This window comes from Brevundimonas abyssalis TAR-001 (assembly GCF_000466985.1).
GTDB lineage: Bacteria > Pseudomonadota > Alphaproteobacteria > Caulobacterales > Caulobacteraceae > Brevundimonas > Brevundimonas abyssalis.
In genome coordinates this window covers 54,281-99,406 of the sequence record NZ_BATC01000004.1, presented here as the reverse complement: position 1 = coordinate 99,406, position 45,126 = coordinate 54,281, and the positions used below count along the sequence as shown (strand labels likewise).

Sequence of the window (45,126 nt, the reverse complement as noted above, 5' to 3'; positions counted from 1 at the left end):
TAACGCAGACCCACGGTCACCGTGTGGCTGAAGTCGTAGTCGCCTTCGAACGAACCCAGAGCCGGAGCGCCGACCGTGGTCGTGTCCCAGCTGGTGTCACCGGTCAGGTAACGGTAGGTCAGGTCGATGTTGGCGCGTTCGCCAACGGCCCAGGCGAAGCCGGCGAGGGCCTGGAAGGCCAGCTCGGTGGTGTCGTCGTCGGCCGCCAGGGTGGCCGAACGGTCACCACGAAGATTGCCGATGGTGTCGATCGAAACCATGTTCGCGCCGACGCCCAGACCCACGAACGGACGGAAGGCCCAGTCAGGCGAACCGATGTCGTAGATGGCGTTGATGAACAGGGTCTTGGACTCGATGTCACCCTCGGGGGAGTGGCACGGGCCGGTGGCCGGCGTCAGGTTGCACAGGCCGGACGGAACCGCGTCGGTGAACCGGCGAACAGTGCCGATGTCGCCCGAGCGATGGCCGCCTTCCAGCTCCACACGCCAGTTGGGGTTCAGCCGATAACCGAGGCGCGCGAACGCGGCCCAGCCGTCATTGACTTCCCATTCCCAGGCCGGACCGGCGTCGGAACGAGCGTTGATGCCGTCCTCCATCCAGTGACCGCCCAGGTCGATCGCGCCATACCAGCCGTCCGGCTCCGCCGACGCACTGGTCGCCGCGAAGAGCCCTGCCGCCGCAACACCGGCGAGAAGCTTCAACTTCATTTTGGATCCTCATCGTCTAAAAAAATGTTTGCCCAAACCCCGACGCATTGCGCGGTGCTCGAACCGACCGAACGAGCCACGGGCCGTGCGGTTCCCTGTAATAAGCCGGGATTGCGACAACTGTGGCGCCATTCCAACACAAAACGCCCAAGCGGCCGAAAATCGAGCCTTCAGGGCGTGAGTGACGTCACAGTCTCGATACCGTAAAGCGGCCGTACGGGCAACTGACGCCGTCTGACCGCAGGCGGTCTTATCTGGAGAGATCAGTCGGGAGGGTCTGGGAGGACAGCAATTGTTCGGTCACCTCCCAGCGATCACCCAGCTGACTCTCGATCCAGGCCTGCACCATGTCGCGGCCAAGGCCGTAGTTGATGACGTAGCTGCGATAGCGCTCGATGAAGCTGAGCCTCTGTTCGGCCCTGTCGCGGGCCACCAGGGAATAGGCCTGCAGCTGGTCCAGCGCCGTGTCACGGTCGATGCGGCCGGCCAGATAGTCTGACGCGATGGTGTACTCCGCCCGCTGCAGGCCCCGCATCAGGCCCAGCAGCTCGGCCTGGGCTTCTGCGGTCGCGGGATCCAGCCCGGCGAGCGGATACAGAACCTCGCGCTCGAACCGCACGCGCTCCTCGCCGGGGAAGGCCAGGTCGATGCCGTAGTTGGCGCTGCCCTCGGCGATGAAGGACATGGGGCTGTAGAGCGGATAGACGCTCATCTCCATCCAGCCCTTCTCGTCCACGAAGGTGCGCTCCAGCAGGGCGTTGTAGACGTGGTGTCCGGGATAGCCCTCGTGACACCCCAGATCCACGGCCCGGTCTATATAGATGGGCAAGTCGGTGTTGATCTGGATCAGGCTGACGGCGTCGCCTGATACCAGTTGTAGCCGGACCAGGGCTGATCGGTGACGAACTCCAGGGTGAAGCGCTCGTTCTCGGGCAGGTCGAAATGGCGCACGGTGCGGGCGCGGCACTCGTCGATGGCAGCGCGCATCACGGCATCCAGCCGGTCCGTCGGGATGACGTAGTCGTTCCGGAAGGCGGCCACCCGCTCATGCAACGGTCCGTCGCCCGGGATCAGGGCGTCGATGCGCGCCAGGGTGTCGTCATAGGCGGACAGGGGCGGCGTGTCGGGCCGGACGCCGAACAGGCCCTCGGCCTCGTCGGCGAAGGCCGGCTCCTCGCCCGCGATCATGCGCAGGCGCGTGTTGGCCGCGTTCACATGGGCGATCAGATAGGCCCGCCGCTGGACCTCCTCGTCGGACAATCCGCGCGTGGGAAACTGCTCCAGACGTTGGGACAGCGCGGCGGCGGCGGCGCGCAGCTGCTCCACAGTGCGGGGATTGGTCCGCGCCGTTTCGGCCCATTCCGGCGGACCATGATAGGCGTCCACATAGCCGTCTTCCCGTTCGCCGATCTCCAGGGTCATGATGACATAGTCCTGGGCGATGGCGTTCAGGGTGTCGTCGCCGCGTCCGGAGCAGGCGGCCAGGCCCAGGGCGCCCGTCAGGCACAGGGCGGCGATGATGCGGGTCCGCCTCATGGCGCGTCTCCTTCATATGATCTTTCGCACAGGCTAGGCCGCGCCCCACCTCCCGCCAAGTCCGCAGCGAACAACGCGCCGCGCGATTTGCGGATTGAGCGCCTGCCGCCCATGCTGTAAGCACCGCCCTCGCGACGGGCCCTGCGCCCGCTCACGCACCCGTAGCTCAGCTGGATAGAGTACTGCCCTCCGAAGGCAGGGGTCACAGGTTCGAATCCTGTCGGGTGCGCCATTTCAGAACAGAACTATGAACGCCGAACGCCGCCGTTTCTACGCTCGAAGCGGCGACCAGCGTTCGCAGTAATTCCGACTTTGATCCCATGATGCGAACCTCGTCGTCGGCAACCTCGACGCGCTGCGCCAGGGCGCGCAGGTGGTCGCGGCGATAGCCGCCAGCATCAAGCCGCATCCGTTCACGTGCCTTGCGGGCAAACCCCTTTAGCATGTCGGGGCTGACACCTTGATTGCCTGAACTGTCGAGCGCGAGCTGCGTGCGCTCCGCATCGGCGGCGGCCTGATCCCGCAACGCCTTGAGACCCGCCATCCGCTCCTTCGCCATCGCGTCGTCCTTGTCGATCATGCCCGCTTCGATGGCGTCAAAGAGACGGCCGAGCCGCTGGTCGGTTTCGGTGATTCGCCTGTGAAGCTCGGCAAGATGCTCGCGACGGCGCTCGGTGCGCTCCTGCCGGTGGTCGATGACGCTGGCGAGGATGGCTTCCAGCCGCTTGGGCTGGAGCAAACGATCCCCGATATGATCGGCGACAAGATGGTCCAGCTTGTCCATCGGGATCGTGCGGCCTTTGCAGCCGGTCTTACCCTGCCGCGCCTTGGTCGAGCAGGTGTAATAGCGATATGTCGCGCCCGTGCTGCCTCGGCCGGTGCGAAGCGTCATTGCGCCTCCGCACTTGGCGCAGAAGCAGATGCCGGTCAGCAGCGTCGGGCCGCTGGAGACGCGCGACGGCGTTACCATAGGATTGCGGGATTTCAGGCGGGCTTGCACCGCGTCGAACACCTCGCGCTCGATCAAGGGCGGCACCGCCATGATGGCGACCTCACTCTCCGGCTTCTTCTCCCGGTCCTTGTGCGAGCGCGTGTTGAACCTGTGTTCGCCGATATAGGTCGTGCGGGTCAGGATGGCATGGATTTGCGCTAGCCCCCAGCGCCCGCCGTCGCGGGTGAAGAAGCGGCGCCCGTTGAGGTAGGTAGCGATGGCCTTGACGCCCATCGCGCCGGACGTGCCGTCGCCTTCAAGAAACAGGCGGTAGATCAGCCGCACGGTGTCGGCGTGGAGCGGGTCGATCTCCAGTTTCTTCTTGATCTTCGATCCGCGTTGCTCGGCCGCGACGATGCGATAGCCGATTGGCGGCCGTGCACCGTTCCAGAAGCCTTGCCGCGCATTTTCGTTCATGGCGCGCAGGACGTGCTTGGCGTTCTCCTTCGACTGGTATTCGTCGAACAGCGCCATGATCTGCCGCATCATCTGGTGCATGGGATCGTCGCCCATCTCCTGCGTTATGGAGACCAGCTTGACCCCGTTCCTCGCCAGCTTGCGAACGTAGAACTCCATCTCGAAGTGATCGCGGAAGAAGCGCGAGAAGCTATGAACCACGACAATATCGAACGGCGCGGGCTTGGACGTGCCCGCCTCAATCATGCGCTGAAACTCGGGGCGTTTGTCGTTGGTGGCGGTTGCACCCGGTTCAACATAAGTCTCAACGAGCTGGTAGCCGCGTTGTTCGCAATAGGCTTCGCCCTGCCGCTTCTGATCGGGAATGGAAATATCATGCTCGGCCTGTCGAGCAGTAGAGACGCGCAGGTAGAGCGCGGCGCGAGCGGTTATGGTTCGGCTGTGCATGTTCATGGTCGGCCTCCCGAAGCCTTCCTCGGTTTGGCGCGGTCGATCAGCGGCAACGCCAATTCCACGCCGTCATGCACCACCTTGGGCGCGAGCTTGCGGCCGTGGCCCGGCTCAAACCGCACAAGGCCGTAGCTCTCCATCGTCTTGAGGGTGCGTGAGAGATTGGAGCCGGCCCGGCCGGTGATTCCCGCCAGTTCCTCCAGCGACGCCGGGGCTTTCTCGGCGATGACGCGCAGCAACTCGCGGTTCCCGGCCGACAGCACCTTGGCAAAGGATTCGGTCGAGGTGAACCACACCTTCGGATCGCTGGGCGCGGGCTTTTCCTGGCCGCGCGCAATCCGCATGGTGCGGGCCTTCATTTCTTCGTAGTCGGCAATCCCGACTTTCAATGTAGTCATAGGGCACCTCGCTCCTTCAACACCGCGTCCACCGCCTGCCAGAAGTCGGCCAGCAACGTGGCCGCATCCTCGTAGGCGTAGGGCTTCACGGTCTGGAGGCGATGGCGATGGTCCATCGGCTCGCCGCGTCTGCCCCGGCCGATCGGATGGGCGTTGTCGAAGCCGACCAGCCGTTCGCCCGAAGGCCCGTGAAGCGTGAGCGAGTAATCGAGACCGTGCGGCTTGTCCGGTGAGGCCGGAACGCGGGTGACGACGAACTTCACCCAATGACCGCCCTCGGGATCGACAAAGAGCATCTGTCCATCGAGGTCCAGAAGCGTGTCGAGGCCCGGATCACGATGCCCGCTCAAGTCTCTTTCCTATCAGTTTGTGATAGGAAATGCAAGCCATCATCCGGCTTTCTCGGGTTCAAGAGTTCATCGAAAACATCGCCGAACCAACGCTCGAACACGTCAATCTCGGCCTCGCTGACGGGAATATCCACGGGCCAATCGTCGGTGACACGCATTCTCTGCCCATTCGGTGCAAGAAGTGGCGCATCGCGTGCTCGCGCTCGGCCGTCCAGCGCTGGATCGTCCGCGTAGTCGAACAGATCGTCGGGAAGTGGTTCGGGGATCGACTGCCGTGGTCGCCCTTTGCGGGCGCGGCGACGCTCTGCGCACATGGAATCCTCCTTGGTCCGGTGTGGATTCGGCGCGCTCAAGGCCCCGGAATTAAGCGAACGATGGAGGGCAGTCGGCGGCCTGTAGCGTGCCGCATTTGCGTCTATGCGCTGGCGGCACTCCCGAGGTGCTGCTGACGCCAGTTGCGGCCTTTCGTGGAACGTCAGGTCGGGCGTAGGGTGTCGCAGAAATCAGACGCGAACTTGTCCGCCTAATCGTGAGTTGTGCGATGACATCTACTGTTTGGGATGTGACCAACCAAGATTCATTGCAGCAGCCGACAGCAGGATTGCACCCGCTCCAGCAAACTGCATGAGGTTCATCTTCTGGTCGAATGCCAACCAGTCCACGATGATCGCGACAACCGGATAAATAAACGAGAGAATCCCGACGAGGCTAGTCGGCAGTTTTTGGAGCGCTCCATACAGCAATGTGGACATCACCGCCGTATGCACGACGCCGATGGTCAGTAGCATCGCCCATGAGGTCGCACCCGCCGGTCTGCCGGCGAAAGGCAGGAGCATGATTGCTCCTACACTGAGTTGAATAAGGACGATCAAATGGGGCGGAACGCCCTTCAACTTTTTCGCAATCAGCGCTGCCGCCGCATAAAAGAAAGCGGCCCCGAGGGCCATCAGAACACCGATGGAAAAGTCAGGCGAGTCCGCCCCCGACACGGATCGGCCAAGCACGATGCCAAGCATGCCCGCGAAGCTGAGCACTAGCCAACCCAGCTTGTTCAGCGTGAGCCGTTCGCCAAGCAACAAGACACCGAGCCCCACGAGCATGAAGGGCTGGGTATGGTAGATAACCGTCGCCACGGAGATCGAAGCATAGGCATAGGCCCCGAACAGAAAGCTCCAGTTCAGCGCGAGTGCGACGCCACCTAGGACGATCCATGCGAATTGACGTCGATTGAAAACATCGCGTCGGAGAAATCCAAGCATCGCGCAAACGATCAGCATGGCAGCCGAGCCGAACAGGCATCGCCAGAATACGGCTGCGGATGGCGCGAGACCGGACTGGATCGCGAACCATCCGACCGTGCCTGAAATCGTCATGGCGAGCGTCATTTCCGCCACGCCGCGTTTGTGCGTGTTCATACTAGCTCCGTATGATATAGTGAACGCTAGAGCGGTATAATGAACGAGCGAAGACCGTCCGTCAAAAAGAACAAGTGGATTCTATGATGAACGATGACCCGAGTAGCGGAAGTCCCCTAAGTCCGTCCCCGTCGCCCATCCACTATCTTGCCAACTCCCTTCGTCGTGAGCGCGAGAGAGCTACGCTGTCTGTCAGCGAACTTGCGAAACGATCAGGGCTGGCGAAGTCCACTCTGTCCCAGCTTGAAGCCGGAAACGGGAACCCAAGCCTTGAAACCTTGTGGGCATTGGCGATGACGCTGGGCATAGCGGTCAGTCGCCTGATCGGCGAAGCACGCCCGTCGGTTCAGATCATCCGGGCTGGCGAGGGCAATGCGACAGTTTCCAATAGCGGCCGCTACGCTGCCACCCTCCTGTCGGCATGTCCTGCCAACGCGATGCGGGACATATACCGGATCGTGGTTCAACCCGGCGAACCCTATGTGTCGAGGGCCCATGGCATTGGCACGATAGAGCATGTCATCCTCGCCACCGGCAGCGCTAGGATTGGCCCCGAGGGGAACGCCGTCATCCTGCGGCCAGGGGATTACGTGAGCTACCCGGCTGACACCTCGCATGTTTTCGAGGCGACGGAAGCCGACACGCTCGCGATCATGATGATCGAGAATACCTGAGCGGCCATGTCGCCGTCATGACTGCATTTCTATGAGTTGGCGTTCGGCTCGCTGCCCGCCGAGCTTGGCGAACCCGCGATCCGTGGCGATGAACCGCTCCAGCATGGGCACGATTAGCTTGGTGGGATCGGTGACGGGCCTGCCGGTTTCACGGGTCAGCACCTCGGCATAATCTATCAGATCGCGGTTGAGCGTTGCGGGCAGCTCCAGCGTGACCTTCACGGGCTTGTCGTCCGGCAGCGGGCCGAGTTTCAGCTTGGTCATGGTCAACCTCCTGCCGGCTCGAACACAAGGTCGCGGGTAACGATGATCCTGACCGGGAAGCCGGGCCGGATGGTCAGCGTCGGCGCGACCTGCAACTGGCGCTGGACGATCTGCTGGCCCGCCTGATTGACGGTATCCTGTGCGCCGTCGCGGATGGCGCGGGTCAGGCGGTCCTCGTCGCTGGTCGCCAGTTCCGCGCCGACCGCGAGCAGCGTGGACAGCCCTGCGGCCTTCATCAGATCCCACCAATGGTAATCGACGCCATCCTCAAGGCCGGCGTAACCGCTGGCGTCCGCGCCCGGCAGGCGCTCCAGCACTATGGAACGGCCGCCCGGCAGGATCAGGCGATTCCAGACCAGCAACACGCGGCGCTGGCCGAAGGTCACACCATCATCGTATTGGCCGATAATGCGTGTTCCCTGCGGGATCAGAAGCAGCGAGCCGGTCGGGCTGTCATAGACGTTCTCGGTGACTTGCGCTGTGATCTGGCCCGGTAGGTCCGAACGGATGCCGGTGATAAGCGCGGCTGGGATCACGGCCCCGGCCTGTAGTATCCAGGGCGACGCCGGCGGCGTGACACGATCCGGGGCGACGGTCTGTCGGTCCACGGGTCCATTGAGGAACGCCGCGTGGCGATCCTGTGTCGCGGGCTGTCCGCCGAGGCCAAGGCCAGCGAGGCCGGGCATGGCCGTCCCTGCCGGCGCTCCTGTGCGCGGGCCGGACTGGAAGAACACATTGCTCAAGCGCGCGGCTTCTTCCTCGGCGAGACGGCGCTGTTCGTCGGGATCGACGGCGGGCGTCGTCATGACGGGCGGCGCGACCGGCTGACCCCGGTTCTGCGCGTCGAGGATCGGACGGCCGAGGTCGCCCGGCAAGGCCGGTCCCAGGACCGGGCCGCTGTAGTCGCTCGGCAGGCCCGCCAGCCCATCGGCGGTTTGCCGGTTGTTGGTCGAGTAGAGTTCGCCGCCGTCTGGTCCTGCGTCGCGGGTCTGGAGCGCGTAGATCAGTGCGCCGCCGATGCCGAGCAAGGCGACGGCACCGACGCCGGCCAGCATCTTGCGCGACAGGCGGGTGACGCGGGGCGATTCAGCGCGCAGGCGCATGGGGGCTGCGGTATCGGTATCGCTCATGAGGACGATCCTCCGGCGGTCGTGCTGGCCGGCTGGGCTGCGGCCTGCGTCGGGTTGGTGCGGACGATCCTGACGACCTGCTGGTGGCTACCGCTGCCAAGGCGCAGCTCGGCCGCGCCGAACAGGCGGTCCACGATCAGGACGTTCTGGTGGATGCGCGAATTGACGATCTGCGGCTCGCCGTTCGTGCCGAGAACGAAGATGGGCGGCATTTCTCCCTGCACGATCCCGGCCGGGAAGACTACATAGACGCGCAGGCCATCATCGAAGACGGAAACCGGCCGCCATGGCGGGCTATCGCCCTGCACCTGCAAACCGTAGCGATAGTTCCGCGCAGCCTCGGCCGGGATGATCGGCGCGGCCGGAACGGTCTGGCGCTGCCCTGCCGGCGGGGCGGGATAAGCCCAAGCCACGGCTGGCATGTAGAGCGATTCCCGCGCGCGCAGCTCGATCATGTAGGTGCGCCGGTCGGTGGTGACGACAAGGTTGGTGGTAATGTCCGGCCGCGTCGGCTTCACGAGGATATGGGCGCGACGGTTCGCGCCGCTGCCGCTCTCAGTGTCGCCGATGATCCAGCGGGCGGTGTCGCCCGCCGCAATCGGCCCCGCGCCTGTCAGGCTTTCGCCCGGCTCCAGCGCGATCGTCGTGATCTGCCCGACTGCGGCATAGACCTGATAGAGCGCGCCTTCCGACCACGGATATATCTGGATCGCGTTGTAGTAGCCTTCCCGGCGCGGCTCGACGCGGGCGGCTGCATTGGCGTTCTCGACGCGGCCGGCCGGCGTGCCTGCGGCGGTTCCGCCACGCGCGACGGTCCATGCCGGGGGCACATGCAAAGGCCGGGGCGTGTTGTCGGCTGCTGCCGCCTGCACGGTCGGCAGCGGCGGCACGCTGGCGTCATAGCTGAATTGCGGTGTCCGGTTGGTGGCGCAGCCTGCGAGCATGGTCGCCGAAAGCAGCATGGCCGCGATTGTAGGGGTGCGGGTGATCGTCCTCATTGGCTCATCTCCCGCGACCACGAAATTGCATTGACATAGATTCCCAACGGGTTGGCGCGCAGGCGCTCGGCGTCGCGCGGTGGCTGGATGACGATGGTGAGGATGGCTGTCCATCGCTCGGTCGTGGCGAGCTGGCCGTTCTCGAAATGCCTTTCCGTCCACGCCACGCGAAAACTGTTCGGGGATGCGCGGATGACGCTCGACACCTCCACGGCGACCTGCTGACGGCCGACCTTGGCGAAAGGATCATTGGCGCGGGCGTAGTCGTTGAGCGCCGCCGCGCCCCGATCCGTGGTCCATTCGTAGGCGCGAAGCCAGTTCTGGCGGACGATGATCGCATCGGCCGGGATCGCGCGGACCTGCTCAATGAAACGGCCGAGGTGGAAAGCAATCTGCGGATCGGTCGGCCGATAGTCGGCGTTGGCAGGCGCGACGGTTTGCGCCTGACCGAGATTATCGACCTGCACTACCCACGGCACGACGGTCCCGCGTGCGGACTGCCAGACCAGCGCCGAGGCGAAGCCGGCCGAAAGGATCAGCGAACCGAAGGCCATGAGCCGCCAATTCCGAGCCTGCACACGGGCCGAGCCGATGCGCTCGTCCCATGCCTGCGCGGCCTTCTGATAAGGCGTCTCGGGTTCCGGCGATTTGCCGTAATGGGTTGCTGGTCGTTTGAAGATGCTCATGAGCGGTCACTTTCGGAAAGGTTGATGGAGGAACCGGAGCCGTGGCTGTCGCCGGAGCGCACCGCATGGGCGGCCATGGTCGTGCCGTGGTTCATGGCCTGCGAGCGCCGCATCCGTTGCGCCCACGCGGGCGGGCTGCCGGCCGGGCCGGATGCTGCTGCGGCGGGATCGGCGCTCGCGCCGCCGACCGTGCCCATGGTCGAGCTGCCGCCCGACGCGCCGAATCCGGCTTTCGCGCCAGCGGAGAAGCTGGATTTGACGGATTCGCTGGCGCGCGCGGCGGCGCGTTTGAGCGGCGAGATAGCCGCCGATCCTGCGGCACGCGCGACGCCGCCGAGGCCGGAAGCGACACCGGCCGTGCCGGACTGGCCGAGCGATCCGACGCTATAGGCGGCGGTCGCCGCGCCCGCGGTGGCCGCGCCGCCGCGGACGGCCGCTGCCCCGCCGGACAGGGCAGCGGCACCACCTTTGGCGGCGAGCATGGCCCCGCCGCCAGCGGCGACGGCTGCACCTGCGACCGCAAGCCCGGTTCCCACGGCAGCGCCCGCGCCGAGCTGCGGGCCGCCCGAGACGATGCCGTTGGCGATGCCGGGGCCGAAGATACCGAGGCCGAGCAGCGACAGCGCGGCGAGCACAATCGCCATGGCGTCGTCGATGGTCGGGGTTGCCCCGCCGAAGCCGGCCGTGAATTGCGAGAACAAGGTGCTGCCGATGCCGATGATGACGGCGAGCACCAAGACCTTGATGCCGGACGACACTACGTTGCCGAGCACCTTTTCGGCCATGAAGGCGGTCTTGCCGAAAAGGCCGAAGGGGATGAGGACGAAGCCGGCAAGCGTGGTCAGCTTGAACTCGATCAGGGTCACGAAAAGCTGGATGGCGAGGATGAAGAAGGCCAGCACCACCAGCGCCCATGCGAACAACAGGCACGCGATCTGGATGAAGTTTTCAAAGAAGGCGATCCAGCCCATCAGATCGGAAATGGAATCGAGCAACGGGCGGCCGGCGTCGAGGCCGGTCTGCGCCACGCGACCCGGCCGCATCAGATCGGCAACGGAAAAGCTCGTCCCCGATGCCATGAGGCCGAGGCCGGCGAAGCTCTCGAAGACGATCCGGGCGAGGTTGTTCCAATTGCCGATGATGTAGGCGAAGACGCCGATGAACAGGGTCTTTTTGACCAGCCGGGCGATGATGTCGTCATCCGCGCCCCATGCCCAAAAGAGCGCGGCGAGCGTCACGTCGATGACGATCAGCGTCGTGGCGATGAAGGCGACCTCGCCGCCAAGCAGGCCGAACCCGCTGTCGATGTAGGAAGTGAATACGCCTAGAAACGAGTCGATGACGCCCGTGTTGCCCATGGTCAGCGCGCCTCGCTGCGATCACGGCCGAGGAAGCGGTCGCGGGATTCAGCCCATGCGGCGAGGCAGTCGGTGTCACTCGCCGCCGCCTCGCCGAGCTGCTGGCAGCGGCGCAGGGTTTCGCGCAACGGGTCGGCCGGGGGCTGGAAGGCCGGCGCAGGGGGTGGCGCGGAAGGTTCATCCTTCCGCGCCATGTCGATTGCGGTCGCCGTGACGGCGATGGCGATGAACACCACGGCCCCGAGCCGGGCCAGCATCTTGCCGTCCATGGCGAGCCTCCCGGTCAGTTGTTGCCGTTGTTGAACATCTGCGCGTTGCCCGGCTGGTAGCCGGTGCCGGGCGTGAGGAAGCGACGGCGCTGCTCGCGGCCCTGTTCGGCGGCGGTCGCACGCTCGGCCTCGGTCAGCGCGTCGGCGCGGCCATTTGCCGAGATGACCGCGATCAGGTCGGAAAGCTGCTGCGACTGGAGGGCGAGAAGCTGGTTGCCGGCCTGTGTGGCTTGCAGCGCGCCGGTCGCGCCCTGACTCTGGCCGACAAGGGCCGCCATCTCGGCGCGGTTGCTGTCGATATTGCCGACCGCACCTGCCTGAACGCGCATCGCATCCTGCAAGCCGCCGACCGTGTTTTCCCACCGGCTGCGCGCATCGGCGACCAGTTGGGCGTCGGTCGCCGAAAGCGAAACATTGCCATATTGCTTCTGGAACGCTTGGTCGATCTGGCCGACCTCGAACGCGATGTTCTGTGCTTGGCCCAAAAGCTGCTGCGTGCGCTGGACGCTTTGCTGGAGCTGCTGGAGCGACGAATGCGGCAGGCTCGCCAGATTGCGGGCCTGATTGATGAGCATCTGCGCCTCGTTCTGGAGGCTCTGAATCTGGTTGTTGATCTGCTCCAGCGTGCGCGCGGCGGTAAGCAGGTTTTGCGCATAGTTGGTCGGGTCATAGACGATCCGGCCGAAACCGAATTGCGCATGGGCCGGGCTTGCCAGCATGGGCGACAGCGCGACAGGCACGGCGAGCGCCAGCGCGAAGGCCGAGGCTCCGACGATCTTGGAATAGGTCATGGAAGAATCTCCTGTGTGGGGTGGGTATCGAGCCGGGGCGGCGTGGCGGATTCCGGTCGGTCGGCTAGATTGGTGAGGTTCGGGATCAGGTCGGCCGCCCAATCGACGCCGCGCTCGCGCAGCCATGCGGCGAGGAAGCCGTCGCGGCCGTGTTCGGCGACGATCTGCGCAATGAGCGTCTGGTCGGATTTGGCGGATGCGGCGCAGAGGGCGAGGCCGACTTCGGACAGGCCAAGCTCGAACAGGCGATTGCCGCTGCGGCTTTGGCAGTAATAATCCCGCTTAGGCGTAGCCCGTGCGAGGATTTCGATCTGCCTGTCATTGAGGCCGAAGCGGCGATAGATGGCCGTGATCTGCGGTTCGATGGCCCGCTCGTTCGGCAGCAGGAGCCGCGTCGGGCAGCTTTCGATAATCGCGGGTGCGATGTTGCTGCCGTCGATGTCGCTGAGCGACTGCGTGGCGAAGATGACGCTGGCGTTCTTCTTGCGCAGCGTTTTCAGCCATTCGCGGAGCTGGCCGGCGAAACCCTCGTCGTCCAGCGCAAGCCAGCCTTCATCTATGATGAGCAGCGTGGGGCGTCCGTCGAGCCGGTCGCCGATGCGATGGAACAGATAGGCGAGCACGGCCGGAGCCGCGCCGGTCCCGACCAGCCCCTCGATCTCGAACGCCTGCACGTCCGCCGAGCCGAGATGTTCCGCCTCGGCGTCGAGCAGCCGGCCATAGGCACCTCCGACGCAATAGGGCCGGAGCGCCTGTTTCAAGTCGTTCGACTGGAGCAGCACGCTCAAGCCGGTGATCGTGCGTTCTTCGACCGGCGCGGAGGCAAGCGAGGTCAGCGCCGTCCAAAGATACTCTTTGACCTCCGGCGTGATGGCGACGCCCTCGCGCATGAGGATGGCCGCAATCCAGTCCGCCGCCCATGCGCGTTCATAGGTATCGTGGATGCGGGCAAGCGGCTGGAGCGAGACGGACGTCTCGGCCCCTTCTGTCAGCCCGCCGCCAAGGTCGTGCCAGTCACCGCCCATGGTGAGCGACGCAGCGCGGATCGAGCCGCCGAAGTCGAAGGCGAAAACCTGTGATCCCGCATAGCGCCGGAACTGCAAGGCCATGAGGGCGAGCAGCACGCTCTTGCCCGCGCCCGTGGGGCCGACGACAAGGGTATGGCCTACGTCGCCGACATGGAGACTTAGCCGGAACGGGGTTGAGCCTTCGGTCTTTCCAAAGAGCAAAGGGGGCGCACCGAAATGCTCGTCCCGTTCCGGCCCCGCCCACACCGCCGAAAGCGGGATCATGTGGGCGAGATTCAAAGTGCTGATGGGCGGCTGGCGGACATTCGCGTAGGCGTGTCCGGGCAGGCTACCGAGCCATGCGTCAACCGCGTTGACCGTCTCGGGCATAGCGGTGAAGTCGCGGCCCTGAACGATCTTCTCGACCAGGCGCAGCTTCTCTTGCGCCACGCGCGGGTCGGCATCCCATACCGTCACCGTTGCGGTGACGTAGGCCATGCCCGCCACGTCCGCCCCAAGCTCCTGCAACGCCATGTCGGCGTCGAGCGCCTTGTTCGCCGCGTCGGTGTCCACAAGGGCGGACGCCTCGTTGGTCATCACCTCTTTCAAGATCGCCGCGATGCTCTTGCGCTTGGCGAACCATTGGCGACGGATGCGGTTCAGCAACCGGGTCGCATCAGTCTTGTCGAGCAGGATCGCCCGCGTGCTCCAGCGATATGGAAACGGCAGCCGGTTCATCTCGTCGAGCAGGCCCGGCGTCGTCGCGGTCGGGAATCCCACGATGGTCAGGACGCGCAGATGTGCGTCGCCAAGGCGCGGCTCCAGCCCGCCGGTCAACGGCTGGTCGGCGAGCAGCGCGTCGAGGTGCATCGGCACCTCCGGCACGCGCACGCGATGCCGGTTGGTCGAGATGGTGGAATGGAGATAGGTCAGCGTCGCGCCGTCATCCATCCAACGGCACTCGGGCGTGAAACCGTCGAGCAGCGCCAGCACGCGGTCGGTGCGGTCGATGAAGCCGCGCAGCAGTTCCCACGGGTCCACGCCGGTTTTCTCGCGACCCTCATAGAGCCATGCTTCAGCGCGGGCGGCCTCCTCGGCCGGAGGGAGCCAGAGGAAGGTGAGGAAGTAGCCCGACACGAAATGCGCGTCCGCTTCCTCGAAACCGGCTTTCCGCTCGGCATCGACCAGCGCCGACGCGGGATCGGGAAAGGTGCTGTCGGGATAGGTCGCGGCTTCGCTGCGCTGTGCCTCGACGAAGATGCTCCAGCCGGAGCCGAGACGGCGCACGGCGTTGTTGATGCGGCCGGCGACGGCGACCAGCTCGGCCGCTACGGCGGAATCCAGATCGGGACCGCGAAACTTCGCCGTCCTCTGAAAACTCCCGTCCTTGTTCAGGACGACGCCCGAGCCGACCAGCGCGGCCCATGGCAGATAGTCGGCGAGCCGGGATGCGGTGCGGCGGTATTCTGCAAGGTTCATCATAGCCGCGCCCTCACACCGACAGAAAAACCGGGATGCGGATATGCCGGCGTCCGACCTCGACGAATTGGGGATCGCGCTTGGCCGCCCATACGGCCGCAAAATGGCCGATGGCCCAGATGGCGATGCCGACCAGCCAAAGGCGCAGGCCGAGGCCCACGGCCCCGGCCAGCGTCCCGTTCATGATGGCGATGGCGCGCGGTGCGCCGCCGAGCAAAATGTGCTCGGTCAGCGCCCGGTGGACCGGGATAGAGAATCCCGGCACCGCGTCGAGTTGTTCGAGGCCGCCCGCCATCAAACGAGCGCCCCGCCGCCGAACGAGAAGAACGACAGGAAGAACGAGCTGGCCGCAAAGGCGATGGAGAGACCGAATACGATCTGGATCAGGCGACGGAAGCCGCCGCTGGTGTCGCCGAACGCGAGGGTCAGGCCGGTCACGATGATGATGATGACGGCGATGATCTTGGCGACCGGCCCCTCGATGGACTGGAGGATTTGCTGCAAGGGCTGTTCCCATGGCATCGACGAACCGGACGCATGGGCGGCCGGGGCGAGCATGAGGCTAATGGCAAGGGTGGATGCGGCGGTCGCGGCGAAGCGATAGCCGCGCGTGAGCGTGCGGATCATGAAGATTCTCCTGTGCTGGTGGGGATTGCCGAAGGGATGGGATGCGTGATGCGGTAGTCGCCGTCCGGCCCCAGCCCCTCGACGCGGGCAAGCTCGGCCAGCCGGCGCGCGGAACCGCGCCCGGAAAGGACGGCAACAAGGTCGATAGTCTCGGCGATCAGCGCGCGCGGGACCGTGACCACAGCCTCTTGGATGAGCTGTTCAAGGCGACGAAGCGCGCCGATGCCGGTGCCGGCGTGAATGGTGCCGATCCCGCCCGGATGCCCTGTTCCCCATGCTTTGAGCAGGTCGAGGGCTTCCGATCCGCGCACCTCGCCGATGGGGATGCGGTCGGGTCGCAGGCGCAGCGAGGACCGCACAAGGTCCGACAGGCTGGCGACGCCATCCTTGGTGCGCAGCGCCACCAGATTGGGCGCGGCACATTGAAGCTCGCGGGTGTCCTCGATGATGACGACGCGATCCCCGCTCTTGGCAACTTCTGCCAAGAGCGCGTTGGTCAGCGTGGTCTTGCCGGTCGAGGTGCCGCCGGCGACAAGGATGTTGGCGCGGGAGGAAACGGCCGCGCGTAGGCTCAAAGCCTGATCGGCAGACATGATGCCCGCCGCCACATAGTCGTCGAGGCTGAACACGATGCTGGCCGGCTTGCGTATGGCAAAGGTCGGGGCGGCGACCACGGGCGGCAGCAGGCCCTCGAACCTCTCCCCGCTCTCGGGCAGCTCGGCCGAGACGCGCGGGCTGCGGGCATGAACCTCTGCGCCGACATGATGCGCGACCAACCGCACGATGCGTTCGCCATCGGCGGCGGACAGGCGCTCGCCCGTGTCGGAAAGCCCTTCGGATAGCCGGTCCACCCAAAGGCGGCCGTCCGGGTTCAACATCACCTCGACCACGGCCGGGTCTTCGAGCAGCTGGGCAATGGCGGGGCCGAGCGCCGTGCGCAACATGCGCGCGCCACGCTGGATCGCTTCCTGTCTGTGGTGGTTGGTTGTCATGTCGGCCCCGGCTTTTGGCGGGGACGCAACAGGCGGACCCCGGATCGGGGTCGATTAAGAAAGCCCGGAATTGGGCCGGTTCAACAAGTATCTAAGCGGCGGCGGCAATCGGCGGCGAACGGCGGTAAATAGGATGGGTCCGAATCTTACTCTTGATCGCCGTTGCTCTCGGATTTATCCGGCAACGGATCGTCGGGAAGTGAGTCGAGGTCGCGCGACAGCTCTTTGAGGAACCGGTCGCCCGTCGCCAGACGCCGACCGAGGGTTTGCATGAAGCCCTCGAACCGTTCTGCGCCCTTTGCGCGGGCGGCGGATTGCGCGGCCCCCGAAAGCGGCGGCGTGATGGTCAGCCAGAAATGGATGAACTGCGCGACCGTTTCGCCGAGAACGGCGAGGTCCAGGTCGAGCGTGTCTATTTGGCGGCCGAGCTTGTCCAGGCGGCGCGACATGGCTGCTTCAAGCTGATCGGCGGAATCGCCGGACAGGTAGGACATGACCGCCGCCTCCACGATGGCGGATTTCGAGACCTTGCGGCGCAGCGCCAGCGACTCGATCTGCGGCATAAGCGCGGGGTCGAAATAGAGATTCAGGCGGGTTCTGGTGGTCATGGGCGTGTCCTTACAGTTCGATTCCGTCATCGGGGTTCATGGAAACCTGCCGCGCGACCGTCCTCATGCGCTGGCGCATGGCGCGGGCCTTGGCTGCGTCAACATCCGGTTCGTCGTCCAGAAACTCGAACTCCTGCGCGGGCGACGGAGGCGGCACGACGATTTCCTCATGCTCGGGCAATTCCGGCTCGCGGCGGATACCGGCATTGGCCGGATCGCCTTCTTCGCTATTTCCAGCTACGGCCGTTGTGCTGTCCTTCGTAACAACGACGCGGCTCGACCAGTCGTCGGATGCTGTCTCGGTCGCTGGAGCGGATGGCAACTCGGGCGGCGGCAGGATGCGTTCATGCAACCGCCCATCCTCGAAATACCGCGCCTTCTTCGCCCGGATCGGCGGGGTGCCAGCGACCATGACGATCTCGTCGGCAGGCGGTAACTGCATGATCTCGCCAGGCGTCATCAATGGCCGCGCCGTCTCCTGCCGCGAGACCATCAGGTGGCCGAGCCATGGCGCGAGACGATGCCCGGCATAGTTGGTGGAATCGCGTAACTCCGTCGCCGTGCCGAGGGAGTCCGACACGCGCTTGGCCGTGCGCTCGTCGTTGGTGGCGAAGGCGATGCGGACATGGCAGTTGTCGAGGATCGAATTGTTCGGCCCATAGGCGCGCTCGATCTGATTGAGGCTTTGCGCGATCAGGAAGGACTTGAGGCCGTAGCCGGCCATGAAGGCGAGCGCCGATTCAAAGAAATCCAGCCTGCCGAGCGCCGGAAACTCGTCCAGCATCAACAGCAGGCGATGGCGCTTGCCGGACGTGTTCAAATCCTCTGTCAACCGCCTGCCGATCTGGTTGAGGATCAGGCGGATAAGCGGCTTCGTCCGATTGATGTCGGATGGCGGCACCACAAGGTAGAGGCTGACGGGCTGGCCGCTACCCACAAGATCGGCAATGCGCCAGTCGCAGCGCGCCGTCACCCGCGCCACCACGGGATCGCGGTACAGGCCGAGAAACGACATGGCGGTGCTGAGCACACCCGACCGTTCGTTCTCGGACTTGTTCAACAGTTCGCGCGCCGATGAGGCGATGACGGGATGAACGCCGGCCTCACCGAGATGCGGCGTGTCCATCATGGCGCGCAAGGTCGCCTCTACCGGGCGGCGGGGGTCGGACAGGAAGTTGGCAACACCGGCCAGCGTCTTGTCGGATTCGGCATAGAGGACGTGCAGGATCGCGCCGACAAGCAGGCTGTGGCTGGTCTTTTCCCAATGGTTGCGCTTGTCGAGGCTACCTTCGGGGTCGACCAGAATATCCGCGATGTTCTGCACGTCGCGGACTTCCCATTCGCCCTGCCGCACCTCCAGTAGCGGGTTGTAGGCCGATGATCTGGCGTTGGTGGGATCGAACAGCAGGACGCGGCCGTGCTTCGCCCGGAAGCCGGCCGTAAGCGTCCAGTTCTCGCCCTTAATGTCATGGACGATGCAGCTTCCCGGCCAGGTCAGCAGCGTCGGCACGACAAGGCCGACGCCCTTGCCGCTCCGGGTCGGGGCGAAGCACAGCACATGCTCGGGGCCGTCATGGCGCAGATAGTCGCGTTCGTAGCGGCCAAGGACAGCGCCATCGGGACCGAGCAAACCAGCGGCACGAATTTCGTGATCTTCGGCCCATCGCGCCGAGCCATAGGTCGCGACATTACGTGCTTCCCGCGCTCGGATGATCGACATGAATATTGCGGCCACGATAGCGATAAAGCCGCCGGATACAGCGATGACGCCGCCCTCGACGAAGATCGCGGGTGCATAGGCGTCAAAGGAGAACCACCACCAGAAGAAGGCCGGAGGGTAATAGACCGGCCAGCCTGCCAGCTCGAACCATGGTGCTCCAAGCTGGGGCTGGAAGCCAAGCCGCCATGCGGTCCATTGCGTTGCGGCCCAGGTCATCACCAGAACGATGGTGAAGACAACGGCAATCTGGCCCCAAAGGATTCGGCCTCCACGCATCCAGGCTCCAGTAGGCAAAAGAGACGGAGCCGATCAGAAAGTAGGCAAAATCGGGACGGGCAACAGGAAAGAGGATGCCGGAGGGCTGCCGGATACTATCGGCGGCAAATAGGACGGGTTGCCTGGGGGGCGTCGTTGCTGGTGCCTGTGCTGGCTGGTGGAAACGAATCGCGGCGAAAGTCAGTCGGTGCGGACGATCCGGCCCATGTCGCTGGCGAGGTTGAGCAGGTTGCGAAGCGCCGCGCTGCGGTTGGAGGGCGACCAAATTGCCGAGAACGTGATCGGCTCCGGCTCGTCGGCGAACGGCAGGAAGACGACACCTGACGTTGGCAGCAGCGACGTGGCCGCCCCAACGATGGTGATGCCGAACCCCTGTCCGACCATGGATAACAGGGTGCCACGCCCCACGTCGAAACGCAGGATCGACGGCGCAGGCCAGCATCCGGCAAGGCGTAGCACGATATGGTCATGGACCTGCGGACCCGTGCCGCCATGGCGGACAAGGAAAGCCTCGCCGACCAGATCGGCCCAAGTGATTGCCGACTGTCCGGCGAGGCGATGCCTATCAGGCAGCACGGCCACCAGCGGTTCGGTCCAGATCGGGCGGGAATTGCAGTCGGGCAGCTCGGGTGTGCCGGCCACGAATACTATGTCGAGCATGTCGGCGCGAAGCTGCATCACGGTATCGCGGGCCGTGCCCTCGGTGATTTCGACCTCGATGCCGGGGTGGTCTTCCCGAAACCGCCCGATCAGCTCGGCGAGGAAGCTGCGCGGGATCAGGGCATGGATGCCGATACGAAGCCGGCCGCACTCGCCCACCGCCGCCATGCTTGCGGTCTTCACCGCATGGTCGAGTTGATCGACGCCGGCCGCGATCCGCTCGACGAAGTGGCGTCCGGCTTCGGTCAACCGGACGCCGCGCGCATGGCGCTCGAACAGGAGGATGCCAAGGTCTTCTTCCAGCGTCTTCACGCGGGCGCTGACGCTGGATTGCGCCACGCCGAGCGCATTGGCGGCGTGGCGGAAGTTGAGATATTCAGCGACGGCGAGCGTCTGGATCAGTGACGCGAGGGGAATGCGCGAGCCGAGTGAGGTCGGCGCTCCCCATGGACGATCATTGAGCGGGTTGGATCGCCGCCTGCGCATACCGCCCTCTTATCAACGGAACTCATGCGCATGATCCAGAACCCAGCTTTCAAACGACCTTGGATCGCGGCCCGTCAGCATTCGGACCGAGGAAGTAACCGGCTCGGGCTTGTCTATAAACTCCTGCCAGCTCTCCATGATGTATTCGGCGAGTTCCAGATCACCAAACTCTTGAGCGAGGCGATCACGGGCTTCTTCAAACGGTTCTTCGTCCCAATGAAGATTTCGACCAATGGCTTTTCCTATGATCTTTACTTGATCCGCCTGCCGCAATGCGCTTGGTCCCGTTAGGGTATAGCGTTGCCCGGTGTGAGCTTTGTCGACCAGCGTTGCGGCAGCGGCATCCGCAATGTCCGCCTCATGTATCAGTGAACGTGTAGCGTTTGCGAAGGGCCAGCGAACCGTATCGCCCGACTGGATTTGTGGAATCCACATGCGAACGTTCTTCGCAAACCCCGTGCAACGCAGGATCGTCCATTCTGGAATGGCCTGTTCAATAGCATTTTCCATAATCGCCCACGACGAAGTAGGCTCGGCCGCTGCCGCCTCTGCCGAAAGATATGTAACACGAGCGCCTGATGCGCCGAGTATCCGACCTATATCGCCGGCCACCTCGGCCGTCTCTGAACCGGACAGGGAAGGCCAGAGCCAGAAAACGGCGTCCGCGCCTGCGACCGCTTTTTCTACCGACGATAGATTCTCTACATCCATCGCCACGCTTTGCACTCCCTCCGGCAAGGAGGCCGTTGTTTGATCGCGCACCGCTGCGACGACTTCGACCTGTTGTGAATGAAGGTTCCGAACCAGATGTTGCCCGACCGAACCTGTAGCGCCTGTGACGACGATCATATTCCTACTCCTTTGCGCTGATTTTTGTTGTGGCTTCGATGGCCACCGTGGAATGAAGCTCGCGTTTGCTGGGTGAAGGCCGCATGAGCCAAGGCACCAGAAGGGCAAGCACAACCATCATGATTGCTCCGACCGCCGCTGCCGTGGTGAAGCCGGCAGTGAAGGCTTGCCGGGCGCTCAAACGAAGCGCATCGGCGGCTGGTCCAGTGAGGGTATCGGACACCGAGATAGCTGCGCCGAGCGTTTGTGCTGCCGCCTCCTGCAACGCTTCTGGAAGTTCAGTGGGAAGTGACAACGAAGTGCGGTAGATCACCGTTCCCAGCGTTCCTGTTAGAGCAATACCTAACGCTGCACCAAGTTCGGAGCCGGTTTCTGAAAGTGCAGATGCTGCTCCTGCGCGCTCTATCGGCGCGGCTGCTACCACCACATCTGTTGAAAGCGACATGATCGTCGTCACACCAGCCCCCAGCAGAGAGCCGCCGATCAACACGACGGCTAGACCGTCCTGCGGCGGTGTCGTCGCCGTAACCGTCAAGCCGCCAGCAGCCAGAGAAAACCCGACGAACAAGGTTCGCGGAAGGCCCCACCGTGCCACAACAATCGTTGCAACCATCGCACCGGCCATTGACGCAAGCGTAAGCGGAACCATCCAGAGCGCAGCAGCCAGTGGCGACATGGACAGCACGAGCTGGAGATACTGCGCCAGATACATGGTCGGGCCGGTCAGCGCCAACATTCCCAATGTAACCGCGAGGATACCGGCAACGAACTTTCTGCGCCGAAACAGGGTGAAGTCGATGAGCGGTTGGCGTGCCGAGCGTTGTTGCACGAGGAAGCCCAGCGACAGAATCAAGCTGAGCAAGAGGAACGATCCGCTGGTAGCGGACCAGATACCCGCTTCGGCCCCCTTTTTCAGCGCGTAAACGAACGCGAGAACCGCCGCCAATGACAGGGCTGCCCCCAAGAGATCGAAGCCGCCTTGTTCGTCGTTGCGATGCTCCGGCACGAGCTTCGGCGCGATGGCGAGCAGGATGACGATGACCGGGACATTGATGAGGAAGACAGAGCCCCAATCGAAGTAGCTTAGCAGCACGCCACCCACCACCGGGCCGAGCACCCCGCCACCGGCAAAGGCGGCGGTCCATAGCCCGATTGCGCGTGTCCTTTCCTCCGGGTCATGGAAAACATTGCGGATCAGTGCCAGCGTCGATGGCATCAGCGTAGCCCCGCCAACGCCCATCAGCGCGCGGGCCGCGATCAGAAACTCGGGGCTTGGCGCAAATGCTGCCAGCAAGGATGCCACCCCAAACAACGATGCTCCAGCGAGCAACAACCTGCGGCGTCCAATTCTGTCGCCAAGGCTTCCCATCACGATAAGAAGCCCAGCCAGCACGAAGCCGTAGATGTCCAGTATCCAAAGCATCTGACTGCTGCTTGGCGTCAAATCGGCGCTTATGTGGGGAACTGCCAAGTAGAGGACCGATAGGTCCATGGAGACTAGAAGGACCGGCAGCACCAGAGCCGCAAGGGCGAACCAACGTCGCCGAGTTGCTTGAACATCCTGTGCATCTTCGGGATCGGGCACGGTATACCTCACATAAGCGGACACTTCGTCCGATTAAATGGACATTGTGTCCGGTTGAGTCAAGTGCTAGTCATGAAGCCATGACAACCCAGCCCCCTCGTCCTCTGCGCGCGGACGCGCGCCGCAACCGTGATCTGATCGTCGAGGCTGCTCGGACGGCTTTCGCCTCCAAGGGTGTCGATGCTCCGCTGGAAGAAATCGCCAAAACGGTAGGTGTCGGCCAAGGCACGCTCTACCGTCACTTTCCGACGCGGGAAGACTTGATAGCGGCAGCAATACAGGATGACGTGGATCAGCTAGTCCGAAACTCGGACAAGTATGCGCATGGTCGCGATCCATTCATGGCGCTGGGTGAATGGCTTCGGGAACTAGCCATGTTTTCCAGAACTTACAGTGGACTTCCGAATCGCGTCCTCGATGCCTCTGCGGGAAAATCAGGAAGTTTCTCTGTGGTGTGCGGCTCGTTGGAAAGCCTGACGGATCGTATTCTGGTTCGCGCCAAGGAGGCCGACCAGATTCGAGCGAACGTCACGGCCGAAGATGTGTTCCTACTGGCAAATGCTATTGCATGGAGCTTGACGAAAACACCGGGCACCGAATTGCTCGACAAGCATATTGACATTCTATTGCGGGGAATTGCGTCTGGAACAGGCGCGGCGTCATGATAGCCCGCTCAACACGCTTTGCGTGATGCCCGGCCGCCAAGGTCTTCCTCCAGCGCCTTCACGCGGGCGCTGACGCTGGATTGGGCCACGCCGAGCGCATTGGCAGCGTGGCGGAAGTTCAAATACTCGGCGACGGCAAGCGTCTGGATCAGTGATGCGAGGGGGATGCGCGACCCGAGCATGGTCGGCACTTTCCATTGACGATCAATCATAGGTGCTGATCGCCGCCGCATTGCTACCCGCGCGCTGGATTTGGCTTTAGCGGGACCGGCCCTCCAGAATTACGGACAAGTATCGTCGATACCGCGCCAATCAGAAGCAGGATCGCGGCCGACCAGAAAGCCGCCGAGTAGCTTCCCGTCTCAACCCGCAAATAGCCGCCGAGATACACGGCGATAGCCGCAAGTATTTGATGCAGAAACCATGCGGTGCCGAGGATGCTGCCCATGGCGTTCGCGCCGAACAGGTCGCCGATCAAGCCGGTCTTCAATGGGATGATCGGCATGGACGATACGCCATAGATGAGGGCGAACGCATAGAGGTGCCACACCTCTGTAGAGACTGCGAGGAAGGCAAGGGAGAGTGCGCGGACTAGATAAAGGCCAATCAGCAGGTTCTTCTTGCCAACCCGTCCAGCCAACTGCCCGCACGCCCACATAGAAATCGCGCTTGCACCAGCGGCAAGGCCGAGAACCTGCCCGCCTGTGGAAAGGTCTGCCCCAAGATCGACGGCGAAACGCGGCAGGTGGATCACAACAAGATAGAGGGAATATCCGCAAGTGACGAAGGCGAATGTCGCAGCCCAAAAATCAGAGTTGCGAATTGCCTGCGAAAGCGATGCGGACTTGGGCGGGGTGAAGGTGGAAAGCTGGTCGCCATCCGGTGCTTGATTGATCTTGTCTGGAGAACTTTGAGTGACGAACAGGACCAGAGGGACGATCACCACGATCATTAACATGCCGAGCACAAGGAACGCGCCGCGAAAGCCAGAAGTGACGATAAGCCATCCGGCGAGCGGAAGAAAAACAAGCTGGCCGATATTCATGCCCATGGCGCTTTGGGCCAGCATCCGCGCTCGCCCCCGGACATACCATCGAGCGACTAGGACCGAATTGGCCATTGACCCGCAGCCAGCAAAACCAATCGCGGCAAGGATTCCGTAGTAGAAATAAAACTCCCAGACTGTTGAAATGGTCGATGACAGCAGAAAGGCGATTCCCATCAGCGCGGCACTTGCCACGATGACGGGCTTTGGGCCGAAGCGGTCGATCATTCTCCCCATGAGAGGCTGAAAGATGCCCCATACGATCATGTTGAGGGCTGCCGCTGAACTCAACGTCGCGAGTCCCCATCCGAACTCTTGGGCCAAGGGCGCGAAAAACTGGCCGCCGCTAAGATTGAGGCCAAACGCTCCCATCAGAGTGATGAAGGCGATGGCGACTATCCATGGTCCGTGGAAATGTTGCGCGTTCTGCATGTTCGCTCCATATACTACCGGCCACCCGGTAGGTTTTGAGAGTAAATTTACGGAAGCATCTTGATGCTCGTATCAAGCGCCCGGCGAAGATGTTGGGGGTCGTTGTAAAGGCGCATCATCATGATCGCGCCTTGGACGTGGGCGACTGAATCGAAGGCCAGATCGCGCGCCTTGCCTGCTCCATGTTCGGGGGTTAGCAGATGCGCGATTGCTTTCGCCCAATCGTCAAAATACGAACGCAACGGCTCTTGAAAACGTGGCGCACGCTCCGTCAGCGCCAGCGTGAAATTGCCTAGCAAGCATCCGCCTTCCCGACCGTTGAAATAGCCGAACGTCGCCTCGCAAAGCGCATAGAGCCTCTGCTTGGCGTCGGTGTCGTTGCTGTAGGCGATGGCGAAGATGTGTTCGCGGAAATGGTCGTGGATGCGCTCGATGGCGGCGAGGACCAGCCCATCCTTTTCGGGGAAGTGGTGATAGAGACTGGCCTTGCGGATTCCGCAGGCATCCGCGATCTGGGCCATCGACGTATCGTCGTAGCCACCGATGCGGAAAAGTCCGGTGGCACGTTTTACAATCTCATCACGCTCAATCTTTGCCATAACCAAATCCTACCGTGCGGCAGGTAGCCTAGCAGTTTGCTGGGATACTTCAACATGAGATTCACGGATGGATATGGCTAAAAGCTCAACCCCCTCTGCCGGCCCAACTGCCACGACACCGATCCGCCCTGCACGACGCCCATGACTTCGCGGCCAAGCTGGCGGTCGATGACCGGCCGCCACGGGACAAGCGTGAACTCATGGGATTTCTCGACCACGGCGAACTTGCCGCTGGATAGCTGCACGGTCCCGGTGAACTTGCCGCTGACGTTCTCGCCGTCCGTGGCGGCGCGGAACGGCAGGCCCTTGTTCTCGGCCATCTCCACGCCGACGCGGGCAACCTCGCGCTCGCGCAAGGTGGCTAGAAGGCTGCGCCGGTAGAAGACGCGGCCATTCCGCGCTCGGCTGGCGTCGCCCTGTTCGATATGATGCTCGCGCCGCTGGTCCATCGCCTCACGCACCTGCTGGCCGAAGCCGGCCGGCGCAAGGTCGGCCGTTTCACCATGAACCAATCGCCGGTCCAGCCAGGTCGCACCATCCGAACCGATCTGCCTTTGCAGCCCGACGGGGGAAAGGACGCGAACGCTGGCCTGCCGGTCCCGGCCGGCGTCATAGGCGGCTGCACGGCCGACCAGATCATCGGGGATGCGCCATTGGTCGGCGTCGATCCGCTCGACGATCCCGGCCCGACGCAACGCCTCCAGCCTGCGAATATGAGCATCGACATAGCCCTCATAGTCGCCGCCCGGAGCGCGGCCCTCGAACTTCGCCTGCTCCAGATGACGGCTCGGCCGGTAGATGCCGTCATCGGCGATGGCCGTGATGGTGCGGTCGGACGGCCGGGCTGCCGCTTCGGCCGGGCCGATCTGGACCACGCTGCCGATACGGGCGTCCTCCAGCCGCTCGGGCGCGATACCGGCGATGTGGTGCGTCCTGCCGTCGATCCCGTCCACCATGACTGTCAGGTTCTCCCCCAGCTCGTCAGACAGGTGCTTGTCCACGACGCGGCCGACGATGGGCGTCTCGGGCGCTCCGTCATGGATTTGGAAGCTCATGGGATCGCGTTCGCCGCCCTGCGGGCCGAGCGCCTTCTGCATGGTGCGGATGAGGTCGCCGCGCTCGCCCAGCTCGCGCAGAGCCGGCTCCATGTCCTTGCTCAACTCCCAAACGCCGGGCGCGTGCTCGGTCGCCAATCCCATCTTCTCTAGCTTTGTAAGACGGCGCAGGCGCAGCGTCCGCTCGAACTGCCGCCTCGGCTCTGCCGGCTCATGGCGCAGGTCGAGGAAACGGGCATCGGCTTCCTCGGTCATGGCGCGGTCGATCCGGGTCAAGCGGTCTTGGTCGATTTCGGCAGACAGCTTGCGCGTTTGCTCGATCTCGGTCACGGGGCCGAGTTCAAGACTGGCAAGCTCGCTGGCGCGCTCGCGCAGGCCGGCGGAAAGATAATCGCCGTTGATGACCAGATCCCCGCCCGTGTCGTTGCGGCCGTTGACGATGATATGCACATGGGGATGGCCGGTGTTGTAGTGATTGACGGCAACCCAATCGAGTTTGGCGCCGAGGTCTGCTTCCACCTGTTTCATGAAATCGCGGGTGTAGGCGGTGAGGTCCGATAGCTCCGCGCCATCCTCGGGCGAGACGATGAATCTGAACTGATGGCGGTCGTCCTGACCACGATCAAGGAAGGCGTCGCCATCGGCTCGGTCTTCATGCGCCGAATAGAGCTGGCCGCGCTCGCCGTCACGCGAGGTTCCGTCACGCTGAACATAGCGTAGATGCGCGCGGGCGCGTCCGCCCTTCCACGCGGCTCGGACGCTCCGCTGCTTGACGATCACGCGGCGGCTGCCCGGCTGGCGATGATGCCATTGGCCGGAGATGTTGCGGGCGCGCACGAAGCTCGCGCCCCGGCCGCGCTTCACGCCCTTGCCGCTGGCGACCACGGCACGGGACCGGCCCGGCGATGACGGGCGGGCGGATGACGGCATGGAAGGATCGCGGGAGGCTGCCGCCTGATGCTGCTGGGTGATCTTCCTGACCTGCGTGAAAAAGCTCTTGGTCTTGCCGGCCCTCGGCGTGTCGGATCGGATGCGGCCGGGCTTCGGACGGAAGCGGTTTTCGTCGTCTGCGCTCATAGGCGCGGCTCCGGCCGAAAATGCCGGAAAACGGCCGATCTGCGCCTATGGTGCTGCTCAAAACCCTGCAAAGCCAAGGCTTTGCGCGAAATCGCGGCACGCGGCCCCTCAAAACCATGGTGCCGGAACTGGCCACCTAACCAGTGTGCAGACAACAATAATTTCCAGAAGCGGCCCGATATGGTGCCGTCTTCTTTAATCTTGCCCTCCGCCCTTTCTGTCTTTTCTGCCCTTCCTGCCGGGAATCCAGCCGGGCGCAAACCTGCCGGACTGGATGCCGAAATCAGCGCCGCCGAGCGCGGGAACGCCGCCCTCATGGCGTTTCTCCATCGCTGGCGCTCGCCACGAAAATGCTGCCGTCCTGCGACTCCGCACGGGCGTGGTCGCGCGCCGGAACGGCAGCGCGGCCGTCGCCTGTTTGCACCACGGACGGGGGCGCGGCGGCAGCTCGCGTGTCGTCCGGCCGCATGACGAACAGCGGTGCCTCGCGCCAGTCGGGCTGCGGTGCCGGTGGTTGCAACGGCGCATCCGATGGAGCCGCGCCGCCAAGGATCGGGGCAAGCGCGGCGACATAGGCGCGTGTCTCGGCGGGAAGCGGGCGGCCCGTCGCGCGGTGCTCGTCATAGCGGCCGGGGCCGGCGTTATAGGCCGCAAGCATCGCCGCGACATTGCCGTAGCGGTCGAACATCTCGCGCAGGTAGGCCGTGCCTACGAGGATATTGTCGCGCGGGTCGTAGGGATCGCGGCCGAGGCCATGGCGGACGCGCAGGCCCGCCCATGTGTCGGGCATGACCTGCATCAATCCCATCGCCCCGGCCGACGAAATCGCACGCACGTCGCCCGCGCTCTCGGCGCGCAGCACGGCGCGAATCCAGTGCTCGGGGATGCCGAAACGCTGCGACGCCTCGGAGATGTGCGCCGCAAAGGGATGGGCTGCGGCCGGGCGCTCGACCGGCACGGACTGCGCGACAGCGACGCCCGATCCGATGCAGACTGAAAGCGCCCCCGCCAGCAGCAGGATGGCACAATGCCATGCCGGCCTGTCTCCGTTTCGCCGCCAGCCTGCCAGCGTGCTCGCTGCGGTCAAGGGCAAGGCGCAAGCGCCGGCCGATGGCCGCCCCTGACCTTCGCTGTGCGCGCCGGCCGTCTGGTCGCCGAGCGGGACGAAGGGATGCGACGGCTTTTCCGCGAACAAAGGGATGCCGATCTTTGACCGGGTGGCGGGCCGGACGCGCGCGGCCGTCATTCCTCATCCTCGATCTTCCGGGCGTGCTTCCAACGCAGGGTCCAGACCGATGGATCATCGTTGGACTGGAACAGCTTGGCGCGGATCGGGAACGGGAAGATTGGCCCCTCCAATCGCATCGACACGAACTCGCCAGCGTTCTCGCTGGAGTCTTTCCATGCGGGGCCGGCGTCCGGGCCGTCCTCGCTATCGAGACGCACGCGATAGTCGGGCGCGTTTTTCACGTCGCTCGCTTTGGCCGGGACGATGAACAGCTTTTCGTGGAGGCCGAACGAATGAAGCTCCCCGGCATAGCCGGTTTCGGTGCGGGTGAAGGTGCCTATTTCTGCCATGGGAAATCTCCTGCGATTGGTTTCGGGGGGCGGTTTCAGTGCGTCGGCGCGCGCCACTCGTAGCGGCCGACGCCTTCCTCATCGGTCCAGAGCGGGACCGCTCGGCCGATGACGGAAGCTGCGGGGATGGGTCCGAAATACCGGCCGTCGAGGCTGTCGCGGACCTCCCAATTCATGAGGAAAAGCTGGCCGTCGCCGATGACGCGGCAACCCTGCCAGCCGGGCAGATCGCGGCCGAGGCTGTCGCGCTCCAGCGCATCGCCCATCTCGATCCCGTCAACCGTGATCGTGCGGCCGGTGCGGCAAACCCGCTGCCCCGGCAGGCCGAGGACGCGCTTCAACAGCGGAACGCCTCGCGCGATATAGCCGCGCTCGACCATGAAAGCGGCGAGCGGTTCGGGCGGCATGACGGCGACCAGCTCCGGCACGTCGATCCGCTCGGCCGGCTCGACGGTGTAGAATCCGACCGGTGCGCTGGCGGTGGCGTTCCATATGAGTTTCGTCGGTGTCTTGACCGCGCTTGCGGCGGCGATGCCGATCACCGCCAGCGCCGTCACCGTGAGGGTGCGGCGGCGCGTCATGGCTCGATCCTTCGACGGTGAAGCCAAGCGGCATGTCGCTCGGGCGTGTAGGCGTGCGGTTCCAGATTGGCGGTCAAACGGTTGTGGACGTGCCGCCAGTGATCCGGCGAGGCGTCGGCCGGATCGAGGCCGAGCGCATCCACGGCGTCGATAGCTACAAGCGCACGCTGCACCTTGGGCCAGCCGTCGAGGCGCAACAGGATTTCGCCACCGGGGCGCACGAAGGGCAATGTCTGGAACGGCTCACCGCGCCCGATGGCGCGCACAATGTCGATGCGCGAAACAACCGTGCCATGCTCACCAGATGCCCAACGGACGAAGGCAAAGACGCTGCCCGGCGCGAAGCCGACGACGCTGCGGCGGCGGTCGATGATCTGCTCGTAGCTCTTGCGGCCGAAGCGTATCCAGTGTTCGACCTTGCGTTTCTCGAAGGTCAACTCGACCAATGTGGTGAAGGGCGCAGGCCCGTCCGGCAGCGGACGGCCGTGCGCGCTGCGGTGGGCGCGACGGGTCATTGTTCGTCTCCGGGGATGTGCTGGGGGCTGCGCGGGCGCATCGTGTCGAGCGCGGCCGTCATGGCTCGCCACTTCGGGCAGAACCGGCACCACGCTTCGCCTGCGCGCGCGTCAAAGAAAAAGAGTTAGATTCTCTGTTAGATAAGTTAGCGGTCGGATTCCGCGTTTCAGGCCAAAGAGTTAGCTGCGGTTCGTGCGCCTGATCTGCCGATAGTGCTGCGCCTGATGTGCCGATACCCCGTGCGCCTGATCTGCCGATGGCATTAACAGGGTTATCAACAGTGCCTGTTGATGAGCTTTCGGGGCGGATGCGCAGCAGTTCGCGGCCGTCTTGCCGCTCGATCTGGAGCAGGTAGCCGGGAAGTTGCTGGCGGGCCGCGATCCGGCGCAGGTCGAGCGCAAAGTCGGACGGCCGTGCGAGGCTGCCGGATTTCTGGTGAAGGTGTACGACCTCGAAAATCCAGCCGTGGCGCTGGTGGCCGGCGTGCTTTCTGGCGACGCGGTAAAGCCATCGCTCTATGCCGCCAGTCAGCCGGAAATAGGCCGGGTCGATGGTCAGGACCAGCGAGCGGTCAATGACGCTGTTGTAGAACCATTCGGGCAGGACGAACTCCATGCCCTCGACGCGGCCGGCGCGCGTCGTCATTTCCTCCCACTCGTTGATCCATGAGAATTGCCGGCGACGCCAATGCGGGCCGTTGCGGATGGTGGTTGCAATGACGGTCGATTGCAGCCGCGCCAGCGCGGCTTTCAGAAGCCGATATTGGTGATTGCCGGTCGGCCGCCCGATGGCGCGCAAAAGATGGTAGGGCGTAAACCGGACAAAGCGCGACGTGGTGTGGCCGTTGTTCTCGGCCGCGACGATCTGCGAGGCCGCCCATATTAGCACATCGGCGTCCCAAATGGTCGCCATGCCGTGCTCGGGCATGCCGAACACCTGCACCTCTATGTCGGCGGCCTTGTAGAGAATTGGCTTGCTGCGCGGGGTCTTCGCCAGCGAGAAGAACGGCCGTTCCATCAAGTCGCGCTGGTCGCGCGGCGGCGCGTCGCCCGTTGCGACCACAAAGGGGTCTAGTCGGCTGCGCTCGCTGCCCTCGCCCGGCAACGCGGGGTCGTGATCGTCCTCGCGCAGCATCTAGCAGTCGCCCCGTTCTTCGGGCGTGAGGGGACGCGCGGGAAAGACGGTGCCGGCGGTCTTTTCGCGGGTGGATTTGCGCTCGCCCGCCGCGCTCCAGTCTTCCAGATCGCGGACGGTGTAGAGGACGCGACCGCCGACCTTGCGATAGGTCGGGCCGGTGCCATAGGTGCGATGCTTCTCAAGGGTGCGGATGGATATGCCAAGGAAGCGCGCGGCTTCCTTGGTGCGCAGCAGGCGCGGCGGCAGGCCCGCAAGCGGGTTGGGCATGGATCACCTCCAGTCGGGATTGGGCTGCCGGGGGCGGCAGCGGACCGTGGCGAAACATGGCGAGGGATCGGCGGCGCGTAGCGTGCCGCATTTGCGCCTATGCGCTAGCGGCACCCCCCTTCGGGGCGGCGCGGCTAATAGTTGAGGGATTTCAGCGGCTCATCGCCTGCCGCATTGAATAGGCGAAGACATTCGCACGCGGTTCGGCTAAGAATGTGGGTGGAGCAGACGCGCTGCTCTGGGGCGTCGAAACCCCTCTGTTACCGGTTGGTGCCGGCCGTGACGGCACCAAACTCCTTGACCTTATGGTCGGGGAGCCTGTGGCGTATACAACAGGCTTTCCGAGCTAAAGGCCATGGGGCCGTGTAACAGCGGTTTCGAACTCCCCGATCACCAAGAGTCAGAGAGAATCGTTTGCGGGGGCGCACCGCAGACAAAGCCTCTCGGATGCGGGGAATGACTATGCGGGTTCCCGTCGAACTCGATCCCGATGTGGACGATGAAGCGCCGACCGGCGACACCATAACCGTCTATGATGAACGGCATTACGTCACCTATCTGCGTTTGCTGGATGCAAAGGCCGAGGGCGCGGACTGGAAAGAAGTCGCGCGAATCGTGCTTCACCGTGATCCGGTCGCTGAGGAACTGCGGACCCGCCGTTGCTGGCAAAGTCATCTCGAACGCGCGCAATGGCTATCGCGTGAGGGCTATCGGAAGATTCTGGAGCAGGCGGCAGCCAATAAGGCGTGAGGGCCACGCCTCCCGATCAACGCTTGCCGGGCTTGATCGGGTAGTGAAGCAGCAGGCGATAGCCGCCGCGCATCATTTTGATACCGTGCGCGACCAGGCGGCGGGCCTTGTTCTTGCGCGGATCGTTCTCAAAATCTTCCTTGGTGCCGCGAAAGCCGAGCAGGACTTCGGCGATGGTGCGATAGCTCTCGCCGCGCAGCCGGGCGTCGAGAGCGCGCAGGGACAGGATATGCCATTGCCGGAGCTGGGCGGGAACAACCCGGAAGTCGGCACCGGGCGCGCGGCCGTTGAGGGACCGCCAAAGGCGGCGGGCGGCGTGGGCGCGCAACTCCAGAAAGGAATCCATCGGAAGGGCGACGGCATAAAATGCGGCGGCGTCTGGCACCGCCTCGGGTAGCCAGAATTGATGTGCGACGCCATCCAGCTGCCAGATGCCGTGCCAGCCATCGGAAGCACGGCGCAGGTCGAGGCCGTCGAGATGGGCCAGCGTCAATATCGGTTCGGTGTCGTCGTCCCCATGCGCGACCGGCGACAGCATCACGGCTTGCGGTTGAAGGCTCGGACTCCAGATCGGTGCCGGCTGGTCATGCGGCGCGTCGGGGTCGCACGGAAAATCGTAAACCCCAGCGATCCGCGAACGCATCAAGGTCGGGGCCGGACGATCCCCCGGTCACGATGGTCTGGAAGTCCTGACGATAATCGCCATTGCGGCGCAGATATTCCCAAGCGAAACCAGCGGCAGGGATGTATTTTGTGTGCCCGTATGCCGCCGGAGACCGCCAATCGATGCTGAGCATGGCGTCACCTCCCCAAGCCGGGATGCTGGGCAGCGCCCGGCAAAAAGAGGTTCAAGGATCACTGGAAATATAGAAGCCGCTCAAAGCAGATACCTTGAGCGGCTAAGCCGATCATTTTTGGTGTTTTTGGCTTGGCGACAGCCGGTGATTCCGCGATGCCTGTCCCTATGAGCACGGACAGGCAGTCATGTTCTCATCTGCTGGAAAACACATGCACCTCGCCGTGCCCGGTTTCGATGGTGAAAAGGTCGCCGCTCAACTCGGCGTCGTGCGCCATCGCCTGCCAATCGACATAGTAGCGCAGCGCCTCGGGAATAGTGATGCTCTCGTTGGTCAGTTCCTCCATATAATCGGCGAGACTGGCAAACTGACCATGATAGCAGTCCTGCAAGGCGGTTTCGGCTTGGTCTATGTCGCCGCTGAACTGCTCCAATAGGCCCGCGCCGAGTGCGCCATGCTCTGCGATTACAGCGGCCATCCGCGCCACGCTGTCGATGCCGGCATACTCGGAGATGCTGACGCCCTCGAAGCCCTCATAGTCGTGAATGGCGTATTCCTCCGCCTCCGTGACAGGTGAACGGGCAAGCATCGCGGCAATCTGGTCCCTGATCTGGTCGACGTCCTGATCCGCGTCGATCCAAGCCCCATGCAGATAGCCATTGTTGTAGGCGGCAAGGCAGGCGACATAGATGCGGAGATTGCTGTCGGATATGTTGGTCATGTCTCTGATCCTCGGGTCTGAAGGTCAGCGAAGCGGAACGCCGCGCCTGATCTTCTGGCCGTCGCCGAGACTGGGGGGTGCAAGGCGCAGGGGCGGCCGGGACGGAGGGGGATCACCCGGCCTGCACGAAACGGAGGAACGATGTGGAGGAAGGCTGGGGAGACCGTCCCGGCCGAGCGTTAGCGATCCCTTGCGCCGCGCGGGGGGCAGCACCCCAAGCAACTCGCCCGGTGTGAGCTGTAGCGGGAGGCGGGCAGAAAGCTGGACCAGGATGTGCAAAGCCGCTGAACCTAGAATCCGAGCATCCTGATCGCCGTTTTTGTTATTATGTCGCGATATCGTTGGTATCGCTTAGGAATTGATCATCAGCCATACTAACCGAATCGGTCCCCAAAGAGACTGGCGAGAGGGCGCGCTTGGACATTCATGAGCTTAAACTGCTGTTGCAACAGCATCTTACAGACGGCCTAGTAACGGTTGTCGGCTCGGGTCTGTCATGTGCGGAAGGGCTGCCGGGTATGGGCGAATTAGCTACCCATCTCGATGCGACTGTGACAGCAGGCTTGGCGGCAGCGGAGGTAGATCGGTGGAACGACATTTCACCGCTTCTGCCGACCAAGGGCCTCGAAGCGGCTCTACTGGAAGTGCCACCGACGACAGGACTGGAAGTCGCAATCGTTGCGCGCACGGCTGAACTGATCGCTATGCGTGAGCGCCAAATCGTTGCTGGAGTTTTCTCGCGGACCCGCACGCTTCGTTTTACCGGGCTTGTCAAGCACTTGTTAAAACCTCATACGGGGCTTCCGGTCGTTACCACCAACTATGATCGTTTGGTTGAGGTCGCCGTGGAAGAAGCAGGCCTCGGCGTCGATACGTTGTTCGTCGGCCATTTTGCAGGTGAGTTGAACGAGCAGGAAAGCCGCTTGAGCTTCTGCCGGGAGGTGACGCTGAAAGGCGGACGAGCACAATATCGTTATCGTCCGCGCGCCAATATCTTCAAACCTCATGGCAGTCTCGATTGGTATCACCGCGACGGGAAGCCCGTACGCTACTCTGGCGATCTCGATCTACCGCGGCTCATCATCACGCCGGGGTTGAACAAGTTTCGCAACGGCTACGAAAGTCCGTTCGACCGCCATCGGGAACGGGCAAATTCGGCGATCGACCGTGCCAGCCGCTTTCTCGTGATCGGCTATGGCTTTAACGACGATCACCTGGAAACTCACCTTACGCCCCGTATCCGCAGTGGCGTGCCCACGCTCCTTTTGACCTACGGACTCTCGGATAACGCCGTGAAGCTCGTAAACGAGTGCGGCAATGTCATCGCGATTCAGCGCGCCGAACAAGCAGGCGTTTCCGGCTCTGGCGTCTTTGTCGCCGGCGTCGAGACATTCTTTCCCGGTCTAGACCTGTGGGATCTGGGCTCATTCGTTGCAGAGGTGCTTGAACCATGACTGAAGCCGCTCTCCAATTTGCTGACGAGGATAAAATCGGACGCGTCGCGTCGGTCGATACCAGCCGTGTTGCGATCGATGTGACGAACTCCGTTCTGCTCACGCGGATCGGCATCGGACAGCTCATCGCCATTCGCGGCGCGACGGAGCGCGAATATCTCATCGCCATGACCGAGCGCGTCACCCGCAGCGTCAGGGAGGAATTGCCCGGCCCGGACGATGAAGATGCCGATGGCGGGCTTTTGGCGGCGGTGCCGACCGACCTGATCCAAGGCGTGTTGATTGGGACATTCAGAACGGTGGAGGGTGATCGTAGGAATACCTTCAAGCGCGGTGCCGATAGCTTTCCGCAAATCGATAGAGACTGCTTCGTCATCGAAGGCGGGAACCTTCAACGCTTCATGGGCATCCTCGGAGCCGGTTTCTCCGCCGATGAAAGGCTCAAGCTCGGCACGTTCGTCGCGGATCGCACGGCCGACGCGATTGCCAGTGGCGACAAGTTCTTCCAGCGCCACGCAGCAATTCTCGGTAGTACTGGATCAGGTAAAAGCTGGGCGGTTGCGCTGATCCTTGAACGGGCCGCGAAGCTAAAATTTCCGAACATCATCGTGTTCGACATGCATGGCGAATATGCCCCCTTGGCGGACAAAGCGAATGGAGGATTTGCCACGCGCTTCCGCATTGCTGGTCCCGGCGATCTGGAAAATCCGGGCGACGACACGCTATTCCTGCCGTACTGGCTGCTTAATCGCGATGAAATGCTGTCGATGATCCTCGATCGCAGCGACCAGAACGCCCCCAATCAGGCGTCACGGTTCACTCTGCATGTCCGCTCTCTAAAAGGACAGACCCTCGACGCCGAGGGTAAGGCAAACATCAAGAAAACATACACCGTCGATTCACCGATACCCTACGATGTGAAACAATTAGTCGGGCTTCTGAACACAGACAACACCACAAAAGGCGTTGGTAAGACTGGACCGGTGAAGGGGGAATGGGAGGACAAGCTGACGCGGTTCCTGTCGCGCCTCGAAGCAAAGCTGGACGATCGTCGCTACGGTTTCATGTTCGCACCGCCACCTGCTGCGATGAAATACGACTGGCTTTCAGCGCAGATGCTCAAACTGCTGCAATCTGGCGATGACACAGGCATCAAGGTTATCGACTTCTCCGAAGTGCCCGCCGACGTACTCCCCGTGGTGACGGGGACGCTGGCGAGGCTACTTTATGATGTTCAGTTCTGGATGAGCGGGAAGACCCGGACGCCGGTTACGCTGCTCTGCGACGAGGCGCATCTTTATCTTCCGGTTCGCGATGACGCTGACGCGGTCCAGCGTCAAGCCCTCGGATCATTCGAGCGAATCGCCAAGGAAGGCCGTAAATATGGCTTCTCGTTGTTGGTGGTGAGTCAGCGCCCGTCGGATGTCAGCCGGACGATCCTGAGCCAGTGCAATAATTTCTTGGCTCTGCGCCTGACGAATGAAACCGATCAGGGCGTCATCAAGCGCCTGATGCCGGATTCGCTGGCGGGGCTGACGAGCATTTTGCCGTTACTTGATACGGGTGAGGCGCTGTTGTTGGGTGATGCGGTTCTTCTACCAACGCGGATCAAGCTCGATATGCCCAAAGTGGCACCCGATAGCGCTACGCGGGATTTCTGGAAGGAATGGGGATCTGCCAAACCGGATGATGCGGCCATCGCGTCGGCTATCGAATGCCTGCGGGGGCAATCTCGAAACGGCTGATTTGTAATCATGAAGGTACAGGCACTGCCTTGGCCAGAGCCATATCTGTCGCCGACAGTAAAAACAACGCGCTGACACGGGCTTCAATACGTTCGCGCAGCGCGACCGCGTTGCGCTCATGGAGCGTTTTCTGGCGCGGTGTGCGTGCCGCCAGTATGGCATCGTTGGCGTCGATCAGCTGACGAACCAGCGTTTCAATCTCGGTGCGCTGCACCAGCGTCGCCGGCGGAATCGGCAGATGCTCGATGAACTGCTTGCCGTGAGAATAGTAACCGCCCCGGAAGGGGCTTGTGTGCGTCCTGACCATCGCTTCGCTCAGGGGATGATGCAGCACCGCCAGCAGGAAGAAATTGCTTTCCGGTGCGCCGTCCTGCGGGCGGATCATGTAATACGGGCCGTTCCCGCCGCCAGTCATCATGATGTTGCTTTCGTCGTAAGCATAGCGGGCTTCGAGCGAGAGAATGGGAAGGATGATCTTCGGGCTGTCGAACTTCGTCAGGCTTTGGGAGCGGCCAAATTGGTAGAATTGCCGATCGGCGGCGGTGCCGCCGACGACATTGCGGCGCTCCAGTTCGGCCTTCCGCGCCGTCAGATACGCGAAGCACACGGGGAAGCGCCGCGCCATGTCTGCCGGTTGGATCAGCCGGGCCGTGGTGCGGGCAGCATGGACGATCTCATAAGGGAAGATCATCCATGCGTTCGCTTCGGCCCGTGTAAAGGGATAGAGCTTGGCATCATGCAGGCAGGGCCGGAGAATGCCGCGCTCGATCGGCCAGTCCCTGCCGTCCCATCGTAGCGTTACCGTGTCGGCCGTCTCGGCCGCCGCGCGGAAAATATAGATCGGATCGGCGCTGGTCTGGACGCCGACGAAGATTTCCGCCGCGTTCCCCAGCTCGCGGCCGCAGGCCGCCCGCACACGCGCGAACAGCGCGCGCGTGTCGTCGTCCGCGAACTGCCAAGGATCATCCGTCAGTTCGGCCGCCGGCAGCACATTCCGGGGGCCCGGCGTCCCGTAGCGCCACGGCTCCAGAGCCTCGACGCGCTCCACCATCACATCGGCCTTGCCCTGCCGGTCGAGGATCAGCAGGCAGGTGTAATTCGCCGCCTGCCGCCCGAAGACCTGCTGCACGCCGAAATGCACGATCTCTTCAAGGATATGGTTGGCCGTCACTAGATGGCGGAGCGCACGCCCTGCCTGAATCGTCATGAATTTGTGCGGGATGATGACGCCAAGCCGCCCGTCCGGTCGGACAAGAGACAAGGACCGCTCGATAAACAGCGCATACTTGTCGAAATTGTCCTGCCGCGCTGTCGTGTAGGGCGAGGCGGCGTTTTGATAGAAAGCGGCTTCTTCCGGGGAATACGCCTGCATGTTCTGGATGCGGATATAGGGCGGGTTCCCCACGATCACGTCAAACCCGCCCCGCGCCGTTTCGGCGGGGAACTCGTCGGCCCACGAGAATGGGTTGACCTTCTCCAGCAACTGGGCCGGCAGCGCACCCCGCGCGGCCGTCCATTCCGCTTGACTGACGAGGCTGTTGCCCGCCCGCAGCGTTCCGTCCAGCTCCGGAAGGGCCGGCGTGCCAGTGCGCCCAACGTAATCGCGGAGACCGGCCGCGCCTTCGTCCTCGATCAGCTTCAGGAGAAGGCTGAAGCGGGCCACCTCTACGGCATTGGCATCAATGTCCACGCCTCGGACATGGGCAAGCAGAATGCGGCGCTTTTCCTCGAAGGTGAGCCGCCACAGTCCTGCCCCGGCTTCGTAGATCGTCCGACCGACATGCGCCGCGCGGTCGTTGGCCTGATACCAAGCCAGATAATGGTCGGTCAGGAACTCGAACACCGAGAGCAGGAAGATGCCGGAGCCGCAGCAAATGTCGGCAACCGTGAACACCGCCAGATCGGTCGGGGCCTTGCCGGCGAGGCGCGGGCCAAGCGTGCGCTGAACGATGGCGTCAACGATGTAGCGGGGCGTCGGCACCACGCCACCGCTTTCCCGGACTTCCGGCTTGCTGGAGATCTCGACCGCGCCGGCAGCGTCGATCGTGATGATCTCGCCCAGGAACTGCTCGTAAATTTCACCAAGCACTTCGGTTTCGACCACGGCGAAGGTATATGGACTCTGCGGATAATATAGCTCGTTGATGATCCCGCTCAGCACATCATCGCTTACGCGGACGCCCAGCCGGGCGTCATCGAGAAGCCGGAACAGGCCGGAATCGTAGAAGGCATCCGCTCGCCGCAGCTCCGCCAGTAAGGCATTGAAACTGCCGTCGCCGGCAGCGAGGTCGCGCAGGGTTTCATAGCGTTCAATGTCGCGGTCTTCACAGATGCGCAGGAATACGATCCGCAAAAGAAAAAGCTGCACCGCATAGGTAAGTTCTTCCGGCGAGAGGCCGGGCGTGTTGCAGTGAATGTCCTGCGCCAGCCGCTCGCGCCACGAACGCACCTGGCGGAGGAAGAAATCGTCGAACTGTTCCGCCCCATGGCGCGTCACATCGACGGAGAAACGCCGGTCGAAATCACCCGAATAGACCGCCGCGCGGGAGAGCAGCGGCCACAGCTCGTCAAAGCGAGCCTCGAGCTCGTCGTAGCGCACCAGCAGAATGCGCGCGACATTCGCTTCGTCGGTCAGGTCGGGCTTGGGCTTACAGTCATAGACCGCAAGTTGATGGAAGTTGGTCAGCACCGCGATCGGCAGGCTGGCGGAATATCCGTAACGCCGCGTCTGAAACGCCGCGTCCCGGTTGCGGTCGATATGGATGCTCGGCTTTTTGGCTTCGACGAACAGCTTGCGTTGGCGGGCAAGGCGCAGTTCATAGTCCGGCTTCTTGGAGAGCCGCTCTTCGCCAACCTCAACCGTGGCCTCTTCAATGACTTCCCGCAGGCCAAGAGGCTGGCCAGCCGCATTGTGCACGTCCCATCCGAACGCCGCGAGTAATGGCGTGATGAAGTCGGTGCGGGCCTGCGTCTCGTTATAGACGGCGCGCAGATAGTCTGCTTCGTTGCGCCTGAAGCTCTGAACCAGCTCGCCGACCCGAGCGCGCGCGGCTGCCTTCAGGTCTGGACCGGTCATATCGCCTGTTTCCGCGTACCGCGCCGGCGCGAATTGCGACGGTCCCTCATCTGTGTCCAAACGCTTTTCAGAAGGTCGCAGTCTGCGGCGCTCAGGCCCATATGCTCGCGTAAGATAATTTTCGCGTTTTCCTCAAGCACCGCGTCCAAACGTCCGGCGCGGACAAGTTGATCGACGTCTTTAAGTGGCATGGCGCCGTTGAGCTTCGCCGGCATCAATAGCCGCTCGGCTTCGGTCGCTCCAGCTCTAATACGCCGCCGCCATAGCTACGCCCCTCGATCTCGGCCGAAGCGGCTGTAAGCCATGTATAGGTATTGGCGATCACCCGCTCCGGCTTCGCACCATGGCTGCGCATCCGGTGGATTGTGTCGGTGGAGGTCGCCCCTGAAGCATTCAACACCATGCGCGGAAAGTCATAAATTTGCCGGAAGGCAAAGCCATCCGGCACCCAAACAGAAGGTACCAGATACCACGGTTTGCGGATTGAGCATTTGTATCCCTTGTGGAACTCCTTCCGTTCGCCATCCTCAATGTATTGCCGTAACTTAGCACTCAATTCGCTGGCCTGTGCCGCGCTGATATTGAGCAGATGCACGCGGTTTCCATCGGCGGCAAGGGATATCCAATCGGCCTTGCCGAGCTGGCTTCCTTTGAGCTGCACGGAACGCGACACTAAAGGTGTCGTGTAGCCTTCAAGGCCGAAGTCTTTGACCTGATCAGTTGAAAGTACGAAAAACTCATTCTTACCCGTGACCACGCCCACGTCGATACTTGCGTGTGTGGACATGGAGGAGGTGATTTCTGCATCGCGTAGCTCACGCATGAAAGAAATCTGCCGGTTGTCTAGGAAGTATTTCAGCCACTTCTCACTGTCATGGCAAATGATCTTCGGTTCGGCCCGATCGAGCAGCAGGGCGGGCCGGATGTCGGTGATGTCGGCCACCGTCTCCGCCGCCGTCAGCGCGACCCGGCAGGTGTTGTCTTCGGTTGCGGCGGCCAGTGCGCCATCTGCCAGCAGCAGCACAACCTCCTGTTCAGCGTTCTCAAAGAACAGCTCGTTGCAGGCGATAACGTCGATACGCTCGAAATGATCTGTCAGGTACGACCGGAGTTGAGCAGCATAGGTGACTTGTAGAATTTCCGCCGGCAGGACGAGCGCCAAGCGGCCACCCGGTTTTAGGCTGGCCGTCGCCGCAACGACGAACGGCACCCAGATGTTGGTCAGACGGTTCGGTTTCAGCCCCTGATCGCCCATGATCGCCATGGCGCGGGCGCGGTGCGGTTCGGGGAAAGACTGATAACGAATAAAGGGAGGATTGCCCACGATCACGTCGAAAGCGGGTTGATCGGTTCCCTGCCACCAACCGAAGAAATCCGAGTTGCAAACGATTTTGTCCGCGGCTTTTCCGAGATCGGGGCGCAGGCGTTCCGTCGCCGCGCGCGCTTCTGCGGTGACGATCTCAACACCGGTGAGGTGATGTGGAATCTTCGCAGGTGTCACGCCCAACGACAAAAGTCTCTGGGCGGCTGCTTCCAAGAAAGCGCCATCACCACAGCTCGGCTCCAGTACGGTGTCATCAGCAGACTGGATCGCCCATTCACAAAGCCACGCTGCGACCTGTGCAGACGTGTAGTAGCCACCTCGCAACTTGTCTTTGTCTAGGTCAGCAAAGCGACCGCGCGGTGACACTGTAGAGGCGGCAACCTTTGACTTAGGAGCGCGGGGTTTGGTGGTGCGAGCGGAAGTCATTCTTTCCCCATATGAAGCAGAGGCATGTCTTCCTTGAGGAGACGGTCAACCGCTTCGCGGACGACCCATGCTACTGATACTCGATTCTTGCGGGCTATCTCGTTTAGCTCCCTATGCTGCTCCGCTGTCAGGCTGACTGACAGGCGATGGGCCGACTTGTCATCGTGGACATGTGGTGCGTTTTGCATAGCGGCTCTAAAGTGATTTGCCTTTGCACCACCTTGCACCACATCGGTGCAAGGCGCAACGCGGCCCTCGACTACCTCGACCGATTTTCTGCCGAAGCAGATGTAGCCCGACGCATCGTCCCTGGATGTTTGTAAGCACATATCCAGGTCACCTAAATTTATGCCAGACGCCACCCTCCAGTCGTAAGACCGCCGCCGATCAGCTTTCCTCGAAAGAGGGGCTTTAGAGGGCTATAGCGTAGACGTAGTTATCATCATCGCCCGGCGTGGCGCGCCATTCTTCTTTTCCCGGTCCCGTTCCCGCGCCGGCCTCGTCTGCGCCTCCCCATAGATTTTTTGATCACTGGAGAAAAAGTTTATCGATTTTCCTTTTGCGCTCGCCTGGCCTAGGGTTGCGGCCTGACCAGCGATAAACGGAGGAAAATCATGGACGGTGAACAGGACGGCGGTTGCCCGATGAAGAAGCAAGGGGCCATGCGCTCCCTGCTGGGACGCACCAACCGTGATTGGTGGCCCAACCAGCTTTCGCTGGAGATTCTGCATCAGCAGGGGATCAACGGCGATCCCATGGGCGACGACTTCGACTACGCCGAGGCTTTCAAGGCCCTGGACTATGATGCGGTCAAACGTGACCTGCACGCCCTGATGACCGACAGCCAGCCCTGGTGGCCGGCGGACTACGGCCACTACGGCCCCTTCTTCATCCGCATGGCCTGGCATTCGGCCGGCACCTACCGCACCGGCGACGGCCGCGGCGGCTCGAGCTCGGGCTCGCAGCGCTTCGCACCCCTGAACAGCTGGCCGGACAACGCCAATCTGGACAAGGCCCGGCGCCTGTTGTGGCCCATCAAGCAGAAGTACGGCGCCCAGCTGTCCTGGGCGGATCTGATGATCATGGCCGGCAATGTGGCCATTGAATCCATGGGCGGGCCCGTATTCGGCTTCGGCGGCGGCCGCGCTGACATCTGGGAGCCCGAGAAGGACATCTACTGGGGCACCGAGGAGGAGTGGGTCGGCTCGGAAGGCGCCCCGACCCGCATCCAGCCCGACAAGGAAATGGTGCTTGAGAACCCGCTGGCCGCCATCCAGATGGGTCTGATCTACGTCAATCCGGAAGGCCCGGGCGGCAATCCCGACCCGCTCCAGTCCGGCCGCGACATTCGCGAGACCTTCGCCCGCATGGGCATGAATGACGAGGAGACCGTCGCCCTCACCGCCGGCGGCCACACCTTCGGCAAGTGCCACGGGGCCGGCGACGCCTCCAAGATCGGGGCCGAGCCCGAGGGCGCCGATATCGCCCAGCAGGGCCTGGGCTGGCAGTCCGGCCACGAGAGCGGCATGGGCGACCACACCATCACCTCGGGCCTCGAAGGCGCCTGGACCCCCACGCCGATCCAGTGGGACATGACCTATTTCGAGATGCTGCTGGACCACGAGTACGAACTGGTCCGCAGCCCGGCGGGCGCGCAGCAGTGGCAGCCGGTCGGCAATCCCGAGGACACGCTGGCCCCGGCCGCGCACACCCCTGGCAAGCGCGTCCCGACCATGATGACCACGGCCGACATGGCCATGAAGATGGACCCGGAGTATCGCAAGATCTCCGAGCGCTTCCGCGCCAATCCGGACCAGTTCGCCGACGCCTTCGCCCGCGCCTGGTTCAAGCTGTGCCACCGCGACATGGGCCCCAAGGCCCGCTACCTGGGCCCGGAAGTCCCGGCCGAGGACCTGATCTGGCAGGACCCCATCCCGCCGCTGGACCACCCGGTGGTGGACGCCAACGACATCAGGACGCTGAAGGGCAAGATCGCGGACTCGGGCCTGAGCGTGTCCGAGCTGGTCACCACCGCCTGGGCATCGGCCTCGACCTATCGCGGATCGGACCACCGGGGCGGCGCCAACGGCGGCCGCATTCGTCTGGAGCCGCAGCGCAGCTGGAAGGTCAATCAGCCGGAGCAGCTGGCGAAGGTTCTGCAGGTCTATGAAGGCATCAAGGCCGACTTCGACGCCTCGGCCGCGGGCGGCCGCAAGGTCTCCATCGCCGACCTGATCGTCCTGGGCGGCTCCGTCGGCATCGAGCAGGCGGCGAAGGCCGCGGGTCACGAGGTGGAGGTTCCCTTCACCCCCGGCCGCACCGACGCCAGCGCCGAACAGACCGACGCCGACGGCTTCGACGTTCTGGAGCCGAAGGTCGACGGTTTCCGCAACTATCTGGGCGTGCGCTACACCGTGCCGACCGAGGAAGTGCTGATCGACCGGGCCCAGCTGCTGGGCCTCAGCGCCCCGCAGATGACGGTTCTGGTGGGCGGCCTGCGGGTGCTGGGGGCCAACCATGGCGGCTCGAAGCACGGCGTGCTCACCGACCGTCCCGGTCAGCTGACCAACGACTTCTTCGTCAACCTGCTCGACATGGGTACGGCCTGGAAGGAAGTGGACGACCGGGGCGACGAGGTCTTCCTCGGCACCTGCCGCAAGTCCCACGAAGAGAAGTGGACCGCCACCCGTACGGATCTGGTGTTCGGCTCCAACTCGCAGCTGCGCGCCCTGTCGGAGGTCTATGCGGCCTCGGACGCCAAGGCGAAGTTCGTCAAGGACTTCATCGCGGCCTGGGTGCAGGTCATGAACGCCGACCGCTTCGACCTGGCCCCGGCCCTGCGCCGCGCGGCCTGATCCGGATCCGCCGCCGCGTCGGGATCGTCCCGGCGCGGCGGTGATCAGGGTGGAGCGCCGCCGCCCCTCGCCTTGTGGCGGACGTCCGCATGAGGCAAAGCCCCGCCATGCGCATCGCCTTCATGGGAACCCCCGACTTCGCCGTGCCGTCGCTGGCCGAGCTGATCGCCGCCGGACACGAGATCGTGGCCGTCTATTCACAGCCGCCCCGGCCCCGGGGGCGAGGCCAGAAGCTGACCTCCTCGCCGGTCCACGCCTTCGCCGAGAGCATGGGCCTGCCGGTGTTCACGCCAGACAGCATGA

The 45,126-nt window shown here is 63.4% G+C and carries 48 protein-coding genes, 1 tRNA gene and 1 pseudogene (1 of these 50 running past the window's edge); 8 read left to right on the top strand and 42 right to left on the bottom strand.

What is annotated here, in order from left to right:
- The 3 genes from MBEBAB_RS02220 to MBEBAB_RS17080 all read right to left on the bottom strand — a co-directional run.
- Nucleotides 1-707, bottom strand: a 707-nt coding sequence (locus tag MBEBAB_RS02220) for an outer membrane protein (protein WP_045318684.1), incomplete at its 3' end; no start/stop codon positions are given.
- A 250-nt stretch (nucleotides 708-957) separates the two neighbouring features.
- On the bottom strand, nucleotides 958-1,536 hold the full coding sequence (locus MBEBAB_RS17085) for a hypothetical protein (RefSeq protein ID WP_242397027.1): 579 nt from the start codon (nucleotides 1,534-1,536) through the stop codon (nucleotides 958-960).
- 17 nt (nucleotides 1,537-1,553) lie between these two features.
- Nucleotides 1,554-2,243, bottom strand: coding sequence for a hypothetical protein (locus MBEBAB_RS17080; protein WP_242397026.1), 690 nt, complete (start codon nucleotides 2,241-2,243; stop codon nucleotides 1,554-1,556).
- Nucleotides 2,244-2,398: 155 nt separating this feature from the next.
- Between MBEBAB_RS17080 and MBEBAB_RS02210 the strand changes: the two genes are divergently transcribed.
- Nucleotides 2,399-2,475 (top strand) — tRNA-Arg (locus MBEBAB_RS02210).
- Here MBEBAB_RS02210 and MBEBAB_RS15465 read toward each other — a convergent pair.
- From MBEBAB_RS15465 to MBEBAB_RS02190, 5 genes are all read right to left on the bottom strand, one after another.
- Nucleotides 2,446-4,104, bottom strand: a complete 1,659-nt coding sequence (locus MBEBAB_RS15465; protein WP_081703379.1) for a recombinase family protein — start codon at nucleotides 4,102-4,104, stop codon at nucleotides 2,446-2,448. The two genes, MBEBAB_RS02210 and MBEBAB_RS15465, sit on opposite strands and share 30 nt — an antisense overlap.
- A complete protein-coding gene (locus MBEBAB_RS02200; RefSeq protein ID WP_045318682.1) occupies nucleotides 4,101-4,499 on the bottom strand; it encodes an HVO_A0114 family putative DNA-binding protein in 399 nt (132 codons plus the stop codon). The genes MBEBAB_RS15465 and MBEBAB_RS02200 overlap by 4 nt, the downstream gene beginning before the upstream one ends.
- Entirely contained in the window at nucleotides 4,496-4,849 is a 354-nt protein-coding gene (locus tag MBEBAB_RS02195) for a toxin-antitoxin system TumE family protein (RefSeq protein ID WP_021696290.1), read from the bottom strand. Before MBEBAB_RS02195 ends, MBEBAB_RS02200 begins: the two co-directional genes overlap by 4 nt.
- Nucleotides 4,846-5,163, bottom strand: a complete 318-nt coding sequence (locus tag MBEBAB_RS15990; protein WP_148291405.1) for a hypothetical protein — start codon at nucleotides 5,161-5,163, stop codon at nucleotides 4,846-4,848. Before MBEBAB_RS15990 ends, MBEBAB_RS02195 begins: the two co-directional genes overlap by 4 nt.
- Nucleotides 5,164-5,397: 234 nt before the next feature.
- Nucleotides 5,398-6,264 carry a DMT family transporter gene (locus MBEBAB_RS02190; protein ID WP_021696289.1) on the bottom strand — a complete coding sequence of 289 codons (867 nt, stop codon included), beginning with the start codon at nucleotides 6,262-6,264 and terminating at the stop codon, nucleotides 5,398-5,400.
- 83 nt (nucleotides 6,265-6,347) lie between these two features.
- Here MBEBAB_RS02190 and MBEBAB_RS17895 point away from each other — a divergent pair, with 83 nt between their 5' ends.
- Nucleotides 6,348-6,938 (top strand): helix-turn-helix domain-containing protein, encoded by a 591-nt coding sequence (locus MBEBAB_RS17895; protein ID WP_306301976.1) that lies wholly within the window; start codon nucleotides 6,348-6,350, stop codon nucleotides 6,936-6,938.
- A 15-nt stretch (nucleotides 6,939-6,953) separates the two neighbouring features.
- Here MBEBAB_RS17895 and MBEBAB_RS02180 read toward each other — a convergent pair whose 3' ends face one another.
- The 16 genes from MBEBAB_RS02180 to MBEBAB_RS02100 form a co-directional block, all read right to left on the bottom strand.
- Complete coding sequence (locus MBEBAB_RS02180) at nucleotides 6,954-7,202, bottom strand: DUF2274 domain-containing protein (RefSeq protein WP_021696288.1); 249 nt, start codon at nucleotides 7,200-7,202, stop codon at nucleotides 6,954-6,956.
- A 2-nt stretch (nucleotides 7,203-7,204) separates the two neighbouring features.
- Nucleotides 7,205-8,332, bottom strand: a complete 1,128-nt coding sequence (locus MBEBAB_RS02175) for a TraB/TrbI/VirB10 family type IV secretion system protein (protein WP_021696287.1) — start codon at nucleotides 8,330-8,332, stop codon at nucleotides 7,205-7,207.
- On the bottom strand, nucleotides 8,329-9,330 hold the full coding sequence (trbG, locus tag MBEBAB_RS02170) for a P-type conjugative transfer protein TrbG (protein ID WP_021696286.1): 1,002 nt from the start codon (nucleotides 9,328-9,330) through the stop codon (nucleotides 8,329-8,331). The genes MBEBAB_RS02175 and trbG overlap by 4 nt, the downstream gene beginning before the upstream one ends.
- Nucleotides 9,327-10,010 carry a conjugal transfer protein TrbF gene (gene trbF, locus MBEBAB_RS02165; protein WP_442778302.1) on the bottom strand — a complete coding sequence of 228 codons (684 nt, stop codon included), beginning with the start codon at nucleotides 10,008-10,010 and terminating at the stop codon, nucleotides 9,327-9,329. Before trbF ends, trbG begins: the two co-directional genes overlap by 4 nt.
- 2 nt (nucleotides 10,011-10,012) lie before the next feature.
- Nucleotides 10,013-11,374, bottom strand: coding sequence for a P-type conjugative transfer protein TrbL (gene trbL, locus MBEBAB_RS02160; RefSeq protein ID WP_021696284.1), 1,362 nt, complete (start codon nucleotides 11,372-11,374; stop codon nucleotides 10,013-10,015).
- Nucleotides 11,375-11,376: 2 nt separating this feature from the next.
- Nucleotides 11,377-11,643: a putative entry exclusion protein TrbK-alt gene (trbK-alt, locus tag MBEBAB_RS02155; protein WP_021696283.1), complete on the bottom strand. Its 267-nt coding sequence runs from the start codon at nucleotides 11,641-11,643 to the stop codon at nucleotides 11,377-11,379.
- A 14-nt stretch (nucleotides 11,644-11,657) separates the two neighbouring features.
- Nucleotides 11,658-12,434 (bottom strand): P-type conjugative transfer protein TrbJ, encoded by a 777-nt coding sequence (gene trbJ / locus MBEBAB_RS02150; protein WP_021696282.1) that lies wholly within the window; start codon nucleotides 12,432-12,434, stop codon nucleotides 11,658-11,660.
- The gene (trbE, locus tag MBEBAB_RS02145) at nucleotides 12,431-14,923 is read right to left on the bottom strand and encodes a conjugal transfer protein TrbE (protein ID WP_021696281.1); all 2,493 of its coding nucleotides are present in this window, start codon (nucleotides 14,921-14,923) and stop codon (nucleotides 12,431-12,433) included. The genes trbJ and trbE overlap by 4 nt, the downstream gene beginning before the upstream one ends.
- Before the next feature lie 10 nt (nucleotides 14,924-14,933).
- Nucleotides 14,934-15,215 (bottom strand): VirB3 family type IV secretion system protein, encoded by a 282-nt coding sequence (locus MBEBAB_RS02140; RefSeq protein ID WP_045318681.1) that lies wholly within the window; start codon nucleotides 15,213-15,215, stop codon nucleotides 14,934-14,936.
- Complete coding sequence (locus MBEBAB_RS02135; protein ID WP_021696279.1) at nucleotides 15,215-15,547, bottom strand: TrbC/VirB2 family type IV secretion system protein; 333 nt, start codon at nucleotides 15,545-15,547, stop codon at nucleotides 15,215-15,217. Before MBEBAB_RS02135 ends, MBEBAB_RS02140 begins: the two co-directional genes overlap by 1 nt.
- Complete coding sequence (gene trbB / locus MBEBAB_RS02130; RefSeq protein WP_021696278.1) at nucleotides 15,544-16,539, bottom strand: P-type conjugative transfer ATPase TrbB; 996 nt, start codon at nucleotides 16,537-16,539, stop codon at nucleotides 15,544-15,546. Before trbB ends, MBEBAB_RS02135 begins: the two co-directional genes overlap by 4 nt.
- A 146-nt stretch (nucleotides 16,540-16,685) precedes the next feature.
- Nucleotides 16,686-17,147, bottom strand: coding sequence for a ribbon-helix-helix domain-containing protein (locus MBEBAB_RS02125; RefSeq protein ID WP_021696277.1), 462 nt, complete (start codon nucleotides 17,145-17,147; stop codon nucleotides 16,686-16,688).
- 10 nt (nucleotides 17,148-17,157) lie between these two features.
- Complete coding sequence (locus MBEBAB_RS02120) at nucleotides 17,158-19,143, bottom strand: conjugal transfer protein TraG (RefSeq protein ID WP_021696276.1); 1,986 nt, start codon at nucleotides 19,141-19,143, stop codon at nucleotides 17,158-17,160.
- Between the two features lie 180 nt (nucleotides 19,144-19,323).
- Nucleotides 19,324-20,289 (bottom strand): LysR family transcriptional regulator, encoded by a 966-nt coding sequence (locus MBEBAB_RS02115; RefSeq protein WP_021696275.1) that lies wholly within the window; start codon nucleotides 20,287-20,289, stop codon nucleotides 19,324-19,326.
- A 12-nt stretch (nucleotides 20,290-20,301) separates the two neighbouring features.
- The gene (locus MBEBAB_RS15460) at nucleotides 20,302-21,138 is read right to left on the bottom strand and encodes an SDR family oxidoreductase (RefSeq protein WP_081703378.1); all 837 of its coding nucleotides are present in this window, start codon (nucleotides 21,136-21,138) and stop codon (nucleotides 20,302-20,304) included.
- Nucleotides 21,139-21,142: 4 nt separating this feature from the next.
- Nucleotides 21,143-22,723 carry an MFS transporter gene (locus tag MBEBAB_RS02100; protein ID WP_200865090.1) on the bottom strand — a complete coding sequence of 527 codons (1,581 nt, stop codon included), beginning with the start codon at nucleotides 22,721-22,723 and terminating at the stop codon, nucleotides 21,143-21,145.
- 80 nt (nucleotides 22,724-22,803) lie between these two features.
- Here MBEBAB_RS02100 and MBEBAB_RS15455 point away from each other — a divergent pair, with 80 nt between their 5' ends.
- A complete protein-coding gene (locus MBEBAB_RS15455) occupies nucleotides 22,804-23,388 on the top strand; it encodes a TetR/AcrR family transcriptional regulator (RefSeq protein WP_081703377.1) in 585 nt (194 codons plus the stop codon).
- An 8-nt stretch (nucleotides 23,389-23,396) separates the two neighbouring features.
- On the opposite strand, the gene MBEBAB_RS02090 is transcribed toward MBEBAB_RS15455, so the two are convergent.
- From MBEBAB_RS02090 to MBEBAB_RS02045, 12 genes and pseudogenes are all read right to left on the bottom strand, one after another.
- Nucleotides 23,397-23,600 carry a helix-turn-helix domain-containing protein gene (locus MBEBAB_RS02090; RefSeq protein WP_021696271.1) on the bottom strand — a complete coding sequence of 68 codons (204 nt, stop codon included), beginning with the start codon at nucleotides 23,598-23,600 and terminating at the stop codon, nucleotides 23,397-23,399.
- A 23-nt stretch (nucleotides 23,601-23,623) separates the two neighbouring features.
- Nucleotides 23,624-24,865 carry an MFS transporter gene (locus tag MBEBAB_RS02085; RefSeq protein WP_021696270.1) on the bottom strand — a complete coding sequence of 414 codons (1,242 nt, stop codon included), beginning with the start codon at nucleotides 24,863-24,865 and terminating at the stop codon, nucleotides 23,624-23,626.
- 47 nt (nucleotides 24,866-24,912) lie between these two features.
- Nucleotides 24,913-25,464, bottom strand: coding sequence for a TetR/AcrR family transcriptional regulator (locus MBEBAB_RS02080; RefSeq protein ID WP_081703376.1), 552 nt, complete (start codon nucleotides 25,462-25,464; stop codon nucleotides 24,913-24,915).
- Between the two features lie 77 nt (nucleotides 25,465-25,541).
- The gene (locus tag MBEBAB_RS17070) at nucleotides 25,542-26,774 is read right to left on the bottom strand and encodes a DUF3363 domain-containing protein (RefSeq protein ID WP_262422601.1); all 1,233 of its coding nucleotides are present in this window, start codon (nucleotides 26,772-26,774) and stop codon (nucleotides 25,542-25,544) included.
- Between the two features lie 168 nt (nucleotides 26,775-26,942).
- Nucleotides 26,943-27,449 (bottom strand): annotated as a pseudogene (locus MBEBAB_RS18520) (relaxase/mobilization nuclease domain-containing protein); the annotation flags it as partial.
- A 143-nt stretch (nucleotides 27,450-27,592) separates the two neighbouring features.
- The gene (locus tag MBEBAB_RS15985) at nucleotides 27,593-27,913 is read right to left on the bottom strand and encodes a hypothetical protein (protein WP_148291403.1); all 321 of its coding nucleotides are present in this window, start codon (nucleotides 27,911-27,913) and stop codon (nucleotides 27,593-27,595) included.
- Entirely contained in the window at nucleotides 27,910-28,842 is a 933-nt protein-coding gene (locus MBEBAB_RS02070; RefSeq protein ID WP_021696266.1) for a lytic transglycosylase domain-containing protein, read from the bottom strand. The genes MBEBAB_RS15985 and MBEBAB_RS02070 overlap by 4 nt, the downstream gene beginning before the upstream one ends.
- Complete coding sequence (locus tag MBEBAB_RS02065) at nucleotides 28,839-29,231, bottom strand: DUF736 domain-containing protein (protein ID WP_242397024.1); 393 nt, start codon at nucleotides 29,229-29,231, stop codon at nucleotides 28,839-28,841. Before MBEBAB_RS02065 ends, MBEBAB_RS02070 begins: the two co-directional genes overlap by 4 nt.
- The gene (locus tag MBEBAB_RS02060) at nucleotides 29,210-29,755 is read right to left on the bottom strand and encodes a S26 family signal peptidase (protein ID WP_021696264.1); all 546 of its coding nucleotides are present in this window, start codon (nucleotides 29,753-29,755) and stop codon (nucleotides 29,210-29,212) included. Before MBEBAB_RS02060 ends, MBEBAB_RS02065 begins: the two co-directional genes overlap by 22 nt.
- The gene (locus MBEBAB_RS02055) at nucleotides 29,752-30,270 is read right to left on the bottom strand and encodes a DUF2840 domain-containing protein (protein WP_021696263.1); all 519 of its coding nucleotides are present in this window, start codon (nucleotides 30,268-30,270) and stop codon (nucleotides 29,752-29,754) included. The genes MBEBAB_RS02060 and MBEBAB_RS02055 overlap by 4 nt, the downstream gene beginning before the upstream one ends.
- Nucleotides 30,271-30,328: 58 nt before the next feature.
- The gene (locus tag MBEBAB_RS02050; RefSeq protein WP_021696262.1) at nucleotides 30,329-31,405 is read right to left on the bottom strand and encodes a replication initiator protein A; all 1,077 of its coding nucleotides are present in this window, start codon (nucleotides 31,403-31,405) and stop codon (nucleotides 30,329-30,331) included.
- Nucleotides 31,406-31,675: a helix-turn-helix transcriptional regulator gene (locus MBEBAB_RS02045; protein ID WP_021696261.1), complete on the bottom strand. Its 270-nt coding sequence runs from the start codon at nucleotides 31,673-31,675 to the stop codon at nucleotides 31,406-31,408.
- A 462-nt stretch (nucleotides 31,676-32,137) separates the two neighbouring features.
- On the opposite strand from MBEBAB_RS02045, the gene MBEBAB_RS02040 reads away from it, so the two are divergent.
- Nucleotides 32,138-32,425, top strand: coding sequence for a DNA -binding domain-containing protein (locus tag MBEBAB_RS02040; RefSeq protein WP_021696260.1), 288 nt, complete (start codon nucleotides 32,138-32,140; stop codon nucleotides 32,423-32,425).
- A gap of 16 nt (nucleotides 32,426-32,441) precedes the next feature.
- Here the strand turns inward: MBEBAB_RS02040 and MBEBAB_RS02035 are convergent, their stop codons facing one another.
- The 3 genes from MBEBAB_RS02035 to MBEBAB_RS02030 all read right to left on the bottom strand — a co-directional run bounded on the left by MBEBAB_RS02035 (nucleotide 32,442) and on the right by MBEBAB_RS02030 (nucleotide 33,943).
- The gene (locus tag MBEBAB_RS02035; RefSeq protein ID WP_021696259.1) at nucleotides 32,442-32,963 is read right to left on the bottom strand and encodes a DUF2285 domain-containing protein; all 522 of its coding nucleotides are present in this window, start codon (nucleotides 32,961-32,963) and stop codon (nucleotides 32,442-32,444) included.
- Nucleotides 32,964-33,009: 46 nt separating this feature from the next.
- Nucleotides 33,010-33,222: a transcriptional regulator domain-containing protein gene (locus MBEBAB_RS15450; protein ID WP_021696258.1), complete on the bottom strand. Its 213-nt coding sequence runs from the start codon at nucleotides 33,220-33,222 to the stop codon at nucleotides 33,010-33,012.
- 193 nt (nucleotides 33,223-33,415) lie between these two features.
- On the bottom strand, nucleotides 33,416-33,943 hold the full coding sequence (locus tag MBEBAB_RS02030; RefSeq protein ID WP_021696257.1) for an antirestriction protein ArdA: 528 nt from the start codon (nucleotides 33,941-33,943) through the stop codon (nucleotides 33,416-33,418).
- Between the two features lie 416 nt (nucleotides 33,944-34,359).
- On the opposite strand from MBEBAB_RS02030, the gene MBEBAB_RS15445 reads away from it, so the two are divergent.
- Both MBEBAB_RS15445 and MBEBAB_RS02020 read left to right on the top strand, forming a co-directional pair.
- Complete coding sequence (locus MBEBAB_RS15445; protein ID WP_081703375.1) at nucleotides 34,360-35,397, top strand: SIR2 family protein; 1,038 nt, start codon at nucleotides 34,360-34,362, stop codon at nucleotides 35,395-35,397.
- Nucleotides 35,394-37,142 (top strand): ATP-binding protein, encoded by a 1,749-nt coding sequence (locus MBEBAB_RS02020; protein WP_021696256.1) that lies wholly within the window; start codon nucleotides 35,394-35,396, stop codon nucleotides 37,140-37,142. Before MBEBAB_RS15445 ends, MBEBAB_RS02020 begins: the two co-directional genes overlap by 4 nt.
- 7 nt (nucleotides 37,143-37,149) lie before the next feature.
- Here the strand turns inward: MBEBAB_RS02020 and MBEBAB_RS02015 are convergent, their stop codons facing one another.
- The 3 genes from MBEBAB_RS02015 to MBEBAB_RS18515 form a co-directional block, all read right to left on the bottom strand.
- Nucleotides 37,150-40,218: an Eco57I restriction-modification methylase domain-containing protein gene (locus tag MBEBAB_RS02015; protein ID WP_021696255.1), complete on the bottom strand. Its 3,069-nt coding sequence runs from the start codon at nucleotides 40,216-40,218 to the stop codon at nucleotides 37,150-37,152.
- A gap of 214 nt (nucleotides 40,219-40,432) precedes the next feature.
- Nucleotides 40,433-41,968 (bottom strand): Eco57I restriction-modification methylase domain-containing protein, encoded by a 1,536-nt coding sequence (locus MBEBAB_RS02010; protein ID WP_200865089.1) that lies wholly within the window; start codon nucleotides 41,966-41,968, stop codon nucleotides 40,433-40,435.
- Nucleotides 41,965-42,156, bottom strand: a complete 192-nt coding sequence (locus tag MBEBAB_RS18515; RefSeq protein WP_081703374.1) for a ribbon-helix-helix domain-containing protein — start codon at nucleotides 42,154-42,156, stop codon at nucleotides 41,965-41,967. The genes MBEBAB_RS02010 and MBEBAB_RS18515 overlap by 4 nt, the downstream gene beginning before the upstream one ends.
- 426 nt (nucleotides 42,157-42,582) lie before the next feature.
- Here MBEBAB_RS18515 and katG point away from each other — a divergent pair, with 426 nt between their 5' ends.
- Together katG and fmt are read left to right on the top strand one after the other, a co-directional pair.
- Nucleotides 42,583-44,823 (top strand): catalase/peroxidase HPI, encoded by a 2,241-nt coding sequence (gene katG / locus MBEBAB_RS02005; RefSeq protein WP_021696252.1) that lies wholly within the window; start codon nucleotides 42,583-42,585, stop codon nucleotides 44,821-44,823.
- Nucleotides 44,824-44,930: 107 nt separating this feature from the next.
- Nucleotides 44,931-45,126, top strand: the 5' end (the start) of a protein-coding gene (gene fmt / locus MBEBAB_RS02000; protein WP_021696251.1) for a methionyl-tRNA formyltransferase. The gene runs 719 nt beyond the window's last position; the window shows 196 of its 915 coding nt (coding positions 1-196); it begins with the start codon at nucleotides 44,931-44,933; its stop codon lies off the right edge, out of view.

What these genes read in the sequence shown, in the direction of transcription:
- MBEBAB_RS18515 (WP_081703374.1), bottom strand. Translation starts at nt 42,156, where the DNA reads ATGCAAAACGCACCACATGTCCACGATGACAAGTCGGCCCATCGCCTG.
- MBEBAB_RS02060 (WP_021696264.1), bottom strand. Translation starts at nt 29,755, where the DNA reads ATGACGCGCCGCCGCACCCTCACGGTGACGGCGCTGGCGGTGATCGGC.
- MBEBAB_RS02090 (WP_021696271.1), bottom strand. Translation starts at nt 23,600, where the DNA reads ATGATTGATCGTCAATGGAAAGTGCCGACCATGCTCGGGTCGCGCATC.
- MBEBAB_RS02120 (WP_021696276.1), bottom strand. Translation starts at nt 19,143, where the DNA reads ATGCGTGGAGGCCGAATCCTTTGGGGCCAGATTGCCGTTGTCTTCACC.
- MBEBAB_RS02080 (WP_081703376.1), bottom strand. Translation starts at nt 25,464, where the DNA reads ATGGCAAAGATTGAGCGTGATGAGATTGTAAAACGTGCCACCGGACTT.
- MBEBAB_RS15450 (WP_021696258.1), bottom strand. Translation starts at nt 33,222, where the DNA reads ATGCTCAGCATCGATTGGCGGTCTCCGGCGGCATACGGGCACACAAAA.
- MBEBAB_RS17080 (WP_242397026.1), bottom strand. Translation starts at nt 2,243, where the DNA reads ATGAGGCGGACCCGCATCATCGCCGCCCTGTGCCTGACGGGCGCCCTG.
- trbL (WP_021696284.1), bottom strand. Translation starts at nt 11,374, where the DNA reads ATGGGCAACACGGGCGTCATCGACTCGTTTCTAGGCGTATTCACTTCC.
- MBEBAB_RS02175 (WP_021696287.1), bottom strand. Translation starts at nt 8,332, where the DNA reads ATGAGCGATACCGATACCGCAGCCCCCATGCGCCTGCGCGCTGAATCG.
- MBEBAB_RS02180 (WP_021696288.1), bottom strand. Translation starts at nt 7,202, where the DNA reads ATGACCAAGCTGAAACTCGGCCCGCTGCCGGACGACAAGCCCGTGAAG.
- MBEBAB_RS17895 (WP_306301976.1), top strand. Translation starts at nt 6,348, where the DNA reads ATGATGAACGATGACCCGAGTAGCGGAAGTCCCCTAAGTCCGTCCCCG.
- MBEBAB_RS02125 (WP_021696277.1), bottom strand. Translation starts at nt 17,147, where the DNA reads ATGACCACCAGAACCCGCCTGAATCTCTATTTCGACCCCGCGCTTATG.
- MBEBAB_RS02040 (WP_021696260.1), top strand. Translation starts at nt 32,138, where the DNA reads ATGCGGGTTCCCGTCGAACTCGATCCCGATGTGGACGATGAAGCGCCG.
- MBEBAB_RS02070 (WP_021696266.1), bottom strand. Translation starts at nt 28,842, where the DNA reads ATGACGGCCGCGCGCGTCCGGCCCGCCACCCGGTCAAAGATCGGCATC.
- trbE (WP_021696281.1), bottom strand. Translation starts at nt 14,923, where the DNA reads ATGATGAACCTTGCAGAATACCGCCGCACCGCATCCCGGCTCGCCGAC.
- katG (WP_021696252.1), top strand. Translation starts at nt 42,583, where the DNA reads ATGGACGGTGAACAGGACGGCGGTTGCCCGATGAAGAAGCAAGGGGCC.
- trbB (WP_021696278.1), bottom strand. Translation starts at nt 16,539, where the DNA reads ATGACAACCAACCACCACAGACAGGAAGCGATCCAGCGTGGCGCGCGC.
- MBEBAB_RS02030 (WP_021696257.1), bottom strand. Translation starts at nt 33,943, where the DNA reads ATGACCAACATATCCGACAGCAATCTCCGCATCTATGTCGCCTGCCTT.
- trbG (WP_021696286.1), bottom strand. Translation starts at nt 9,330, where the DNA reads ATGAGGACGATCACCCGCACCCCTACAATCGCGGCCATGCTGCTTTCG.
- MBEBAB_RS02035 (WP_021696259.1), bottom strand. Translation starts at nt 32,963, where the DNA reads ATGCTGTCGCCGGTCGCGCATGGGGACGACGACACCGAACCGATATTG.
- MBEBAB_RS15990 (WP_148291405.1), bottom strand. Translation starts at nt 5,163, where the DNA reads ATGTGCGCAGAGCGTCGCCGCGCCCGCAAAGGGCGACCACGGCAGTCG.
- MBEBAB_RS15455 (WP_081703377.1), top strand. Translation starts at nt 22,804, where the DNA reads ATGACAACCCAGCCCCCTCGTCCTCTGCGCGCGGACGCGCGCCGCAAC.
- MBEBAB_RS02010 (WP_200865089.1), bottom strand. Translation starts at nt 41,968, where the DNA reads ATGACTTCCGCTCGCACCACCAAACCCCGCGCTCCTAAGTCAAAGGTT.
- MBEBAB_RS02050 (WP_021696262.1), bottom strand. Translation starts at nt 31,405, where the DNA reads ATGCTGCGCGAGGACGATCACGACCCCGCGTTGCCGGGCGAGGGCAGC.
- MBEBAB_RS17070 (WP_262422601.1), bottom strand. Translation starts at nt 26,774, where the DNA reads ATGACCGAGGAAGCCGATGCCCGTTTCCTCGACCTGCGCCATGAGCCG.
- MBEBAB_RS02140 (WP_045318681.1), bottom strand. Translation starts at nt 15,215, where the DNA reads ATGGCGGGCGGCCTCGAACAACTCGACGCGGTGCCGGGATTCTCTATC.
- MBEBAB_RS02190 (WP_021696289.1), bottom strand. Translation starts at nt 6,264, where the DNA reads ATGAACACGCACAAACGCGGCGTGGCGGAAATGACGCTCGCCATGACG.
- trbJ (WP_021696282.1), bottom strand. Translation starts at nt 12,434, where the DNA reads ATGACCTATTCCAAGATCGTCGGAGCCTCGGCCTTCGCGCTGGCGCTC.
- MBEBAB_RS02135 (WP_021696279.1), bottom strand. Translation starts at nt 15,547, where the DNA reads ATGATCCGCACGCTCACGCGCGGCTATCGCTTCGCCGCGACCGCCGCA.
- MBEBAB_RS02085 (WP_021696270.1), bottom strand. Translation starts at nt 24,865, where the DNA reads ATGCAGAACGCGCAACATTTCCACGGACCATGGATAGTCGCCATCGCC.
- MBEBAB_RS02015 (WP_021696255.1), bottom strand. Translation starts at nt 40,218, where the DNA reads ATGACCGGTCCAGACCTGAAGGCAGCCGCGCGCGCTCGGGTCGGCGAG.
- MBEBAB_RS02045 (WP_021696261.1), bottom strand. Translation starts at nt 31,675, where the DNA reads ATGCCCAACCCGCTTGCGGGCCTGCCGCCGCGCCTGCTGCGCACCAAG.
- MBEBAB_RS15465 (WP_081703379.1), bottom strand. Translation starts at nt 4,104, where the DNA reads ATGAACATGCACAGCCGAACCATAACCGCTCGCGCCGCGCTCTACCTG.
- MBEBAB_RS02020 (WP_021696256.1), top strand. Translation starts at nt 35,394, where the DNA reads ATGACTGAAGCCGCTCTCCAATTTGCTGACGAGGATAAAATCGGACGC.
- MBEBAB_RS02115 (WP_021696275.1), bottom strand. Translation starts at nt 20,289, where the DNA reads ATGCGCAGGCGGCGATCCAACCCGCTCAATGATCGTCCATGGGGAGCG.
- MBEBAB_RS15460 (WP_081703378.1), bottom strand. Translation starts at nt 21,138, where the DNA reads ATGATCGTCGTCACAGGCGCTACAGGTTCGGTCGGGCAACATCTGGTT.
- trbK-alt (WP_021696283.1), bottom strand. Translation starts at nt 11,643, where the DNA reads ATGGACGGCAAGATGCTGGCCCGGCTCGGGGCCGTGGTGTTCATCGCC.
- MBEBAB_RS15985 (WP_148291403.1), bottom strand. Translation starts at nt 27,913, where the DNA reads ATGAGGGCGGCGTTCCCGCGCTCGGCGGCGCTGATTTCGGCATCCAGT.
- MBEBAB_RS02055 (WP_021696263.1), bottom strand. Translation starts at nt 30,270, where the DNA reads ATGACCCGTCGCGCCCACCGCAGCGCGCACGGCCGTCCGCTGCCGGAC.
- MBEBAB_RS02200 (WP_045318682.1), bottom strand. Translation starts at nt 4,499, where the DNA reads ATGACTACATTGAAAGTCGGGATTGCCGACTACGAAGAAATGAAGGCC.